The sequence below is a fragment of the Acidobacteriota bacterium genome (assembly GCA_016716715.1).
Taxonomy (GTDB): domain Bacteria; phylum Acidobacteriota; class Thermoanaerobaculia; order UBA5066; family UBA5066; genus Fen-183.
On sequence record JADJVE010000019.1, the window covers coordinates 1 to 56607 of the forward strand.

General features: G+C 70.9%; 49 protein-coding genes, 1 tRNA gene and 5 pseudogenes (1 of these 55 only partly in view). 17 read left to right on the forward strand and 38 right to left on the reverse strand.

Features of this window, described 5'->3' with window-relative positions:
* The 4 genes from IPL89_17485 to IPL89_17500 form a co-directional block, all read right to left on the reverse strand.
* Window positions 1-1422, reverse strand: a 1422-nt coding sequence (locus IPL89_17485) for a DNA polymerase Y family protein (GenBank protein MBK9064955.1), incomplete at its 3' end; no start/stop codon positions are given.
* 86 nt (window positions 1423-1508) lie between these two features.
* The gene (locus tag IPL89_17490; GenBank protein MBK9064956.1) at window positions 1509-2342 is read right to left on the reverse strand and encodes a hypothetical protein; all 834 of its coding nucleotides are present in this window, start codon (window positions 2340-2342) and stop codon (window positions 1509-1511) included.
* Window positions 2343-2392: 50 nt separating this feature from the next.
* Window positions 2393-2851 (reverse strand): DUF2721 domain-containing protein, encoded by a 459-nt coding sequence (locus IPL89_17495; GenBank protein MBK9064957.1) that lies wholly within the window; start codon window positions 2849-2851, stop codon window positions 2393-2395.
* A gap of 11 nt (window positions 2852-2862) precedes the next feature.
* Window positions 2863-3351 carry a pyridoxamine 5'-phosphate oxidase family protein gene (locus IPL89_17500; protein MBK9064958.1) on the reverse strand — a complete coding sequence of 163 codons (489 nt, stop codon included), beginning with the start codon at window positions 3349-3351 and terminating at the stop codon, window positions 2863-2865.
* 139 nt (window positions 3352-3490) lie between these two features.
* Between IPL89_17500 and IPL89_17505 the strand changes: the two genes are divergently transcribed.
* Entirely contained in the window at window positions 3491-3748 is a 258-nt protein-coding gene (locus tag IPL89_17505; protein MBK9064959.1) for a hypothetical protein, read from the forward strand.
* On the opposite strand, the gene IPL89_17510 is transcribed toward IPL89_17505, so the two are convergent.
* Complete coding sequence (locus IPL89_17510) at window positions 3745-4086, reverse strand: hypothetical protein (protein ID MBK9064960.1); 342 nt, start codon at window positions 4084-4086, stop codon at window positions 3745-3747. The genes IPL89_17505 and IPL89_17510 overlap by 4 nt on opposite strands.
* A gap of 119 nt (window positions 4087-4205) precedes the next feature.
* Between IPL89_17510 and IPL89_17515 the strand changes: the two genes are divergently transcribed.
* The gene (locus IPL89_17515; protein ID MBK9064961.1) at window positions 4206-4454 is read left to right on the forward strand and encodes a YfhL family 4Fe-4S dicluster ferredoxin; all 249 of its coding nucleotides are present in this window, start codon (window positions 4206-4208) and stop codon (window positions 4452-4454) included.
* Here IPL89_17515 and IPL89_17520 read toward each other — a convergent pair.
* The 5 genes from IPL89_17520 to IPL89_17540 form a co-directional block, all read right to left on the reverse strand.
* On the reverse strand, window positions 4384-5307 hold the full coding sequence (locus IPL89_17520; protein ID MBK9064962.1) for a pirin family protein: 924 nt from the start codon (window positions 5305-5307) through the stop codon (window positions 4384-4386). The genes IPL89_17515 and IPL89_17520 overlap by 71 nt on opposite strands.
* Window positions 5308-5314: 7 nt before the next feature.
* Complete coding sequence (locus IPL89_17525; protein ID MBK9064963.1) at window positions 5315-5710, reverse strand: hypothetical protein; 396 nt, start codon at window positions 5708-5710, stop codon at window positions 5315-5317.
* 25 nt (window positions 5711-5735) lie between these two features.
* A complete protein-coding gene (locus IPL89_17530) occupies window positions 5736-6206 on the reverse strand; it encodes a hypothetical protein (protein ID MBK9064964.1) in 471 nt (156 codons plus the stop codon).
* A 3-nt stretch (window positions 6207-6209) separates the two neighbouring features.
* On the reverse strand, window positions 6210-7526 hold the full coding sequence (locus IPL89_17535; GenBank protein MBK9064965.1) for a hypothetical protein: 1317 nt from the start codon (window positions 7524-7526) through the stop codon (window positions 6210-6212).
* Between the two features lie 173 nt (window positions 7527-7699).
* On the reverse strand, window positions 7700-8065 hold the full coding sequence (locus IPL89_17540; protein MBK9064966.1) for a cupin domain-containing protein: 366 nt from the start codon (window positions 8063-8065) through the stop codon (window positions 7700-7702).
* Window positions 8066-8215: 150 nt separating this feature from the next.
* On the opposite strand from IPL89_17540, the gene IPL89_17545 reads away from it, so the two are divergent.
* Both IPL89_17545 and IPL89_17550 read left to right on the forward strand, forming a co-directional pair.
* A complete protein-coding gene (locus IPL89_17545) occupies window positions 8216-9004 on the forward strand; it encodes an electron transfer flavoprotein subunit beta/FixA family protein (protein ID MBK9064967.1) in 789 nt (262 codons plus the stop codon).
* Between the two features lie 45 nt (window positions 9005-9049).
* A complete protein-coding gene (locus tag IPL89_17550; protein MBK9064968.1) occupies window positions 9050-10027 on the forward strand; it encodes an electron transfer flavoprotein subunit alpha/FixB family protein in 978 nt (325 codons plus the stop codon).
* A gap of 176 nt (window positions 10028-10203) precedes the next feature.
* Here IPL89_17550 and IPL89_17555 read toward each other — a convergent pair whose 3' ends face one another.
* The gene (locus tag IPL89_17555; protein MBK9064969.1) at window positions 10204-12012 is read right to left on the reverse strand and encodes a hypothetical protein; all 1809 of its coding nucleotides are present in this window, start codon (window positions 12010-12012) and stop codon (window positions 10204-10206) included.
* Window positions 12013-12099: 87 nt separating this feature from the next.
* Here IPL89_17555 and IPL89_17560 point away from each other — a divergent pair, with 87 nt between their 5' ends.
* A complete protein-coding gene (locus IPL89_17560; protein ID MBK9064970.1) occupies window positions 12100-14193 on the forward strand; it encodes a (Fe-S)-binding protein in 2094 nt (697 codons plus the stop codon).
* 58 nt (window positions 14194-14251) lie between these two features.
* Complete coding sequence (locus tag IPL89_17565) at window positions 14252-14641, forward strand: hypothetical protein (protein MBK9064971.1); 390 nt, start codon at window positions 14252-14254, stop codon at window positions 14639-14641.
* Window positions 14642-14661: 20 nt separating this feature from the next.
* Here the strand turns inward: IPL89_17565 and IPL89_17570 are convergent, their stop codons facing one another.
* Window positions 14662-14955: a hypothetical protein gene (locus IPL89_17570; protein ID MBK9064972.1), complete on the reverse strand. Its 294-nt coding sequence runs from the start codon at window positions 14953-14955 to the stop codon at window positions 14662-14664.
* Window positions 14956-15108: 153 nt separating this feature from the next.
* Here IPL89_17570 and IPL89_17575 point away from each other — a divergent pair, with 153 nt between their 5' ends.
* From IPL89_17575 to IPL89_17585, 3 genes are all read left to right on the forward strand, one after another.
* Window positions 15109-15462 (forward strand): YraN family protein, encoded by a 354-nt coding sequence (locus IPL89_17575; protein MBK9064973.1) that lies wholly within the window; start codon window positions 15109-15111, stop codon window positions 15460-15462.
* A gap of 38 nt (window positions 15463-15500) precedes the next feature.
* Window positions 15501-17168, forward strand: coding sequence for a serine/threonine protein kinase (locus tag IPL89_17580; protein ID MBK9064974.1), 1668 nt, complete (start codon window positions 15501-15503; stop codon window positions 17166-17168).
* 38 nt (window positions 17169-17206) lie between these two features.
* A tRNA-Gly gene (locus IPL89_17585) sits at window positions 17207-17281 on the forward strand.
* 61 nt (window positions 17282-17342) lie between these two features.
* Here IPL89_17585 and IPL89_17590 read toward each other — a convergent pair.
* From IPL89_17590 to rfbB, 11 genes and pseudogenes are all read right to left on the reverse strand, one after another.
* Complete coding sequence (locus IPL89_17590; GenBank protein MBK9064975.1) at window positions 17343-18260, reverse strand: radical SAM protein; 918 nt, start codon at window positions 18258-18260, stop codon at window positions 17343-17345.
* A 49-nt stretch (window positions 18261-18309) separates the two neighbouring features.
* A pseudogene (locus tag IPL89_17595) lies at window positions 18310-18675 on the reverse strand (DUF4214 domain-containing protein).
* A gap of 181 nt (window positions 18676-18856) precedes the next feature.
* Window positions 18857-19462 (reverse strand): annotated as a pseudogene (locus tag IPL89_17600) (glycosyltransferase).
* A gap of 580 nt (window positions 19463-20042) precedes the next feature.
* Window positions 20043-21221 carry a DegT/DnrJ/EryC1/StrS family aminotransferase gene (locus IPL89_17605; GenBank protein ID MBK9064976.1) on the reverse strand — a complete coding sequence of 393 codons (1179 nt, stop codon included), beginning with the start codon at window positions 21219-21221 and terminating at the stop codon, window positions 20043-20045.
* 10 nt (window positions 21222-21231) lie between these two features.
* Window positions 21232-22734 carry a hypothetical protein gene (locus IPL89_17610; protein MBK9064977.1) on the reverse strand — a complete coding sequence of 501 codons (1503 nt, stop codon included), beginning with the start codon at window positions 22732-22734 and terminating at the stop codon, window positions 21232-21234.
* Window positions 22731-24788 (reverse strand): glycosyltransferase, encoded by a 2058-nt coding sequence (locus IPL89_17615; GenBank protein ID MBK9064978.1) that lies wholly within the window; start codon window positions 24786-24788, stop codon window positions 22731-22733. The genes IPL89_17610 and IPL89_17615 overlap by 4 nt, the downstream gene beginning before the upstream one ends.
* 73 nt (window positions 24789-24861) lie before the next feature.
* A complete protein-coding gene (locus IPL89_17620) occupies window positions 24862-25335 on the reverse strand; it encodes a CBS domain-containing protein (GenBank protein ID MBK9064979.1) in 474 nt (157 codons plus the stop codon).
* 62 nt (window positions 25336-25397) lie between these two features.
* Window positions 25398-26738, reverse strand: a complete 1341-nt coding sequence (locus tag IPL89_17625; protein ID MBK9064980.1) for an MFS transporter — start codon at window positions 26736-26738, stop codon at window positions 25398-25400.
* Window positions 26735-27943, reverse strand: coding sequence for a twin-arginine translocation signal domain-containing protein (locus IPL89_17630; GenBank protein MBK9064981.1), 1209 nt, complete (start codon window positions 27941-27943; stop codon window positions 26735-26737). The genes IPL89_17625 and IPL89_17630 overlap by 4 nt, the downstream gene beginning before the upstream one ends.
* Complete coding sequence (gene rfbA, locus IPL89_17635; GenBank protein MBK9064982.1) at window positions 27844-28719, reverse strand: glucose-1-phosphate thymidylyltransferase RfbA; 876 nt, start codon at window positions 28717-28719, stop codon at window positions 27844-27846. The genes IPL89_17630 and rfbA overlap by 100 nt, the downstream gene beginning before the upstream one ends.
* A pseudogene (gene rfbB, locus IPL89_17640) lies at window positions 28716-29815 on the reverse strand (dTDP-glucose 4,6-dehydratase). The gene rfbA and the pseudogene rfbB overlap by 4 nt, the downstream one beginning before the upstream one ends.
* Before the next feature lie 103 nt (window positions 29816-29918).
* On the opposite strand from rfbB, the gene IPL89_17645 reads away from it, so the two are divergent.
* On the forward strand, window positions 29919-30728 hold the full coding sequence (locus tag IPL89_17645; protein ID MBK9064983.1) for a DUF4412 domain-containing protein: 810 nt from the start codon (window positions 29919-29921) through the stop codon (window positions 30726-30728).
* On the opposite strand, the gene IPL89_17650 is transcribed toward IPL89_17645, so the two are convergent.
* Window positions 30729-31301, reverse strand: coding sequence for a hypothetical protein (locus IPL89_17650; protein ID MBK9064984.1), 573 nt, complete (start codon window positions 31299-31301; stop codon window positions 30729-30731).
* 27 nt (window positions 31302-31328) lie between these two features.
* Here IPL89_17650 and IPL89_17655 point away from each other — a divergent pair, with 27 nt between their 5' ends.
* Complete coding sequence (locus IPL89_17655; protein MBK9064985.1) at window positions 31329-34439, forward strand: hypothetical protein; 3111 nt, start codon at window positions 31329-31331, stop codon at window positions 34437-34439.
* Between the two features lie 13 nt (window positions 34440-34452).
* Here IPL89_17655 and IPL89_17660 read toward each other — a convergent pair whose 3' ends face one another.
* Window positions 34453-36306, reverse strand: coding sequence for an ABC transporter ATP-binding protein (locus IPL89_17660; GenBank protein MBK9064986.1), 1854 nt, complete (start codon window positions 36304-36306; stop codon window positions 34453-34455).
* Window positions 36306-38033, reverse strand: coding sequence for an ABC transporter ATP-binding protein (locus IPL89_17665; GenBank protein ID MBK9064987.1), 1728 nt, complete (start codon window positions 38031-38033; stop codon window positions 36306-36308). The genes IPL89_17660 and IPL89_17665 overlap by 1 nt, the downstream gene beginning before the upstream one ends.
* A gap of 58 nt (window positions 38034-38091) precedes the next feature.
* Here IPL89_17665 and IPL89_17670 point away from each other — a divergent pair, with 58 nt between their 5' ends.
* From IPL89_17670 to IPL89_17690, 5 genes are all read left to right on the forward strand, one after another.
* A complete protein-coding gene (locus IPL89_17670; GenBank protein MBK9064988.1) occupies window positions 38092-38367 on the forward strand; it encodes a YHS domain-containing protein in 276 nt (91 codons plus the stop codon).
* A gap of 43 nt (window positions 38368-38410) precedes the next feature.
* Window positions 38411-40513: a copper-translocating P-type ATPase gene (locus tag IPL89_17675; protein ID MBK9064989.1), complete on the forward strand. Its 2103-nt coding sequence runs from the start codon at window positions 38411-38413 to the stop codon at window positions 40511-40513.
* A 68-nt stretch (window positions 40514-40581) separates the two neighbouring features.
* Window positions 40582-41136, forward strand: coding sequence for a hypothetical protein (locus IPL89_17680; GenBank protein ID MBK9064990.1), 555 nt, complete (start codon window positions 40582-40584; stop codon window positions 41134-41136).
* Between the two features lie 63 nt (window positions 41137-41199).
* Window positions 41200-42003, forward strand: coding sequence for a hypothetical protein (locus IPL89_17685; GenBank protein ID MBK9064991.1), 804 nt, complete (start codon window positions 41200-41202; stop codon window positions 42001-42003).
* Window positions 42000-43919: a prolipoprotein diacylglyceryl transferase gene (locus tag IPL89_17690; GenBank protein MBK9064992.1), complete on the forward strand. Its 1920-nt coding sequence runs from the start codon at window positions 42000-42002 to the stop codon at window positions 43917-43919. Before IPL89_17685 ends, IPL89_17690 begins: the two co-directional genes overlap by 4 nt.
* Window positions 43920-43938: 19 nt before the next feature.
* Here IPL89_17690 and IPL89_17695 read toward each other — a convergent pair whose 3' ends face one another.
* The 12 genes and pseudogenes from IPL89_17695 to IPL89_17750 form a co-directional block, all read right to left on the reverse strand.
* A complete protein-coding gene (locus IPL89_17695) occupies window positions 43939-44223 on the reverse strand; it encodes a cytochrome C oxidase subunit IV family protein (protein ID MBK9064993.1) in 285 nt (94 codons plus the stop codon).
* A 50-nt stretch (window positions 44224-44273) separates the two neighbouring features.
* Entirely contained in the window at window positions 44274-44846 is a 573-nt protein-coding gene (locus IPL89_17700) for a cytochrome c oxidase subunit 3 (protein ID MBK9064994.1), read from the reverse strand.
* Window positions 44847-44919: 73 nt separating this feature from the next.
* Window positions 44920-46568, reverse strand: a pseudogene (gene ctaD / locus IPL89_17705) (cytochrome c oxidase subunit I).
* Window positions 46565-47545 (reverse strand): cytochrome c oxidase subunit II, encoded by a 981-nt coding sequence (coxB, locus tag IPL89_17710; GenBank protein MBK9064995.1) that lies wholly within the window; start codon window positions 47543-47545, stop codon window positions 46565-46567. Before coxB ends, ctaD begins: the two are co-directional and overlap by 4 nt.
* Window positions 47545-48375: an SCO family protein gene (locus IPL89_17715; GenBank protein ID MBK9064996.1), complete on the reverse strand. Its 831-nt coding sequence runs from the start codon at window positions 48373-48375 to the stop codon at window positions 47545-47547. Before IPL89_17715 ends, coxB begins: the two co-directional genes overlap by 1 nt.
* Entirely contained in the window at window positions 48372-48767 is a 396-nt protein-coding gene (locus IPL89_17720) for a hypothetical protein (protein ID MBK9064997.1), read from the reverse strand. Before IPL89_17720 ends, IPL89_17715 begins: the two co-directional genes overlap by 4 nt.
* Window positions 48760-49974, reverse strand: coding sequence for a hypothetical protein (locus IPL89_17725; protein MBK9064998.1), 1215 nt, complete (start codon window positions 49972-49974; stop codon window positions 48760-48762). Before IPL89_17725 ends, IPL89_17720 begins: the two co-directional genes overlap by 8 nt.
* Window positions 49971-50639, reverse strand: coding sequence for a cytochrome c (locus tag IPL89_17730; GenBank protein MBK9064999.1), 669 nt, complete (start codon window positions 50637-50639; stop codon window positions 49971-49973). The genes IPL89_17725 and IPL89_17730 overlap by 4 nt, the downstream gene beginning before the upstream one ends.
* Entirely contained in the window at window positions 50639-51172 is a 534-nt protein-coding gene (locus IPL89_17735; GenBank protein MBK9065000.1) for a DUF3341 domain-containing protein, read from the reverse strand. The genes IPL89_17730 and IPL89_17735 overlap by 1 nt, the downstream gene beginning before the upstream one ends.
* 77 nt (window positions 51173-51249) lie before the next feature.
* Window positions 51250-52647, reverse strand: a complete 1398-nt coding sequence (gene nrfD, locus IPL89_17740) for a polysulfide reductase NrfD (GenBank protein MBK9065001.1) — start codon at window positions 52645-52647, stop codon at window positions 51250-51252.
* Window positions 52622-55568, reverse strand: a pseudogene (locus tag IPL89_17745) (TAT-variant-translocated molybdopterin oxidoreductase). The gene nrfD and the pseudogene IPL89_17745 overlap by 26 nt, the downstream one beginning before the upstream one ends.
* Window positions 55565-56221 (reverse strand): cytochrome c3 family protein, encoded by a 657-nt coding sequence (locus IPL89_17750; GenBank protein MBK9065002.1) that lies wholly within the window; start codon window positions 56219-56221, stop codon window positions 55565-55567. The pseudogene IPL89_17745 and the gene IPL89_17750 overlap by 4 nt, the downstream one beginning before the upstream one ends.
* Window positions 56222-56334: 113 nt before the next feature.
* On the opposite strand from IPL89_17750, the gene IPL89_17755 reads away from it, so the two are divergent.
* Window positions 56335-56607 carry the 5' end (the start) of a hypothetical protein gene (locus IPL89_17755; GenBank protein MBK9065003.1) on the forward strand. It continues 1440 nt past the right edge of the window, so only the first 273 of its 1713 coding nucleotides appear in the window; the start codon lies at window positions 56335-56337; its stop codon lies off the right edge, out of view.

A 56607-nucleotide genomic window follows, 5' to 3' on the forward strand; every position in this document is an offset into this window, starting at 1 on the left:
CGAGAGCTCGACGTCCCAGTACGCGCGCGTGGCGGGGGCGTCCAGCCACCAGCCTTCCTCCATGCGCCACGGGCCGGACGCGACGCGCACGCCTCCGGCGGGCCCGGCGTCGTCGCCCGAGAGCGTGCGCAGGGAGACGGGGCGCTCGCCGTCCACGAGAACTTCCAGCTGGACGGCGGGCCTGAGGACGCGCACGGCGAGGAGGCCGCGGCCGGTCTTCGGGACGCGCCGCTCGGGCGGCGGCGGGGGCGGCGCGAAGGGCTCGAGGGAGAAGCGCTCGGGGCGGTGGCCGTCCACGGCCTTGGCGGCGCCGAGGCGGCCCTCGCCGAGGAGCGCGAAGAGCTTCGCGAGCGTGGCCGCGAGGCGGTCGGGCGCGATCTCGGCCGGGCCGAAGAGCGTGAGCTGGCCGCGGCGCGGCGCGTCGGGCACGGCCGAGAGCGAGAAGCCCGTCACGGCGGCGCCGGGCGGGCGGCCCTCGAGCGAGAGCTTGAGGAGGGAGAGCAGCGTCTTGACGTCGCGCGTGGGGGCGGGCAGGTCGACGCTGCGCGTGTCGCAGCCGTCGGGGTCGAGGACGAGCGAGACGTCGAGGCGCACGCAGCCGCACGCGTGCGATTCGAGGCGCCGCGCGAGACGCTGGAGCGCCCCCTCGGCCATGCCGAGGAACGGCTCGAGCGTGAGGAGCGGCCACTCCAGCTCGACGCCTTCCGTGAAGGCCGGCGGTGGCTGGCGCGGGACGAGCGGGCGCGGGTCGCGGCCGCGCGCGATCTCGTGGAGGGCGTGGCCGGCCTCGCCGAGGCGGCTCGCGACCTCGGCGGCGGGGAGCTTGGCGAACTCGCCCACGCGCGAGAGGCCCCAGCGGGCGAGCGTCTCGACGGCCGTGGCGTCGGGGTCGAGCTTGGCGAGCGGGAGCGGCGCGAGGAACGCGGCCTCGCCGCCGTCGGGGACGACGACGGGGGAGTCGGGCAGGGACGCCGCGACGCGCGCGGCGAGCTTGCTGGAGGCGATGCCGCAGCGCGCGGGGAGGGATTCGAGCTTCGCGGCGGCGATGAGCGCGCGGCCGAGGTCGCGCTCGTCGGGGAAGAGGCGCGCAAGGCCGTCCACGTCCACCCAGGCGAGGCCCTCGCCGCCGTCCTCGACGCGCGGCGAGATCGTGCCGGCCGCGTCGAGCAGCGCTTCCTGCGCGGCGCGCTCGCCCGCGACGTCGCGCGGGCGGGCGAGGAGGTTCGGCAGGAGCGCGCGCGCCTGCGGCAGCGTGAAGCCCGGGCGGATGCCGGCGCGCCGCGCCTTCTTCGTGGCGGCGACGACGCGCGCGGCCGTGCCGTTGCCCTCGCAGACGGCGACGGCCTCGTCGGCGAGCGCCGGCTCGCCGCGCAGCCGCGCGGCGAGGGGGAAGAGGGGCACGACGAGACAGGCAAGGCGCATGGCGAAAAGAAAAATTTCTTTGCTTCGGATTTCGGATTTCGGAATTCGGATTTCTTTGAAAGTGAATATCCCCGGCACCCTCCAGCTCAGCGGCTGGCCCCTGCCGCCGCAGCAACCGCAGCGGCCGTTTGCGGCGCACGGATCCCCTCTTCACCTTCTAAGAGAATCTTCTTCTTCTCTTCGTTCTCTTCGAACCTCCCCGCATTCACCGCGTCCAGGAGCTGGAGGCGGAGGGGCGCGTGCGTCTCGCGCACGCGCCCCTCCGCCCCGTGGGCGCGCGTCTTCTCGAGGAAGACGCGCGCCTGAAAGCCCATGAGGAGCGGCATCGCCGCCTGCCGGGCGTCCCAGGACGCGAGCACCGAGCCCGCCGACAGCACGACGTGCGCCGCCGTGCCCGTGACGCGGTACGGCGAGAGGACGAAGAGCGCCGTCTCGTGGAAGCGCGCGCGGCGCGCGAGGCGCAGCCACACGGCGTCGTCGAAGCGCCGGCGCGAGACGCGCGCGAGCCCGAGGTCGAGCACGACGAGCGCAAAGCCGGTGGAAAGCACCGTCTCGCACGCAGAGAGCGCCGTCTTCAGTCCGCGCGGGCGCAGCCAGAGGAGGCGGGGGAGGTCCACGCCCGCGTCGGCGGCGCCCTGCGGGTCGAAGTGGTCTCCGGGATCGACGAGCGCGGCGGCCTCGCCCGTCTGCGTCGCGGCCGCGAGGGCGGAAAGCGCCGCGGAGAACCGCCCGCAGGAAGGGGGGCCCGACATCTCCACGAGGCTGCCCCGCGGCAGCCCCCCGCCCAGCAGCCGGTCCAGCGCGGGCACGCGCGTGGGCAGCGTCGCGGGCCGCCGGTTGCCTCGCTCGCGGTCGGCGAGGTCGGCCCCCGTCGTCAGCTGGGAGGCGATTTCGGGCGGAAGAAGGGGCAGCGCAGGCACCCCCCGAAGCTAGGTCCGGGGAAGGCGTAAGTCAAGCGTAAGTTTGCGGGTCAGGCGCGGTGCTGGGCGGCGGACTCGATCTCCAGCTTGAAGGCGTGCAGGGAGAGGTTGATGTCGCGCAGGAAGAGGACGAGCGACGCGATGAGGCACGCCATGCACGCGATGAAGACGAGCGAGAGGACGACGGCGAGCTCGAGCCCGAAGAGCGCCGTCAGGAACAGCAGGATGATGAGGAGCGCCGCGAGGAGGAGGCTCGTCGTGGCGAGCGCGATCGCGAGGCGGACGATCTGCGCCCGCGCCGTGAGGATGCGCACCTGCGCGATCAGCCCGGTGCGGTCGTCGTCGCTCGCCGTGCGCAGCTCGCGCGAGAGCTGCCGCGAGCGGTCGATGAGCCGCCCGAAGCGGTTCGTCATCGAGAGGAGCAGCAGCCCGACGCCCGAGATCAGGATTACGGGCCCGACGGCGACCTGCAGGAGCGGGACGACGTCGTGCGTGGCGAGGCCGGGGATCCCGGGAATAGTCACGCAGGCGCCCCGGCCGCGATCTCCGCGCGGAGCGCAGCGGGGTCGAGCGTGAACGCGCGCGCGAACCCGCCCACGAACCGCGCCGACTTCGGCCGGATCGCCCAGAAGGAGAAGTCGCCGAGCGCGCCGACGATCTCCTCCATGTGCGGGAACTTCGCGAGGTAGATCTCCTTCGCCGAGTCCTCCTCGGCCGAGCCGTCCGAAAGCTCCGTCGCCTCGCCCGTGAGCGTCAGGCGCGCGAGTTGCTGCGGGTCCTTCTCGCCCGTGTCGGGCAGCGCGAGCATCAGGCTCACGCGCCCGTCCTTCAGGAGGTCCTGCGTGTGGCCCGAGAGCCGGCTCACGTGGATGAACCACACGGAGTGCGTCGGGTCGGGCGCCGCCAGCACCATCGAGACGAACGGCGCGCCGTCGTGCAGCGTGCCGAGGGAGGCGACGCGGTTCTGGGAGACGAGATTGAAGAGAAGATTCTTTGAAAGGGGGTCCATGAACACAGACATTAGCGCGAAGAGGGCCGCGGCGCCTCGCGACGCCCGCGCTCGCTGTCTGAGCGCAGCGAGTTCGAGCGCGTAGGAGCGGGGCGCCTCGGCCCTAGGGAGCGCGTTCGAGCGGTGAGACAATCACCCCATGGCCGACCCCAAGGATCACTCCGGCGAAGTCCACGAGGCTTTCGACGACCTCCACGAGAAGATCGGGAACCGCGCGACGTCCGACACGAAGGTTCGCGTCGAGGCCTTGCGCGAGGCCGTGCTCGCGCAGGACGCGGCCAGCGTGAGGGCCCACCTCGCCGAGATGAAGGAGTCCCACGGCTGGCTCTGGACCGAGCTGACGGCCCATCCCCGCGTCGCCGAGCTCATCGACAAGCTCGCGCTGATGGGCCTCTAGGCGGGGAGCCCGAAGAAGCTCTTCACCCGCTCCGACCGGAACACGAGCAGGCACGCGGCCGTTGCCAGCGCGACGCCGCCGAGGATGATCGCGAGGCGCGTGTACGGAAGGCCCATCGCCCGGCGCTGACCCGCGAACGCCACGAGCGTCCGGATCCACTCCACGACGCCGAGCGCGAGCCCCGCCTGCAGCGCCCGCGCCGCCCACCTCTTCCGCACGAAGAGAAGAGGCAGGAAGAGAAGGAGCGCGAGGGCGAAAAGGGGCAGGTTTCCGGCCCGGAAGAAGTGGGCGGCCAGGACGAGAAACGCGAGCGCGGGGAAGATCGCGAGAGGACCCATGGGGAGACTCTACGCGCCGTCCCTGCAAAGGGTTGCGCATCGCGTCAGGTCTGATTTGTCTGCATCATTTGCCGCGCCGGTTGAGCCTGAGACCATTCGCGTCGAGAGAGGTGACCACCATGGCGATGAAGATCGACGAGACCTGCATCAACTGCGGCAACTGCGAGCCCGATTGCCCGAACACGGCGATCAGCCAGGGCGACTCGTACTACGTGATCGCGGCCGACAAGTGCACCGAGTGCGTCGGCGCGTTCGACGCCCCCAAGTGCGTCGAGGTCTGCCCGGTCGAAGGCTGCATCACGATCGACGCGTCGCTGAACGAGTCGAAGGAAGTTCTCCAGGCTCGCTACCAGCAGCTGCACCCCTGAGCGGCGGCGCCGGGAGGCGCGCTCCGGCGTAACCCGGCACCTCACCGAAGGCGCCCGCCTCCCAGTCGGCGCGCGCCTTCGCCATCTCGTCGGGCGTCCGCGCGACGAAGTTCCACCACATCAGGATCTCCTCGCCGAACGGCGCGCCGCCGAGGACGAGCGCGAGGCTGTCCGCATCGCCCTCGAGGACGAGCGCCTCGCTCCCGGGCGCGACGTACGCCAGCGTCTCCTTCGGAAGGTCGACGCCGTCGGCGCGGATCCTTCCGCGGAGCAGCAGCACGGCGTGCTCGAAGCCCGGGTCCACGGGCAGCGTCGTGCGGGCCGCCGACGGAAACGCGACCTCGGCGCCGAGCGCGGGCGAGAAGCGGCGCGCGGGAGAGGCGCTCTTGCCGAGCGAGCCGTAGAAGATCGTCGCGCGCGCGGCCCCGAAGCCCTCGATCGGGAGCTTGCCGTGGTGTTCGAAGGACGGCGCGGTTGCGCGGTCGGCGTCGGGCAGCGCGACCCAGAGCTGCACGCCCTGCAGGCCCGACGCGTCGCCGCCCGGCGACTCCTCGGAGTGCGCGATCGCGCGTCCCGCGGTCATGAGGCCGAGCGCTCCCGCGGCGACGAGCTGCTCGGAGCCGAGGCTGTCGCGGTGGAGCACGGAGCCCGAGACGAGCCACGAGACGGTCTGGAGGCCGACGTGCGGGTGCGGCGCGACGTCCATGCGGGGCGCGCCGTCGGGGAGCGGGCCGTAGGCGTCGAGGAAGCACCACGGCCCCACCATCCGGCGCTGCCGGCGCGGGAGGAGCCGCGCGACGGACAGGCCGCCGCCGAGGTCCGCCGTGCGCGGCGGGACGAGGTCGACGATCACGCCCTGCCTACGGCCGCGCCGCGCCCGCCGCGGGCGCGTGGCCCGCGGAGCGGTGCGCCGAGAGGCCCGCGACGCCGAGGAGAAGCCCGAAGCCGAGCACGTACCAGAGCGCGGACGTCGAGTCCGTCGCCTTGAGCGTCCCCGACGCCGCGGCGAAGAGGCCGAGCGCCGCGAAGAGCGCGAGTGCGAGAAGGACGCCGCCCGCGATCCGGGACAGGAGTGTGACGGCGGCCGGGCGCGACGGGAACGCGAGCAGGAGGTAGCCCGCGATCGTGAAGAGCGGGAAGAGGACCCAGAGCGTGAGGCCGGGCGCCGCCGTGACGAGTCCGAAGGGCGCGAGGGCGAGGAAGGCGCCGGACGCGACGCCGAGAGCGAGGAGAAGTGCGCCTGCGAGGACGAGCATGGGGAAGGCCTCCGGAGCGATTCTCTCAGAGCGCCCGGGGGCCGGGGCCGCGCTCGCGGCCGACGCCCGCGAGAACCGCCGCCGAGAGGACGTAGAACGCGAAGGCGAGGGCCGTCAGCTCGGGGTCGCCCGGGGCGGCCCACGTGACGTCGGCGTCGTTCAGCTGCCAGAGCCAGCGCGCGAAGAGGAAGAGGAAGGCGTACGCGATCGCGAGGATCGCGGCGCGCCGCAGCGGCGGCGGCGTCCCGTCGAAGAACGTCGGGAAGAACGAGCGCACGAGGGCCGGGGAGAACGGGCTCCCGAAGCGCGCCTTCGCGCGGAGGGCGAAGACGGTGACGGCCGGCAGCCACACGAGGGCGATCCCGAGCTCCAGTGCGATCGGCACGGCGAGCGGGACCGGAGGCCGCCGCAGGATCCACGCGACGTGCAGCGCAAGGCTGCCGAGCGCGCCGGCGAGGCAGAGGGCGAGGAGCGGGACGGTCCAGCGCGGACGCAAGTGTCAGTGCGCCTTCGGTGCCGGCCTGGCGAACGCCGCGCAGGTGCGGTCGAGAGCGTCCTTCACGGCGGGGTCGCTCTCCGAGGCCGACATCTTCTTCAGGCGCCCGGGCAGGTCCCGGCGGGCGGCGGCGGGAAGGCGGGTCGCGAGCGCCGGGAGGTGCGCCTCGACCGCGGAGGCGAGGCTCCGGCGCTCCACGGGGCGGAAGCCTCCCGGGGCTGCGAGGCTCTCGAGACAGCCGGAGACAATTGCCGCGAGCGCGTCGGAGAGCTTCGCGCGCCTTGCTTCCCTCTCGTAGCGGTCTTTCGACTTCTCCCTCTTCTTCGGGGCGGCGAGGAGGGAGTCGGCGAGGGGGACCGTCTCGTGCGAGACGAGGAGCGTGTACGACATGAGCGCCGCCAGCTCGGCGCCGAATGCGCCGTCGTCGCGGTAGGCGGTCGCGTAGACGACGCTGATCCGGTCGACGCCGGCGAGGATCCCCGCGCCGGCCTTCGCGCGCGCGTCGACGGCGCCGGCGCCCTGGAGGGGCGCGAGGTTTTCGGGATCGACGAGGCGGCGGAAGAGCGGGCCGGAATTCGCGCTCGTCCCGCGCGGCAGGCGGGCGGCGCCTTCCTTCGCGACGCTCTCGAGAAGGCCCGCGGCGGCGTCGTAGTCGGCGCCCGTCCACGGCCGTCCCGGGTCGGGCATTCCGCGCAGCGCCCAGCCCTCGAGTGTGATGCTGCGGTCCGGCGCGGGCGCCGCGGCCCGCGGGGGAGGCGTGGCGGCGGAAGCGGGCGGCTCGGGCGCGCGGAAGAGATCCGGGGAGAGGTCGGCGTTCTCGACGGAGACGAGCTGGGCGTCCATCTCGACGACTCCGTCCTTCGACCGGAACGTGCGGACGGGTAAGCCGCCTTCGAGCGTGTACGCGTCGAAGCCTTCGCGCAGGTCGCCTGTCGCGAGGCGCGCCGCGTTCAGGAACCTGACGAAGTGCGCGTTCATCTTCCGGAGATTCGCGCGCGTCGCCGTGTCGACGCCGAGCGCGTTCGGGTCGGCGAGGCAGACGATCTCCGTCGTCTGGCCGGCGCGGCGCACCGCCCACGCCTCGCACGTCCATTTTCCGAACGACTGCGTCGAATGCAGCGGTGTTGCCGCGAACCCGCCGGGCCGGCGGCGGTGCCCCGCGGCGCGCGCGCGCTCCTCAACGACGGCGATCGTGCCGGCGGACACTACGGGGCCGGTCGGCGGGTCGACGGGGACGATCCTGTCGTCCTTCGAGAGGTAGAGGTAGACGACCGTCTTCGGCGCGCCGGGCCCGGTGAGATCCGTCGCCTCCGCCCGCACGCCCTCGGGCGAGACGCGGAGCGTGAGGGACGAACGGTAGGGCGCGCCGTCCTTCGTTCCCTCCTCGGTGAACTTCAGGACCTGCCCGGCGTCGGCGCGCGCCGCGAGGAGCAGGAGGAGACAGGCAGAAGAGCGCGGCGCACGGCGGGATCTTAAGGGGCGCGGCGGGCGCGTCAGATCCTCTCGAGCGTCGCCTTCGTGAACGCGCCGCCCGCGTCGCCCGTGTTGAGCGTCGAGGCGGGCTCGAAGAGGAGGACGTGCGCCTCCTTCTCGGCCACGGGACGGTGCTCGACGCCGCGCGGGACGACGCAGAACTCGCCGGGGGAGAGGTGGACGGTTCCGTCGCGGAACTCGAGGTCGAACGAGCCCTCGACGACGAGGAACATCTCGTCCTCGGCGACGTGCTTGTGCCAGGTGAAGGGCCCCTGGAACTTCACGAGCTTCACGTGCTGGCCGTTCAGCTCGGCGACGATCTTCGGGTCCCAGTGCGTGGGAATGAGCGCGAGCTTCTCGCTGAGGTTGACCTTGGGCGGCGGCATTCCGGCCCTCCTGCGAAGGCGAGTCTCACACTCATCGGCTCGGTCCGGAAGCAGGCACAAGTCGATCCCGTCCAGGTGTTTCGGTATCAATGAGCCGCGGCTCATTTTCTCCGTGACGCGTTGCAGAATCCGTGCTAGTTTCCCACCGCCATGAATCACATCGTCTGCATCGCCTACGTTCCCGACACCGAAACGAAGATCAAGGTCGCGGGCGACGGGGTCTCGATCGACGAGGCCGACGTCAAGTGGATCGTTTCGCCGTACGACGAGTACGCGCTCGAAGGCGCCCTCAAGGCGAAGGAGGCCAGCGGCGGCACCGTCACGGCGGTCACGTTCGGCCCCGCGAGGGCCGACGCGGGCCTCCGCGAATGCCTCGCGCGCGGCGCCGACGAGGCCGTCCGCGTCGCGTCCGACGGGCTGGCCCAGACGGACTCGCTCGGCGTGGCGACGCTGCTCGCCGCGGCGATCAAGACGCTGCCGCACGACGTCGTCTGGATGGGCAACAAGAGCGTCGGCACCGACGCGCAGACGCTCGTCCCGATGCTCGCCGAGCTGCTCGACCTGCCGCACGCGAACCTCGTCACGAAGATGGACTGGACGGGCGCGGGCGCGACCGTGCGCCGCGAGATCGAAGGCGCGCAGGAGATCGTCGAGCTGCCGACGCCGTTCGTCGTCGGCGCGACGAAGGGCCTGAACGAGCCGCGCTACGCGTCGCTCAAGGGGATCATGGCGGCCAAGAAGAAGACGATCGCCGTCAAGACGCCCGCCGACCTCGGCGTGGACGCCGCGAAGATCTCCGGCGACGCCGCGAGCGTGCGCTGGACGAAGCTGGAGCTGCCGCCCGCCCGGCAGGCCGTGAAGCTCATCCCGGCGGACGACCCGGCGGCGGCGGCGACGGAGCTGCTCCGCCTGCTGCGCGACGAAGCCAAGGTCCTCTGAGGAAGAAGAGAAGATTTTCTTAGAAGGTTAAGAGGGAAAGAAGCCATGTCGAACGTCCTGGTCTTCATCGAACAGCGCGACGGGAAGATAAGAAAGTCGTCGCTGGAAGCGCTGACGCTGGGCCTGACCCTTTCTAAGAAAACCAGCGGTTCTCTCGGCGCCGTCATCGCAGGATCCGGGATCTCCGCGCTTTCTTCCGAGCTCGGCGCCTACGGCGCCGCGAAGGTGTTCGTCGCCGACAAGCCCGAGCTCCAGCTGTTCTCCTCCGAGGGCTACACGGCCGCTCTCGACGCGGCCGCCACGGCCTTCGGCCCCTCCATCGTCCTCGTCTCGGCGACGGCGATGGGGCTGGACGTGGCCGCGCGCTTCGCGGCGCGCCGCGGCGTCGGCGTCCTCTCGGACGTGATGGCGCTGGACGTCGAGAACGGCCGCCTCGTCGGCTCGCGCCCCGTGTACTCGGGCAAGGCCCGCGTCGCCGTGACGACCTCGCCCTCGGCCGCGATCCAGGTCGCGACGCCGCGCCCGAACGTCTTCCCGGCCGCGAAGGCCGAGGCGCCCGGCGCGGGCGAGGCCGTCGCGATCGACCCGGTGCTGAAGATCCGCGGCAAGGTCGTGAAGATCGAAGCCGCCGCGGCGGGGGAGATCGACGTGGCCGAGGCCGACAAGATCGTCACGGGCGGCCGCGGCATCAAGGGGCCGGAGAGCTGGCCCATCCTGCGCGCGCTCTGCCACGAGCTGGGCGCGGCGCTCGGCGCCTCGCGCGCCGCGGTGGACGCGGGCTGGATCGGCCACGAGCACCAGGTCGGGCAGACCGGCAAGGTCGTGTCGCCGTCGCTCTACGTCGCGTGCGGCGTGTCCGGCGCGATCCAGCACCTCGCCGGCATGGGCTCGTCGAAGGTCATCGTCGCGATCAACAAGGACCCCGAGGCGCCGATCTTCAAGGCCGCCACCTACGGCATCGTGGGCGACCTCTTCCAGATCGTCCCCGCGATGACGGAAGCGGCGAAGAAGATGAAGGCGTAGGGAAGAAGAGAAGATTTTCTTAGAAGGTAAGAGCGGATAGGGCCCCGCGCGCGACGTCGAGGACCGCGTCCAAGGGGCCTGCCATTGCGGGAGCAGTGGCGCGCGGCGCTCTAGACCGAAGGAAAAGGCCCCGGGGGTGGGGCCTAGATCTGGGCCCTGCGGTTGCCCGGTCGGGGTTATTGGACCGTCGCCGTGAACTCGGCGTACTGCGAGCCGCAGCCGTTCGTGAAGAAGATCCGGACGATGTCGACGCCGGGCTTGAACCCGGGGACGTAGGCGAAGAGGCCGGGCGTGTCCGTCGACTGGAAGAGGCTGCCGGAGCGGTTCTGGATGAAGAGCCAGCGGAGCTCGGCCGGATCGGGGACGCCCGTGACCGTCAGGAGAACCGTGGGCGAGCTCGGTCCCACGATGATGCTGCTCGGCGTCACGACGGGAACCCAGGCCTGCGTGTCGACCGGGATCGTGAGCGATTCGGTCGCGACGTCCGGGCCTCCGAAGATGCCGTACGCGGTGAGCACGGCCGTCGTCGTTCCCGTGATCGTGATGCCGGTCGCGCCGTTCGCGGGGTACGGGTACGCCGCGGGCGCCACGTTGATGGTCACGCCGCGGGAGTTCTCGGTCGTCCACCCGAGGACGATGTTCGACGAACCGCCGCAGCCGCGCGGCGGGTCGGCGGTGAAGGACGTGATGACCGGCGTGCCCGGGTCGACGACGGTCGCCGTGAACGTGGCGACTCCCGGCCCGCACAGGCCCTGAGAGGTGAGGCGCACGACGTCCGTGCCGATCACCGTCCCGGCCTTGTACGTGAACTGGTTCCCGACGACCGTGAACGTCGAGCCCGTGGACTCGTGCGTCACGAACGTGACCGTCACGGCGCCCGCGCTGATCGGGAGGATGCCCGTGGTGGTCAGGCCGATGGCCGTCACGACCGAGGAGGGCGACGGCGTCGGCGGGTCGGTGGGCGGGTTCACGGTGACGCGCTTGGGCTGCGTCGCGGTGGCGCCCGAGGACGCGACGGCCGTGAGGATCACGTCGCCGGTGGCGACGACGGTGATGTTCGTCGAGCCGCTGGGCGGCAGGTCGCCCGAGGCGCCGGCGATGTTCACGTGGTCGGCGCCGGTCGTGATCCACGTCGCGAGGGCCGTCAGGGGCGAGCAGCCCGTGAGCGGCGTGATCGTGAACGCGTTGATCACGGGCGCCGTCGAGAAGGCGCTGCGGACCACGGACAGCGGGATGGCCGCGCCGTCGCTCGTGAGGTTGTCGTTCTTCACGGCGTACGGCATCGCCGAGCCGGACGAGACGCGCGCGCGGATGGCGAGCTTCGATTTCTCGGCGGCCGCCGGGACGAGCGTCGCGAGCGGCTGCTGCGCCGCGGCGCCGGGGGCCGCGAAGATCACGGCCGAACCGAGGAGCGTGCCGCCGTCGAACGCGGCCCACTCGACGTTGCAGCCCTGCGCGCCCAGCGGGCTGCACAGGACGCCGACGTTCGTGCGGGCGCGGCCCGGCGCCGTGGACGTGGAGGCGTCGGCGCCGCCGCCCCAGGCCTCGTCGCCGGCCGTGAGGAAGTCGGAGACGGGGAAGGCCGTGAAGGACGTGGAATAGCGGCCGGTCGGCGTGTCGTTGTACGTCTCCGACCACGCGGAGACCGAGGCGTCGGAGCGGACGTGATAGAGGAATGCGCCCTTGCCGTCCAGCGCGGCTGGGGTCGCGAGGGAGGCGACGCCGCGGCCCGTGAGGGTGAAGGGCGCCGTGGCGACGACCTGCCCGCCGGCGACGAAGTCGACGGAGCCGTTCGCGGCGGCCAGGGAAGACACCGTGATCGTGGTGTCGAACTTCGCGTTGTTGGACCCGGTTCCCCTGGCCCCGGGGCCGCCCCAGAGGTCGGTCCCGGCGGGGGCCGCGGCACGCGCCGCCGAGCCAAGGGCCAGGGCCGTCAGGACGAGGGCCACGGACGCGGTTCCGAAGACGCTTCGGCGAGACTTCATCTCGTTACTCCCGTGTCGGGGAACGCGTTGAAAGGACGGAGATTCCACGACTTATCTTAGCAGAGCGCCCGCGATATCCTCGGCCCGATGATCATCACGCCCACCCAGGCCACCCTCCTTGGAATGCCGGGCACGGTGCTCTTTGCGCTCGTCCTGCTTTCCGCCCTTGCCTTTTTCGCGTACACGATGTCCCGGCGCGTCCAGCTCCTCACGATGGGTGCGGGCCTTCCGGACGACCGGCTGGACCAGCCGTGGGCGCGTTTCGTCCACGTCCTCACGTACGGGCTCTTCCAGAAAAAGATGTTCCGGGACCCCTACGCCGGGCTGTACCACGCCCTCATCTTCGGCGGGTTCATCGTGCTGTCGGTGCGCACGGCGACCCTCGTCTTCGAGGGCCTCTTCCCGGGCGCCGCGCTGCCGTTCCTCGGGCCGGGCTTCTGGGAGTGCTATCTCCTCCTGAAGGACGTCGTCCTCGTGACGACGCTCGCGGGCGTCGTCCTGGCCCTTGGAAGAAGACACGTCTTCAAAAAGGAGCGCCTCGACCCCAGCTTCGACGCCGACCTCATCCTCTGCCTCATCGGGTTCCTGATGATCAGCGACCTCGCCGCGGGCGCGGCGCGCTTCGCGCTGGAGGCCGCAAAGACAGGCGCTGCCGCAAGTGTGGGCTGGGAGCCCGTGACTTTTTACCTTTCTAAGCAAATCTCTTCTCTTTCTTCTTCCTCCCTCCAGTCCATCTATTTCGGCGCGTGGTGGGGGCACCTCGTCGCGATCCTCGTCTTCGCGAACTACCTGCCGTTCGCGAAGCACTTTCACGTCATCACGGCGCTCCCGAACCTCTACTTCGCGAAGCTCGACTCGGCCGGAAAGATGGCGACGTTCGACATCGAGAAGGCCGCCGAGGCCGAGCGCTTCGGCGTCTCGAAGATCGAGGACTTCACCTGGAAGCAGAAGCTCGACTTCATGACGTGCACGGAGTGCGGGCGCTGCCGCGAGATCTGTCCGACGCACCTCACGGGCAAGCCGCTCTCGCCAAAGACGCTCACGGTCGACCTCCGCAACACGCTCTACGCCGAGGCGGACGACCTCATCGACGTGGACTCCGGCCGCGGCGACGGCGCGGCCGCGGCGCGCCTCGCGGAGAGGAAGCCCCTCCTCGGCGGCTGGATCTCGGAGGACGCCGTGTGGGCGTGCACGACGTGCCGCTACTGCGAGCACGCGTGCCCGGTCGGGATCACGTACGTCGACAAGATCACGGACATGCGCCGGTACCTCGTCCTCGAGAAGAGCGAGTTCCCGAAGGAGGCGCAGACGTCGTTCAACGGCATGGAGCGCCAGGGCAACCCGTGGAACCTGCCCGCCGCGGACAGAGGCGCGTGGGCGAAGGATCTGCCGTTCCCGGTCCTCACGATGGCGGAAGCCGCCGAAGCCGGGGGCGTGGACGTCCTCTTCTGGGTGGGCTGCGCGGGCTCTTACGAGGAGCGCGGCAAGAAGGTGTCGCAGGCGCTCGCGCGCCTCCTCCACGACGCCGGCGTCACGTACGCGATCCTCGGGAGCGAGGAAACGTGCACGGGCGACGCGGCGCGCCGCCTCGGGAACGAGTACCTCTTCCAGACGCTCGCGCAGCAGAACATCGAGACGATGAACGGGTACGGCGTGAAGAAGATCGTCACGAACTGCCCGCACTGCTTCAACACGCTCGCGAACGAGTACCCGGATTTCGGCGGGAGATACGAGGTCGTCCACGGGACCGAGCTCGTGGCGAAGCTCGTCGCCGAGGGCCGCGTGAAGCTCACGGAGAAGATCGAGCAGTCCATCTCGTTCCACGACCCGTGCTACCTCGGCCGGCACAACGGCGTCTACGAGGCGCCGCGCGACATCCTGAACGCGATCCCGGGTCTCACCGTGAAGGAGCTGCCGCGCAGCCGCGACGCCGGGATGTGCTGCGGCGCGGGCGGCGGCCGCATGTGGCTGGACGAGACGCTCGGGACGCGCATCAACCAGGCGCGTTACGCGGAGATCCAGGAGAACGGGACGGACGCCGTCGGCGTTTCCTGCCCGTTCTGCATGGTCATGCTCGGAAACGCGAAGACCGAAACAGGCGGGACGACCGACGCGTTCGACGTCCTCGAACTGGCCGTGCGGGCCCTCCCGGCGCACCCGGGAGTGTCCAAACCGGCGTAAACTCCGTCTCAACGTGCCGGACGATCGGAAACCCAAGGCCCCGCCGACGGGTACCGGCGTGAAGCCCGTTCAGCGGGTCGTGGGGCCCGTGGCGCCCCCGGTTTACACGAAGGAAGGCAAGTCGGGTTTCTACAAGCCCGCCACCGCCGACGTGGACGAGCCGCTCGTCACCGAAGGCATGAAAGCCCGGCAGCGCCAGCTGGACAAGAAGCGCCGTGCCATCGCGATGCTGCGCCAGGTCGAGGTCGAGGAGGCCGAGGACCGCTGGCGTCACTACCGCCACTGGATCTACCGCCTCGTCGCCGTGCTCCTCGCCCTCGGCGTCTACGCGAAAATCCAGATGACCTACGGCGACAGGTGGCCGGTCTGGACGGTCTGGATCTTCCTCGGCACCGTGATCCTGACGGCGCTGTTCTGGCTGCTCTGGTACATCGACTACAGCGACTAGAGGCGGAAACCCGCGCCACCCTACTCGTCGTCGAAGATGCCCTTCGGCCTCGACGGATCGGCCTTCGCGCGCTCGAGCGCTTCCTTGAAGGTCTTGTCGAGGATGCTCGACTTGTTCTTCTCGCGCTCGACGGTCGCGGCGAACAGGTCCTCCGCGCGCTCCTTGCGCCGCACGTTCTCCTGGGCGGCCGCCTCGAGCGACCCGAGCTTGTTCTTGTGGGCGACGGTCTCGTGGGACAGGACCGCGCCGGTCTCCCTGTCGACCTTCAGCGTGGCCGCGCACTCGGGGCAGTGGACGAGGAGGTGGTCGCTCATGGCGGGGAGAATTATCCTCTTCCCGTGAGCCCGGACGAAAGCGCCGACTGGAAGAAGCGCCTGAAGGCGCTGGGGATTGCGAGGAAGAGGGGGAAAAGAGGGGAGAAGAAAGAAGAAGATCTGCTTAGAAAGGTGAAGAGGGACCCGCGCAAGGTGGAAAGCGGGCGCGAAGGCGAAGACCTCGCCTCTTCACTACTCGAAGAAAATCTTCTCCGAATTCTCGACCGAAACGTGCGCTTCAAGGACGGCGAGCTCGACATCGTGGCGGACGATTCGGGAACGACCGTCTTCGTCGAGGTGAAGCGCCGGCGGGACTCTTCGCTCGGTTCTCCCGCCGAGGCCGTGACGCGGACGAAGCGCCTGCGCGTCGTGCGCGCGGCCCGCCGGTGGCTGGCGGCGCACCCGGCGCGGGCGCGGTCGGTGCGTTTCGACGTCGTCGCCGTCCTCGGCGACCCGCCCGCCGTGACGTGGATCCGGGACGCGTTCCGCGCCGACGGCGGAGCGTAAACTCCGCGCACGATCGCGACCTCGGAACGGAGCACTTCATGACGGACCTGTCGGGCCGCACGCTCGGGCGCTACCGCCTCGAATCGGTTCTCGGGCGGGGCGGGATGGCCGACGTGTGGCGCGCCGTGGACGTGAAGCTCGCGCGGACCGTCGCCGTAAAGGTGATCCACGCCTCCTACGCCGAGGACCCTCATTTCGCGGAGCGCTTTCTGCGCGAGGCCCGCGTCGTCGCGTCGCTCGAACACCCGAACATCCTGCCGGTCTACGACTTCGGCGAGGAGGACGGGATCCCGTTCCTCGTGATGCCGCACCTCGCCGGCGGGACGCTGCGCGACCGCCTGCGCGGCGCGCCGGCGCCGCTCGGCCTCGCGGCGGGGTGGATCCGGCAGCTGGCCGACGCGCTGGACGCCGCGCACGCCGCGGGCGTCCTCCACCGCGACGTGAAGCCCGCGAACGTCCTTCTCGGAAAGGACGACCGCGTCTTCCTCGCGGACTTCGGGATCGCGAAGATGGTCGAGACCATGACGGGGCTCACGGCGACGGGCGTCGTCGTCGGGACTCCGCTCTACATGGCGCCCGAGCAGGCGCAGGGCCGGCCCGCGAGCCCGGCGACGGACCGGTACGCGCTCGCCGTCGTCGCGTACGAGATCCTGGCGGGCCGGCCCCCGTTCGAAGGCGACAACCCGCTCTCCCTCATGCACCAGCACGTGTCGACTCCGGCGCCCGCGCTCTCGTCGAGGGTGGGGGGCCTGCCCGCGGGCCTCGACGCGGTTCTCGCGGCGGCGCTGTCGAAGGACCCGGCCCGCCGGCCTCCGACGTGCCGCGCGCTCGCGGACGCCGTGTCGGCGTTCCTGCCGGCGGGCGCGACGGCGCCGACGGTGATCCGGACTCCGGCGGCCGCGCGTCCGCCGTCCCTCACGAGCGACGCGACGGCGCTGACGCCGGTCCGCAGGAGCCGCCGGGGGCTCGCGTGGGGCGCCGCCGCCGGCGCCGTGGCGCTGGCGGGCCTCGCGCAGGTCTGGAACGGAAGGTGGAGCGGCGAAAGGCCGGCCGCCGCCGCTCCGACCCCGGCTCCGACCCTTGTCCCGACACTGGTTCCGACCGCGGCGCCGGTGGCGGCGCCGGAACCGACTCCCATCGCACCCGCGCCCGTTCCGGCTGCATCCGTCCCGGCGCCGCCGCCCCGGCCGGCCGTGGCTGCGCCTCCGCCCAGTCGCTCGCTCGGGGAGGTGCGCGAGCGGCTCGACGTCACGACGAAGCCGGACCACCGGCTTTCGAAGGACGACTTCCGGTTCGCGCTCGAGGCGGCCCGGAGCGTCGCCGCCGAGCACCCGAACAACCCCGACGCGCGCGCCCTCGCGACGTACGCCGAGGGCGGCCTCGCGTATGTGGCGGGCAAGGACGAGGCCGCCGGCGCGCTCGCGGCGGAGTCGGCGCTCGCGTTCAAGAGCGCGGGCAGGCAGGATCACCGCGCCCTCCAGCAGCTGGTCGTCCGCCCGGACGGCGCCGTCGTGCCTCCGCGCGGATGGGAGCTGGCCGTCGTCTACGGCGACGCCCGCGGCGAGGCGATGGGGCTGCTCGATGCGGCCGTCCGCGAGAACCCGCGCGACAGGCGCGCGCAGCGCGCCCGCGCGATGTTCCGGCGGCTGCACGGGCTCGAACCGGACGGCCCGGAGCCGCGCCGGGCGCCGAAGCGCTCGCCTTGACAGGAGGAGCCCCGTCCCTTATGTTTCGGGGCTCCTGAGCGGGACTAGCTCAGTGGTAGAGCGCTACCTTGCCAAGGTAGATGTCGCGAGTTCGACCCTCGTGTCCCGCTCCAATTAAAGAGAACGGCCCGGCGAAAGCCGGGCCTTTTTCTTCCTTCGGCAGGCTGTGCCCCGTCACGAGGTCCGGTAGCAGCCGTGGCAGACGAACGGGTTGGAGCCCCCGAACATCGCTTCGCGGACCAGTCGAGCTCTGCGGCCGTTCCAGATCTTCTCGGGAGAGTCCTGCGGCGCCCGGCCGAGGAGGATCTTGTTCGTCATCTGGATGCAGCAGACGAACGCGTCGCCGTTGACGTTGAAGAGAAGCCTCCTCCACGGCTCGCCGCATGCGGCTCGGCGGGAATCGATGGCCTGGCTCCCGCTTGCTCCTGAGGCTTTTGACGTCTCACTTCCCGTCTGCGTTCCATAGAGGATCTCGCAGGAGAACTGGAGGCCGAGCGAACGGGCGCGCTCTCGCGCCTCGCCGAGAATGTCGTCGCGTGCGCGATCGCCTGTCAGCTCCTGCTCGGCGTAGTCGAAGACGAAGCCGTCCGGCGCCACGACGCGTTGCGATCCGCCCGGCTGGATTTCCTGGAACATCACCCGGTCGAGGCCGAGGCGCGCCGCCAGCTCGACGAACGCCGGCGCCTCCGGCAGGTTCAACTTCATGAGGGTCATGTTGATCTCGATCTGCGGGCGAAGGCTTCTCGCGGCGTCCCGGATCTCGCGGAGAGCCTGGATCTTCGAAAGCAAGGCTTCGAAATCCGGCCGTCGCCTGATCCGGAGATAGGTCTGCGCGGTCGCGGCGTCGAGAGAGACCGAAATCCAGCCCAGCCCCTCGCTGACGAGACGCCGACAGACGGCTTCGGTCAGGAGGTGGCCGTTCGAGTTGAAGCCCACGAGGGCGGGCGAGGGGCGCAGCGCCTCCAGAAGTTCGCCGAGAAAGGGATAGAGCAGAGGCTCGCCGGCCCCGTGAAGGCCGACGTTGCGGGCGTTGCGAAGGGGGAGGGGGGGGGGGGGCCGGCCCGGGAACCGTTGGCGTGTCGTGAGCTCCATCTGAAGGGGCGGCGTGGGGCGCGGGATGGAGTGCGCAGGACGCGAGTGCCCCGTATTCGGGGGACGAGGCAATTGTCCCGCGAATGTGGTTGCGACGAATCTCGCCGAGTGCGAGGTACCTCGTGGCCTCGGACAGCGCGTTCTCGTCGGCGAGACGACCCAGCATCTCCTGGTAGAGGCCGTTCACGAACACTTCGTCGCTGGCGCCGGACGAGATGCGCCGGATCGAGGAATCTAGTCGGTTCGCGAAACGCTTCCCGCGCTTCCGGAGTGGAACGGGAAAGCGCCGCCTCAGGTCGTGGCATTCGGGAGACGAGGCGATTGCCCTGCGAATCTGGCCGCGACGAAGCGCGCCGAGCGCGAGGTTCTTCGTTGCTTCGGACAGCGCGCGGCCGTCGGGGGCCCGGCCGAGCATCTTCCGGTAGAGACGCGTCGTGAACTCGACGTCGTTCTCGCCGGATGAGAGTCGCCTGATCGAGGATCGAGCTGGTTGAGGAGCTTTCGGGCGGCGGCAGGGGGGGGGGGGGGGGGGGGGCGGGGCGAACGGGGGACCTCAACTTCCGGCGCGGGCCCGTGGCGCCGTAGAGGGCGCCCAGGGCGTCTGCGAGGGCCTCGGCCGAGAACCGCGCCTCGAACGTCGCGCGCGCCGCGCGGCCGAGACGCGTGCGCAAGTCCGGGTCGCCGAGCAGGCGCCCGAGCGCGTCCGCGAGGGCGCGGGCGTCGCCGGGCGGGACGAGCAGCGCGTCTCTTCCGTCTGTGACGTCCTCCGGAATGCCGTCGCACGCCGAGGCGATGCACGCGCGGCCGGCCTGAAGAGCCTCGAGGAGCGCGAGCGAGCCGCTCTGCTCCGATTTCGAGGGCAGGACGAAGACGTCGGCGCGAGAGAGGACGTCGAAGGCGTCCTCGACGTACCCGGGAAGCGACACGCGTCCGCCGAGCGAGAGCCGGCGCGCGAGCGCGCGATGCGGCTCGAGAAGCGGGCCGGCGCCGACGAGGCAAGCGCGAAACGGCACGCCGCGTGCCGCGAGGAGCGCGAGCGCCTCGAGCAGGACATCGCCGCCCTTGCGCGGATCGTGGCGCGAGACGGCGACGACGAGCGGGCCGCCGGCGGCGTCGAGCGCGCGAAGCGCGTCCGGCAGGTCGCCGGTCTCCGGCCGCGGCGGCTCGAACGCGCTCTCGGAGGCGTACGTGACGCGCCGGATGCGGAGGCCCTGCCCGTGCCGCGCCTCGAGGAGGCGGCGGACGGACTCGTAGTTGACGAGGACGAGATCGGCGTCGCGGTAGCCCCGCCGCTCGTAGGCCGATGTGGCGAGAGCGGCTGCGTGCTCGAGAAGGAACGCGGCCTTTCGCGCCGCCCCGTCGGCGGGCGAGGCGCCCTCGATCTTCGAGAGTGTCTCGTCGGCCAGCGTCGTGTAGGCGCTTGCGAGGACGCGGGGCGGAAGGCCGCGTTCCGCGAGGCGGTCGCGCGCGGCGGCGGCCGCCCAGCTCCAGACGCCGAATCCGTGCACGACGCGGGCGCCCGTTTCGGCGACGGCAGCCTCCACGGCGCGCCGGAGCGCGAGCGCGTGGCCGGGGATCATGAGCTGGCGAAACGGCCGCGCCGGCGAGGCCGCGCGGCGGACGACGCCGTACGGCGTCTCGGCGAACCCGGCGGAGGGACCCACGCAGACGAGGTGCGGCGTGAATCCGGCGGCGACCGCGGCCCGGGCATGGGCGCGCACGTAGGCGGAGTGTCCGCCGTCGCGCTCCGACCGCGGGTCGCGGCCCGCGACGAGAACGACGTCAGGCAAGCGCAGGCACGGGCGCCGGGCGCGCCTTCGCGATCGCGTCGGCGACGAAGTCCACGTCCGCGTCGGACAGGGCCGGGCCCGAGGGCAGGTAGAGCCCGCGCCGGCAGAGGTCCTCGGCGACGGGGTAGCGCTCGCCGCGATACGCCGCGCGATGGATCGGCTGGACGTGGATCGGCACGAAGTACGTGCGCGTCTCGACGCCGCGCGCCGCGAGCGCGGCCCGGAGCGCGTCGCGCGAGAGGCCGAACGCGTCCTCCACGAGTACGCCGTACATCCAGAACACGCTCGAGACGTCCGGCGCCTCGGATGGGAGCGTCAGGCCCGGGAGGCCGGCGAGCCGCGCGTCGTAGCGCCGCCGGTTCTCGCGGCGCGCGGCGACGAGTTCGGGCATCCGCTCGACCTGCGCGAGGCCGACGGCCGCCTGCATGTTCGTCATCCGGTAGTTGTAGCCGAGGTAGGTGTGCCAGAAGTGGCGCTCGTCCGAGAACGCGTGGTCGCGCAGGCGCCGGACGACGCGCGCGAGGGCCGCGTCCTGCGTCGTGACCATGCCGCCCTCGCCGGTCGTGACGATCTTGTTCCCGTAGAAGGAGAACGTCGCGGCGTCCGCGAGGCTTCCGACGGGGCGGCCGCGGTAGAGGGCGCCGTGCGCCTCGGCCGCGTCCTCGACGACGAGCAGCCCGTGGCGGTCCGCGAGGGCACGGACCGGATCCATGTCCACGGGGTGGCCGTACGTGTGAACGACGAGGATCACCCGCGTGCGCTCGGTGATGCGCGGCGCGATCGTCGCGGCCGAGACGTTGCACGAGCCCGGCGCGGCGTCCGCGAGGACCGGCGTCGCCCCCGTGTAGCGCACGGCGTTTGCCGTGGCGATCATGCTGAAGGCGGGCACGACGACCTCGTCGCCGGGGCCCAGCCCGAGCGCGGCGAGGACGAGGTGGAGGGCCGCCGTCCCGGACGAACACGAGACCGCGTGCGCGCACCCCGTGGCGCCGGCGAAGGCGTCCTCGAAGCGGCGGACGAACGGCCCCGCCGAGGAGATCCAGTTGGACGTCACGCACTCCGTGAGGTACTTCAGCTCGTTGCCGTCGAGGCGCGTCTCGCAGACCCGCACGACGCGGCCCGGCGCGAGCGTCGGCTCGGGCCCCGGCACGAGGTCGCCGAGCGATTCCATCTCGCTGGGGTCAAGACGCGTTTCGTCGAGCATCCAGTTCTCCTGAAAGGGGGGCCGTGATCCATTCCGCGAGGGCCGTCGAGCGCAAGAGCGCGTCCGCGGAGACGGACGGGCTCTCGGCGGGAAAGGCGCCGCCGTAGATCGCCGAGAGGCGCGGCGCGAGGAGCGGATCGGCGAAGCGGAGGTAGCCCGGCCGCCAGCCGGGCTCCGCTCCGACAGCGGCTGCGGCGTTGCGGCGGCGGAGCCTTCGCCACGCGAGGAGCGCCCGCGCGCCCCGGGGAGAAAGAAGTCCCGTGGCGCGGCCCCGCGCGAGCGCGGCCGCGACGCGCCGCGTCGGGATCGCGCGGATGTCGCGCACCCTCTGCTCGCGAATCCGGCGCGCGACGAGGTCGCCCGGGAGCGCGGAGGGCCCCGGAGCCTCGAAACGGAAGTCGGACTTCGCGACGAGGAGGCGGCCGAGGTCGATGCCGACGTCGGCGGGCGCGCCGCCCGCCGCGAGAATGCCGAGCGCGACCGTCAGGCACTTCGAGCACCGGCTGCATGCGGATTCCCGTTCGCCCACGGACCAGCAGGAGTACTGAAGATCGCGGAGGCCGGCGTAGCGCGTGACGAGGAGGCGCTGCACCTGGTGGGCGTGCAGGGCGGCCGTCAGCGTCGAGATCGTGGCGCCGGACGGGCGGAACACGGCGTCGAGCGAGGCCAGCGTCGACGCGGCGTACATGAAGTGCGTGTGCTGGACGGTCTTCCCGTCCCGCTCGACGTTCTCCTGGACCTCGTTCTCGGATGCGACGACGAAGTGCGTCGCGCCTTGCGCGAAGCCCGCCGCGAGGAGCGCGCCGAGATAGAGAAGCGTGTCCGTCGTTTCGCTGACGGCGAGCGGATAGCCCATGTGGTCCGCGAAGTCGTTGGCCGTCGCGCTCCGGAAGTCGGACGCCACCTCGACGAGCGTGAGCGGGCGGCGCCGCGGGATCTCGTCGAGGATGAACCGGCGGCGGGCCGTGCCGTGGTCGTGGAGCGGCGGCAGGGGGGACGTCGTCGTGACGAGGATGGGCCGCTCCGTCAGCTCGGCGATGAGGCCCGCCGTCAGCAGGCTGTCCTTGCCGCCGCTGAACGCGGCGGCCCAGCGCCCCATGTCCCGCACGGGACGCCAGGCGGGGGCGGGGCGCGCGCCCTCGAGGAGCGAGACCGCGCGCGCCGTGTCGGACGTGCCGCGCGTGGCCTCGAGCGTGTCCACCGCCGCGTCCACGAGGCGCAGCCACGTTTCCGCCTCGCCGGGCTCGAGCCGGACGGGCAGGCGGACCTCGCACGGCCTGAGGAGCGCCCAGTGCGGGTGCAGGCAGAGGAGCGCGACGCGCCACCAGAGCGCGGGCGGAACCGCGGCGACTTCCACGGACGCGGGAAATTCCAGCGTGAACGACGTCCGGCGGTACAGGGGCGACGCGGGCTCGACGCTCCACCGGAAGGTCACCGCACGGGCGCCGATCTCGGGTTCGAGGAGCCGGATGCGGTTCACGGGCGGTCCTCGAGGCCGAGCGCCGAGCGGACGGCGTGGCGGGCGATCCAGTAGCGGAGCGCGAGCCGGTACCATTTCGACCGCCACGTGCGGTGGAGCTCCTCGCGCGAATCGTCGAGGACGATGGGCTCGGGCGGCGGCGGAGCAGGTGGAATCCGTCCGAACAGGGGATCGAGCCCCCCGGCGAGCCACGTCGTGACGGTCCACTGCGCTCCCCGCGCCAGGAGGAGCTCGCAGAAGAGCCGGGCCGCCGCGACGTCCCGGCCCGCCGGGCCCGAGAGCTCGCCCACGAACCCGAAGAGGTCCTCCATGACGAGCCCGTGCCGCGCGTAGAAGTGGGCGATCGGCTCGCAGTAGCGGATCGCGTGGGCGACGTCCGCGGGGGAGGTTCCGGCGCGGTCCTTGGGAACGTGGTGGTGAAGGGCCAGGGCGGCCGGGCAGCGGCGGAGCGAGCCCGGCGCCTCGCGCTCGACGCGGAAGCCCCACTCGTTGTCCTCGTGGTACGCGGCCATCCCGGTGTCGAGCGGGAACCGGGCGAGGGCCTCGCGCCGGTAGAGGACGCACGCGCCGCCCACCCAGCGGCACGGCCCCGCGGGCTCTTTCGCGACGTCCTCGAAGGGGCGTCCCGCGCCGAGCGGGACGAAGCGCACCGTTCCGTCGGCGACCTCGAAATCGCCGCCGCAGATCTGGGTCCTGCCGTCCGGGAGGACGACGTTCGCGGCCGCCGCGAGCGCGGAGGGCTCGGCGTCCAGCGTGGCCACGAGGTGCTCGAGCGTCCCCGGGAACACCTCGGCGTCGTCGTCGAGAAAGAGGACGTACTCGGTGTCGACGAGATCGACCGCGCGATTGCGGCCGCCGGCGCAGCCGAGATTGCGGTCGAGAAGCTCGACGGTGACGCGCGCGTCGCCGCCGGCCTCCTGCCGGAGCGCCTCGCGCGTGGGCGGCGAGGAGGCGTTGTCGACGACGAGAGCGCGCCACGGCAGCGCCGCGCCGTCGCGCAACGACCGCAGGGCCTCGCGAACGCGCTCGGGACGGTTCCACGAAAGGACGACGGCCGTGACGCGCGGCGCGGCCCCCGAACCCGGGACCGCGTCCCACGGCTCGAGGCCCTCGCGCCCGGCCGCCTCGAGCCGCGCGTGGACGCCGCCGGCCGGCCGCGCCGGAGCCGGGACGGCCGCCCGCGGGGAGGCGGTGGTGCGGCCCGCCGGAGAGGTCGCATCGAGGCGGACCACGGGAAAGCGGCCGTCGAGCGCGAAGGCGGCGATCGCCGGGAGCTTCCGGGTGCGCGACGCGGCCCACTCGACCGTCTTTCCGAGGAGCGCGCCCGCGATCAGGACGTGCGCGCGGTCCGTCCGGATGAGGGCGTGCCGCGCGAGCGCGTGGAGCCACTCGTCCAGCGTCGCGCAGGCGACCGAGACGTCCACGTTGCCGGGAGGGAGCGGCATCCGGCCCGCGGCCTCGCGGTCCGTGCGGAACGCGTCGAGCGTGCCGTGGCCCGGCCGGCGGTAAGGCTCGTAGTCGAAGTAAAACGCCGTGTCGTGCGCGAGCCGCGCGTCGCAGAGGCCGCGGATCCCGTCGAAGGATTCGCGCTCGCGCGCGAAGATCGTGGCGCGCGAGACCTCGAGCGCGTGCCGCACCTCGGGCACGGAGACGTCGAAGGACGAGGGCAGGACGACGACGCGCTCGAAGCGCCGCTCGAGGACCGGCAGGAGCGGGGGCATCAGCTCGTGGTACGGGCCGCACCACGCGCCGCTCCCGCAGAGAACGGCCACCTCGCCCCGGGCGCCCGGAACGTCGGCGAGGCCGATCTCGCGCGCCAGGACTCCCGCGAGCAGGGCCCGGGACCCGGCGGCGATGAGCTGGTCCCCGACGTTGCCGGCCCCGCGGACGAACGTGACGTCCCTGGACTCGCCCACGGCGGCCAGGATCGAGCGGCGGCTCGCCTCGACGTGCGCGGCGTGGCCGGCATCCGGGCCGGGAGTGTCTCCGCTCTCCGCCGCGGACGGCGGGAGGACCGCGGCGACACCGTGCGGGTCGCGGGGCTGAACGCTCATGGGGAAGACGCGGATGATAGATCAGTCACGCCCGCGCACGGGAGCACGAACGCCGGGGCGCCTGCCCTGGAACTCAGCGCTTCCGCTTCGCGGCTTTCTTCGCCGGGGCTGCCTTCTTCCTGGCGGCGGCCTTTTTCGGGGCGGCGGCCTTTTTCGGGGCCGCGGCCGCCTTGTCGACGCCCTCGGCGACGATGCGCAGGAGGTCGGACACGGTCACGATCCCGACGAGCTGGCCGCCGTCGACGACGGGCAGGCAGCCGATGTTCCAGCCGCGCATGACGTTCGCGGCCTGGCGGACCGGCATCCCGGGGATCGCCTTCACGGCGTAGGCCGTCATCATCGCGGCGACGGGGCGGATCTTGCGCGCTTCCTCGCGGTCCTGGCCGCCGAGGTCGCGGGCCGAGACGACGCCGACGACCTGCCCGGGCCCGTCCGTGACGACGACGTGGTGGATGCGCTTCCACTTCATGAGGTTCCAGGCGCTCTCGGCCTTCTCGTTCATGTCGATGGTCTGGACCTTCGTGGACATGATGTCGCGGACTTTCATTGCGGAAGTCTCCCCATCAAAGAGTCAGGGCCGGCGCGGTCCGCCGCCATGAGCCACTTGAATCAAGGGGCGGCCGGAAGGGCGCCGGCCGGGCTCTCGAGCTCTCGTGCCAGCGCCTTCTGGCGCCTCCCGAGGCTGAAGGCGTTCCACGTCCACAGGGCGGCCACCGGCAGGAAGGCCCATGCGAAGCCCACGGGCCCGAGCCCGACGAAAGCGACGAGACGGTCCGCGAGGGCGCCCAGCGCGTCGCCGCTGCGGTAGACGAACGTGTCGATGAAGCTCTTGGCCGAGTACTTCTCCTCGCGCGAGACGACCGTGAAGAGCACCTCCCGCGCCGGCTTCACGAGCGCGAACTCCGCGGCGCGGCGCAGGACCTGGACGACGAAAAGCGTCCCGGCCGTGGGGGACCCGCCGAGCGCGAAGAAGCCGGCCGCCGACACGACCGGGAGGAACGCGAGCGCGGGCCCGAGGCCGAGCGCCGGCAGGAGGCGCCCCGTGAGGAAGAGCTGCGTGATCGCGGTCAGGACGTTCACGGCGAGGTCCGCCTTCGCGAAGAACGCGGTCCGCGACCCGGCGTCGGCGAACGTCGCGCGGACGATGCGCGCCTGCGCGAGGTAGAGGAACGTCGAGCCGACGGTGAAGAGCAGGAGGAATCCCGCGATTCCGAGCAGGTAGCGCGACTTCGCGAAGAGGGTGAGGCCCGAGAGCGCTCCCGTGCCCGGCGGGACGCCGCCGGAGGGCTCGTCCTCCGCCTCCGCGGCCGAAGGGCGGGCCTCGTCCACGCGGTACACGTGCGCGAGGCGGCTCATGCAGAAAACGGCCGCCTCGAACAGCCCGGCCGCCACGAGGAGCAGGGGCACGGGGCCGAGCGTCTTCGCGAGACTCGCCGTGATCGCGCCGCCGGCGATGCCGCCCAGCGTGCCGCCTAGGCCGATCGCGCCGAAGAGCCGCTTGGCCTGCTCGGACCGGAAGAGGTCCGCGAGAAAGCCCCAGAAGACGGACACGATCAGGAGGTTGAACGTGCTCACGAAGACGAAGAAGAAGCGCGCCGTCGCGACGCGCCCGGGCCCGGCGAGGACGCTCAGCGCGACGTAGAACGCGACGAAGCTCGCCGCGAGCGCGTGGTAGACCGCGGGGACGAAGACGCGGCGCGGGAACTTCGACACGAGCGCGCCGAAGAGCGGCGTCACGAGGAACGTCCCGGCGAGCGTGCCGAAGAAGAGCCAGTTGAGCGCGAAGCCGCCGCCGGCCGACGCGCCCATCTCCTCGCGGAGAGGGCGGATGACGTAGTACCCGCCCAGCAGGAAGAAGAACGAGGCCGCGGCCCAGGAGAGCCCCGGGCCCTCGCCGGGGGCGACCCGCACGAAGCGGGACAGGAGTCTCCGGAAATCCACCTGGGTCAGCCGGCCTTCGGTGCCTTCTTCGCCTGCGCCTCGTGCCAAGCCGCAAGGACCGCGGCCTCACGTTCGGCCGTGAGCCCCGACTTGAGCTTCGCCTGCCGCTCGGCCGGAAGCGTCCTGAACCACGCGAGCGTGTCCTTGCAGGTGTCCTTGAGGGGCCGGAACGCCAGGCCCTTGCCAGCCGCCTTCGCGTTCGAGACCTCGTTCCCGTGCGCCTCGTCACCGGTCGGCGGGAGCCAGCAGGGGAGGTCGCTCCACGCCGAGACTTTCTGGGCCTCGAGGAACGCCGCATCCGCCCAAGTGAACTTCGCGTCGCTCGCGCTCGCGGCCTTGCACGTGTCGAGGAGCGTCCCGACGGGGAGGGGATTTCCCGTCGCGTTGAAGACGCCGAACGTTTTCGTGTCGAGGCACTTCACGATCCAGGTGCCGAGGTCGCGCACGTCGATGAACTGGACGAAGTCGGACGGCTTGTTCGGCGCGAGGACCTCGCCGCCCCTCGCGACGCGGACGGGCCAGTACGTGAAGCGGTCCGTCAGGTCGTTCGGGCCGACGATGAGGCCCGGGCGGACGTTCGTGACGCGGCCCGGCATCGCGGCCTCGGCGGCGCGCTCGCAGGCGGCCTTGAGGGGCCCGTAGTTCCCTTCCGTGATCTTGTCGGCGTTCGGGTCCTTGAGCTCGCCGACCGGGCCGCTCTCGTCCACGCCCGGCTTGCTGAGGTCGGAGAAGACCGAGATGGACGAGATGAAGACGTACTGCTTCGATTTCGAGAGGAGGCCGGCCGACGCGGCGACCTGTTTCGGGAAGTAGCCCGACGTGTCCACGACGGCGTCCCAGGCGCGGCCTTCGAGGGACTTCAGGTCGCCGTTGCGGTCCCCCTGCAGATGCTCCAGCTCCGGGAACCAGTCCGGGTGGGACTTGCCCCGGTTGAAGAGAGTGATCTTCCAGCCGCTCTTCTTGGCGGCCTCGACGACCTCGGGGCCGAGAAAGCGCGTCCCGCCGAGGATGAGGAGCGTCTTCGGTTCCGCCCCTGAAAGCAGGCGGCTCGTCCCCAGGGCGGAGGCTGCGGCGGCTGCGGCGGCTGTCTTCAGCAGGTCGCGTCGTGTCTGTGTCAAGGTCGTCCCTCCTCGAGCATGCGAAGGAGATACGCACCGTACTCGTTCTTGTTCATCCGGGCGGCGAGCCGGGCGACGTCTTCCGACGAGATCCATCCGGCGTTCCAGGCGATCTCCTCCGGGCAGGCGACCTTGAGCCCCTGCCGGGCCTCGATGGCCTGGATGAAGTTCGAGGCCTGGAGGAGCGCCTCGTGCGTGCCGGTGTCGAGCCACGCCATCCCGCGCCCGAGGATCTCGACGTGGAGGTCGCCGGTCGCGAGGTACGCGCGGTTCACGTCCGTGATCTCGAGCTCGCCGCGCGGGGAGGGCTTCAGGTTCGCGGCCACGTCGAGGACGCGGTTGTCGTAGAAGTAGAGACCCGTGACGGCGTAGTTCGACCGCGGCGCAGGCGGCTTCTCCTCGAGGCCGACGGCGCGGCCCTTCGCGTCGAACTCGACGACGCCGTAGCGCTGCGGGTCGAGGACGCGGTACGCGAAGACGGTCGCGCCCGCGGCGCGGCCCGCGGCGCGCTGGAGCATCTCGGGCAGGCCGTGGCCGTAGAAGAGGTTGTCGCCGAGCGCGAGGGCGACGCCGTCCTCGCCGACGAAGTCCCTCCCGATCAGGAACGCCTGCGCGAGGCCCTCGGGCTTCGGCTGCGCCGCGTAGGAGATCCGGATCCCGAACTGCGAGCCGTCGCCGAGGAGGCGCACGAAGGAAGCCTGGTCTTCGGGGGTCGTGATCACGAGGACGTCCCGCAGCCCCGCGAGCATGAGCGTCGAGAGGGGGTAATAGACCATCGGCTTGTCGTAGACGGGGCAGAGCTGCTTGGAGAGGCCGATGGTGAGGGGATACAGCCGCGTGCCGGAGCCGCCGGCGAGGATGATTCCCTTCACGCGGGAACTCCGAGGCCGATGCGCGCCCGCGCGTCCTGGCCGGTCTGAACCGCGGCGCACCATTCCGGGTTGTCCACGTACCACCGCACCGTCCGAAGAAGACCTTCTTCGAATGAGTAAGAGGGCTCCACCCGAGGTCCGTGCGTATCTTGCTGGCGTCGATCGCGTAGCGGCGGTCGTGCCCCGGCCGATCCTTGACGAACGTCTTCAAATCCCCGTATCCCCTCTTACCCTTCAAAGAACTCTTCTCCGAAATCTTCCGGTTCTCTACGAACGGAACGGTCTGCTCGAGCGCCGCACAGAGAGCGTCGACGATCTGCAGGTTCGTCCGCTCGTTGCCGCCGCCGATGTTGTACTTGCTCCCCGGCGCCGCCTTCTGGAGCACGAGCAGGATGCCGCGGCAGTGGTCCTCGACGTGCAGCCAGTCGCGGACGTTGCCGCCGTCGCCGTAGATCGGGAGCGGCTTGCCCTCGAGCGCGTTCAGGATCATGAGAGGGATGAGCTTCTCGGGGAACTGATTCGGCCCGTAGTTGTTCGAGCAGTTCGTGAGGAGCGTCGGGAGGCGGTACGTCTCGTGCCACGCACGGACGAGGTGGTCCGCGGCCGCCTTGGACGCGGCGTACGGCGAGTTCGGGGCGTACGGCGTCTCTTCCGAGAAGAGGCCCGTCGGCCCGAGCGTTCCGTAGACCTCGTCCGTCGAGACGTGAAGGAAACGGAAGGCCTCGCGCGCGGCCGGCGGGAGCGCCGCCGTGTGCGCCCGCGACGCCTCGAGGAGGACGTACGTCCCCGTGACGTTCGTGTGGATGAAGGCGCCCGGGCCGTCGATCGAGCGGTCGACGTGCGTCTCGGCCGCGAAGTTCAGGACGGCGCGGGGGCGGTGCTTTTCGAAGACGGCCTTCATGGCCGCGGCGTCCGCGATGTCGGCCTCGACGAAGGCGAAGCGGGGGTCTCTCTCGCAGTCGGCGAGGCTGGCCCGGTGCCCGGAGTACGTCAGCTTGTCGACGACGACCACGGGGCCGGAGGTTTCCTTCAGGGCGAGGCGGACGAAGTTCGAGCCGATGAAACCGGCTCCGCCGGTGACGAGTATCGAGTCCATACGGCCCGGAGGATATCGGACTCGGCCCGCGCCCGCGAAGAGCCTCGGCGCTGAGCTAGACTTCGGGCGCCCGGGGTGTGGTCCCGACACGGAAGGAGAACGCATGAAGAAGTCCGTGCTTGCGATTCTGGCCGGCGCCGTCCTTGCGGCCGCGCCCGCTTTCGCCCAGTTCGAGGGCGAGCTGTCGATGAAGATGACGATGCGGGAAGGCAGCGGGACGGGGCGGGCCTACGTCTCGGCCGCCGGGACCCGCTCGGAGCTGGACATCCAGACGGCCCAGGCGCCGTTCAGGATGACGACGCTCATGAAGGCGTCGAATCCCGACGTCATGTACATGATCAACGACGAGCAGAAGGCCTACGCCGAGGTCGACCTCAAGAAGATCAAGGAACAGGCCGCGAAGTACCGCGACAAGTCGAAGGAAACCTGGTCCGTCAAGAAGCTCGGGAAAGAGACGATCAACGGGTACTCCTGCGACCACGCCTTCGTCACGAAGGCCGAGGACGCGAAGACCGAGCAGGAGCTCTGGACCTCGAAGGACGTCTCGGGTCTGAGCTACGAGTCCATGCGCGGCCTCATGCGCCGCGGCAACGAGAGCGACGACGGGATGATGAAGGCCCTGCGCGACGCGGGCATCGACGGGTTCGTCGTGAAGAGGATCATGCGCGAGAAGGGCAACCCGGCGCCGGTCGCCACGATGGAGCTCACGAAAGTCGAGAGGAAGTCGCTCAAGAGCGCGCTGTTCGAGATCCCGTCCGGCTACACGAAGAAGGAAGGGATGATGGGCGCCGCGAGCGTCATGGCGCCCCCCGGCGCCGGCGGCGACGAGATGCGCAAGGCGATGGAGGGCCTCTCGCCCGAGCAGCAGAAGCAGATCCAGGAGATGATGAAGAGGCAGCAGCCGGCCAAGTAGCTACTTCTTCTTCTGAACGGCCGGGAGAAGCGCGCTGAAGCCCGCGGCGCTCTTCGCGGAGTCGAAGGAGAGCTTCACGCGGTCGCCGGTGGGCGCGGCGCGGCCTGCCATCCCCGGGTTGAACCCGTGCGCGCCCCACGAGAAGCTCTGCGGGGCGCTCGCGATCTCGCCCTTGTGGTCCTTGTGGGTGCTCTCGCCCTCGACCCTCTTGATGTGTGTGTCGATGGCTTGCGCGGTGTCGAGCTTGACGGCTGCCTGGTCGATCTTGACGAAGTCCTTCTGGCCCTCGCCCGCTTTCCGCGCCGTGGAGACGGGCGGCGCCTGCGACGGGAAGCCGCGCGCCTCGGCGGGCGTCTTGCCCTTGAGGACGCCGCCCTGGAGGAACAGGAACTCGGCGGCGTTGCCGAATCCCTTGTAGTCGATCTTGACGTCGTACTTGCCCGCCGGCAGGACCGAGCCGTCGCCGAGCTTGACGGCCTGCGGCAGCGTGACGAACGTCATGTACGCGTCGACGGCCGCGGGCGCCGAGGCGGCCGCGGCGAGAAGGACGGCGGCAGCGAGAGTCGCCTTCATAATGAGTTTCCTCTTGAGACTGATTCTATGACCATCCTCCTCACCGCGTGTTTTTTCGTGTCGGGCGCCGCAGGGCTCGCGTACGAGGTTCTGTGGTCGCGGCACCTCGCGCTCCTGTTCGGCGCGAACGCGGAGGCGGTCGGGCTCGTCCTCGCGGTCTTCATGAGCGGCCTCGGCCTCGGGAGCCGCGCGTTCGGGGGCCTCGCGGACCGGACACGCGCGCCCCTGCGGCTCTACGCAGCCCTGGAAGCGGGTATCGGAGTCTTCGCGCTCGCCACGGGGCCGCTCCTCGCGGCCGTCGCGCGGGCGTTCCCGGCCCTCGCGGCCGCGCTCGGCGGGGGGCCGGCTGCGACCGCTTCGGCCAAGGCGTTCCTCGCGGCACTCGTGCTCTTCCCGCCCGCGTTCCTCATGGGCGGCACGCTGCCCGCCCTCGCGCGGGCGCTCGCCCGCGAGGCGGCGCGGGCGCCGCGCGTCGTGTCGCTTCTCTACGCGGTCAACCTCCTGGGAGCCGTCTCTGGCGCCGCGCTCACGGGTTTCTGGGCCGTCGAGAACGCGGGCCTCGCCGCGACGATGGGGGGCGCGGCGGCGGCTGATTTCGCGGTTGCGGCCGTCGCGTTCGTCGCCGCATCGCGCCTCCTCGCGCCGCCGCCCGTGGACGCGGCGCTCTCCGCGCCGGATCCGCTCTCCTTGCTCGCGCGCGCCGCCCTCTTCGCGGGACTCTTCGCCTCCGGCGCCGTCTTCATGCTCGACGAGGTCGTCTTCACGCGGCTCCTGTCGCTCGCCTTCGGCGTGTCGTCGTACTCGTTCACACTCGTCCTCGTCCTCTGCCTCCTCGGGCTCGGGATCGGCGGTTTCGCGGCTTCGGCGCGCTCCGCGCGCGGGCCCGTGACGCTCGCGGCGTTCGGGCGCGTCCAGCTCGCGTCGGCGGCCTTCGCCGGCGCCGCGATGGCGGCCGTGCCTCTCGTGTCGCGCACGATTCTCCTCGCGCGACAGGTGCCGGGGCTCGGCTTCGGAGCCTCGCTCGGCCTCAAGGCGGCACTCGCCGCGGCGCTCCTCCTGCCTCTCGCGGCCGTGGCCGGCGCGGGCATGCCTCTGCTTCTCGCGTTCGTCGCGGGGCGGCCCGGCGGCGTCGGGACGTCCGTCGGGCGCGCTTCGCTCGTGAACACGGCCGGGACGCTCGCGGGCAGCCTCGCGACGGGGTTCTTCCTCGTGTCCGCCTTCGGCTCGCAGACGACGCTGCGCCTCGGCGCGCTCGCGAGTCTCGGCGCCGGCCTTCTGGCCCTCGCCGCCGCGCGCGGGCGCCCCGGCGCCGCGGCCGTTTCGGCGGCGGGCGCGCTCGCGCTCGGCGTGCTCCTCGTCCCGCGCTGGCCGGACTGGGTCTTCCTGAGGTCCGACACCTATCCGCGCACGCCGCCGGCGGCGACGCGGCTCGAGTTCGAACAGCGCCGCCGCGTCGCGAACGTCGAGCGCCTGTTCTTCGAAGAGGGCCGCAACGCGACGGTTGCCGTCCTGCAGGGGCCCCGCACCCGGACGCTGGTCTCGAACGGCCACCCCGAGGCGTCGGACGTGGGCGACATGGGGACGCAGGTCGGCGTCGCGATCATCCCGCTCGTGCTCCATCCCGCGCCGCGCGACGTCCTCGTCGTCGGCTTCGCGTCGGGAGTCACGGCGGACGCGGCCGCGCGCGCGCCCGGCGTGGAGCGCGTGGACGTGGCGGAGCTCGAGACGGCGATGTTCCGGGCCGCGGCCCGCTTCGGACACGTGAACAACGGCGTTCTCGCGAACCCCAGGGTCCGGCTGCATCCCGTGGACGCGCGCAGCCTGATCGCTGCCGGCGGCGGCCGGTGGGACGTCGTCCTGTCCGAGCCGTCGAATCTCTGGCGCGCGGGCGTCTCGAACCTCTTCACGGCCGACTTCTACGCGTCCGCGCGGGGCGCGCTCAAGAAAGGCGGCATCTTCGCGCAGTGGCTCCAGCTCTACGGCCTGCGCTGGGAGACGCTGCGGACCGTCTTCGCGACGCTCGTCCGCTCGTTCCCGCACACGGAGGTCTGGTGGGTGGACGGCGGAGACGTCGTCCTCCTCGGGGCCGAGTCGCCGATCGTGGCGTCGCGCGCGAAGGCCGAAGCGGTCCTCGCCGGGACGTACCGGGACGACCTGCGCCGGCATCTCGGGACGGCCGAGCCGGCGGGCTTCTGGGCGCGGTACCTCCTCGGCCGCGACGACCTCGAAGCGCTCGTCGCGGGCGTCGGGAGGATCAACACGGACGACCGGCCCGTCGTCGAGTTCGACGCGCCCCGCGACCTCTATCAGCCGGGCGAGGACAACGCCGCGCGTTTGCTGGAGGAGAAGATCGCGCGCGGGCGCTTCTCACCGCCGCTCTCGGGACCGCCGCCGACGCGGGCGGAGACGTGGGCGGGCCTCGCGGGGATGTACGGCGTGCTCGGCCGCCCGGCCCTCGCCCGGGGCGCCGCGCTGCGCGCGTTCGAGGACGAGCCGCTCGGGACGTACGCCCTCCGGGCCGCGCGCTTCGCGCTTCAGGACGGGGCCGTTGCCGACGCGGAAGCGGATCTCGAGCGCGCGCGCGCCGCCGGCGTCGAACCGGCGAAGGCGTCGGACGTGGAGGGACGGATCCGGGCCGCGCAGGGGCGCATCGAGGAGGCCGTGGCGGCCTTCGCGCGCGCGGACACCGAGGGAGCGCCCGGTCTCGAGCGCCTGGCGCTGCTGGCGATCTACGGCGACGAGACGGACGCGCTGGAACAGGCGGACCGCCTCCTCGCGGCGCGCGCGCGGGGCGCTCTTGCGCCCGGCGACGCGGCGCGGGCGGCGGAGGACCTCGGGCGGGCGGCGCGGACGCCGGACGTCGCGGCGCGCGCGCTCGATGCGCTCGAGCGCCGGATCGGAAGCGACGCGGGCGTGCCGCGCATCCCGGTGCTGAAGGCGCGGGCGGCGCTCCTCGTGACGGCGGGACGGCCCGCCGAGGCGCTCCGCGCGTGCCTCGCGGCCGAGGCCCTCTCCGCTCTCGACCTCGACCTCATGGCGACGCGCGCCAGGGCGCTGCGTGCTCTCGGGCGCGACGCGGAGGCCGAGCGCGCCGAGCGCGAGCGGGCGCGTTGGGCGGGCGAGCCGCCCCCGCGCTGATCAGGCCGCGTGGTCAGGCGGCGGCTTCGCGGTCCTTGAGCTGGAGCGCGTACAGGCGGGCGTAGAGCCCGCCCTTCTCGAGCAGCTCGGCATGCGTGCCGGACTCCTTCACCTCGCCGTGCGAGAGGACGAGGATCCGGTCGGCGCGCACGATCGTCGAGAGGCGGTGGGCGACGACGAGCGACGTGCGGCCCGCGAGGACGCGCTGCACGGCCCGCTCGATCGTCTTCTCCGTCTCCGGGTCGACCGAGGACGTCGCCTCGTCGAGGATCAGGATGCGCGGGTCTCGGGCGAGCGCGCGCGCGAACGAGACGAGCTGCTTTTCGCCGACCGAGAGGCCGCCGCCGCGCTCCGTGAGCTTCGCGTCGAGCCCGCCCGGGATCCGCGCGAGGAGCGGCCCGAGCCCGACCTCGCGGCAGGCCTCCTCGATCCGCGCGCGCGGCATGTCGGGGTCGAAGAAAGAGACGTTTTCCGCGATCGTGCCCGTGAAGAGGAAGGTGTCCTGCAGGACGATTCCGAAGTGCTCGCGCAGCCGCACGGGGTGGTAGCGGCGGACGTCCTCGCCGTCGACGAGGACGCGGCCCGAGGTCACGTCGTAGAAGCGCAGCAGGACGTTCAGGATCGTGGACTTGCCGGCGCCCGTCGCGCCGACGAGCGCGACCGTCTGGCCCGGCGGCACGTGGAACGAGACGCCCTTGAGGATCTCCTCGCCCGCTTTATAGGAGAACCGCACGTCCTCGAACGCGATCTCGCCGCGCAGCGGCCCGGCCGGGACGACGGGGTTTGCCGGGGCGGTGATCGCGGGCTGGGCGTCGAGAAGCTGGAAGATCCGCTCGGACGACGCCATCGCGGCCTGCAGGATGTTGTATTTCTCCGAGAGGTCCATGAGCGGCCGGTAGAAACGCTTGCTGTACTGGAGGAACGCGACGACGGCGCCGATCGTCATGTGCCCGCGCAGCACCTGCCAGCCGCCGTACCAGACGATGGAGGCCATGCCGAGCGCCGAGAGGAAGTCGAGCGCGGGGTAGAAGACCGAGTAGTAGAAGATCGACTCGATGTTCGCGACGCGGTGCGCGTCGTTGACCTCGGCGAACGCCTTCGCGGCGACGCGCTCGCGGCGGAAGAGCTGGACGATCGCGATTCCGGAGATGTGCTCCTGCAGGAACGCGTTCACGCGCGCGATCTTCACGCGCACGTCGCGGTAGGTGTCGCGCGCGCCCTTGCGGAACCAGTTCGTGACCCAGAGCATCGGGAGCAGGATCCCGAACGTGATCGCGGCGAGCGACGGATCGAGCGCGAAGAGGATGCCGACGATCCCGGCGAGCACGACGACGTCGCCGAGCAGCGCGACGAAGCCGGACGTGAAGAGCTCGTTCAGGGCGTCGACGTCCGTCGTGAGGCGCGTCATGAGCCGCCCGACGGGAGTCCGGTCGAAGACGGCGACGTCCGCGCGCTGGAGGTGGCCGAAGATCCGCGTCCGGAGGTCGTACATGACGCCCTGGCCCATCGTGGACGTCCACCAGACCATGACCATCATGAGGACGAACGCGAGGAGCGCCGTCGCGATGGAGAGGGCCGCGATCCACTCGATGCCGTGGCCGCCCGCGAGGTCGATCCCGAAGACGGCGAAGAAGCGGTCGACGCCCTTTGCGGCGGGCCCGGCGCCCGTGCGCTCGCGCGTGAGCACGAGGTCGATGGCGGCGGCCGTCAGGAGCGGGCCCGCGAGCTGCGCGAGGGACTCGAGGAGGAGCACCGCGAGCGAGCCCGCCGCGTAGGCACGGTACGGCTTCGCGAGGCCGAAGAGCCGGCGCAGGAGGCGCGGCTCGACGGCCTTCCCGAGGACCTCTTCCTCGTGGTGGTCGGCCATCAGGCGGCCTCCATCTCTTCGGCGAGGCGCTGGCGCTCGGCGATGGCGGCGTAGACGCCGCCCTTCGCGAGCAGCTCGTCGTGCGTGCCGGTCTCGGCGACCCGGCCGTGGTCGAGGACGACGAGGAAGTCCGCGTTGCGGAGCGTGGACAGGCGGTGCGAGACGAGAAAGACGGTTCTTCCCCCCGCGGCGGCGCGGAGGCCCTGGAGGATGCGAGCTTCCGTCTCCGTGTCGACGGAGGAGAGCGCGTCGTCGAGGACGAGGATCGGCGCATCCGACAGAAGCGCGCGCGCGAGCGCCGTGCGCTGCTTCTGGCCGCCCGAGAGCGTGATCCCGCGCTCGCCCACGATCGTGTCGAGGCCCTTCGGGAAGCGCGCGACGTCGGGCGCGAGGCCGGCTGCGAGGACGGCGGCCTCGACCTCGGAGCGCGAGGCGTCCGGCCTGGCGAACGCGACGTTCGAGGCGAGCGTGTCGGAGAAAAGGAACGTCTCCTGCGGGACGACGGCGATGCTCTTCCTGACGAGCGGGAGCGGCTCTTTCGAGAGGTCGCGCCCGCCGATGAAGACCGATCCCGCGGGCGGGTCGTCCACGCGCAGGAGGAGGTTCAGGAGCGTCGACTTGCCCGAGCCCGTGCGGCCGACGATCGCGACCGTGCTCCCCGCGGGAACGCGGAATGAGACGTCCTCGAGGACCGGCCGTTCGGCGTAGCTCCACGTGAGGTGCCGGAATTCCACGTCGCCCGCCAGCGGCGCACCGCCCTCGGCCTCCTCGGGAAGCGGAGCCGCCTCCCAGACGTCCATCATCCGGTTCCACGAGGCCGTACCGCGCTGCCAGAGGTTCACGACCCAGCCGAGCGCGATCGCGGGCCAGATGAGCTCCATCATGTAGAGGTTGAACTCGACGTAGCGTGCGACCGAGAGCTTGCCCGCGAGGATGAAGCGGCCGCCTGCCCACAGCGTGAGCGCGAAGCCGAGGCCGACGAGGAACTGCAGGAGCGGGAAGAACAGCGCGTTCAGCCGCGCGAGGCCGAGGTTGCGGCGCCGGAACTCGCGGTTGTTCGCGTCGAACCGCGCCGCCTCGCGCTCCTCGCGTGCGAACGCGCGCACCAGCCGCTGGCCCGTGAAGTTCTCCTGCGCCTCCGCGGAGATCTCGCTGAAGAACTCCTGGATCTTCGTGAAGCGCTTGTGCGTCGCCTGGCCCATGACCTTCGTCGCGATCGCGATCACCGGAAAGACGGCGAGCGCCACGCCCGTGAGCGCGGGCGACACCTGGAACATGAGGACGAGCGACACCGTTCCGACGAGGAGCGTGTTGCCGGCCTGCATGATCCCGGGGCCGAGCAGCATCCGCACGGCCGAGAGGTCGTTGACGGCGCGGCTCATGAGGTCGCCGACGCGGTTCCGGCGGTACCAGACGGGCGGCAGGCGCAGAAGGTGCGCGAAGAGGTCCTGCCGCATCTCGTACTCGATGTCGCGCGAGGCGCCGATCAGGAGGCGGCGCGTCAGGAAGAGGGCGATCGCGTCGCCGACGGCGAGGAGGACGATGTACGCGGAGAGGCGGAAGAGGCGTTCCGACGTGACGCCGGTGCCCAGCTCCTCGATGGCGCGGCGGACGAGGCCCGGCATCGCGAGAAACAGGCCCGTCGAAGCGAGCATCGTCCCGAAGCCGGCGAGGTACACCCCGGGCCGGCGGCGGAAATACGCGAGGAAACGGGGGAGGTCTCTCATCCGGGAAAGAGAAGGCCGCGCAGCGCGCGGCCCGTTCTCCAGGTGCGAATATACAGGAATGGAGCACGTCGATCCCGTCTGCGGCATGAAGGTCGATCCCGCCCGCGCCGCGGCGACGGTGCACTGGGGCGACAGGGACTGGTACTTCTGCGCGAAGAGCTGCGCGGAGAAATTCAGAAGAGACCCGGAAAGATTTTCTTTGAAAGTGAAGAGTGAAGAGTCGTTTGAGCCCATGACGTTTCCAGCAGGCATGGGCCTGCCGAGCCTGACGTTGCCCGCCGCGTCACCCGCGCCGATGGCCTCGCCGGCGCCTGCTGCCCTCTTCACCTTCTAAGAAATCTTCTCTTTCTTCTTCTTCCTCGAAGTGGATCTGCCCGATGGACCCCGAGGTGGTGTCGGACGTGCCGGCCGCGTGTCCGATCTGCGGGATGGCGCTGGAGCCGGCCGTCGCGACGGGAAATGAGGGAAATCCCGAGCTGGACGACATGGCGAAGCGTTTTCGCGTCGCGCTGGGGCTGACACTTCCGCTGTTTTTCTTCGAAATGAGCGCGATGGCCGGGCTGCGGCTCTTCGAAGGCGTCCCGCCGCGCCTCAACCTGCTCGTCCAGCTGGCCCTCGCAACCCCGGTCGTCCTCTGGTGCGGGAAGCCGTTCTTCGAGCGCGCCTGGCTTTCTCTGAAGACGCGGAACTTCAACATGTTCACGCTCATTGGCCTCGGGACCGGCGCGGCATACCTGTACAGCCTGGTCCGGACGGCGCAGGCCTTCTTACCCATTCAAAGAAATTCTTCTCTTCCTCTTCATTCCCCGGTTCATGACGTCTACTTCGAGGCCGCGGCCGGCATCGTCACGCTCGTCCTCCTCGGGCAGGTCCTCGAGCTCCGCGCCCGCGCGAAAACCTCCGGGGCGATCCGCGAGCTGCTCGGCCTCGCGCCGGACACGGCGCGCGTCGTGCGGAAGGGCGCCGAGGTCGACGTCCCGCTCGACGAGGTCATGAAGGGCGACGTCCTGCGCGTGCGTCCCGGCGAGCGCGTGCCCGTGGACGGCGCCGTGACCGAGGGCGCGAGCGCCGTCGACGAGTCGATGCTCTCGGGCGAGCCGATGCCCGTCGAAGTGGGGCCCGGCGCGAAGGTGACGGGAGGGACGCTCAACGGCACGGGCAGTTTCCTCATGCGCGCCGAGCGCGTGGGGGCCGACACCGTACTCGCGCGAATCGTCGCGCTCGTGGGCGAGGCGCAGCGCAGCCGCGCCCCCGTTCAGCGCCTCGCGGACCGCGTCGCGGGGATCTTCGTGCCCGCGGTCGTGGCGGCCGCGGCGGTCACGGCGCTCGCCTGGGGTATCTTCGGCCCCGAGCCGCGCCTTCCGCACGCGCTCGTGAACGCCGTCGCGGTCCTCATCATCGCGTGTCCGTGCGCCCTCGGTCTCGCGACGCCGATGTCCGTCATGGTCGGCATCGGCCGCGGCGCGAAGACGGGCGTCCTCTTCCGCGACGCGGCGGCGCTCGAGACGCTCGGGCAGTGCGACACGATGGTCCTCGACAAGACGGGGACGCTCACGGAGGGGAAGCCGAAGATCGTGGAGACCCGCGCCTTCGGCGCATTCGATGAAAGTGAATTGCTGCGGCTGGCCGCTTCGCTGGAGCGCGCGAGCGAGCACCCCCTCGCGGCGGCCGTCACCGGGGCAGCCGAGGCCGCGGGCCTGACTCTTTCACCTTCAAAGGAATTCTCTTCTCTCCCAGGCAAGGGCATCCAGGGCAAGGTGGACGAACGCCACGTCCAGCTCGGTTCCCTTTCACTATTCGAAGAAGATCTTCAGCGGCGTTTCCCTCGCGAGATGCTGGAGGCAGCAGACGAATGGAGGCGAAAGGCGGCCACGGTCCTCTTCGTCGCAGTCGACGGCCAGCCCGCGGGCTTCCTCGCCGCGGCCGACCCGCTCAAGGTTTCTGCGAAAGCCGCGATTACCGACCTGAAGGCGCTGGGTCTCCGCGTCGTCATGCTCACCGGCGACGCCGAGGCGACGGCTCGCGCCGTCGCTGCCGAGGCGGGAATCGAGGAGGTCGTGGCGGGCGTCCTGCCGGCCGGCAAGGCCGACGCCGTCGCGCGCCTGAAGGCGTCCGGCGCGCGCGTGGCGATGGCGGGAGACGGCGTGAACGACGCGCCCGCGCTCGCGGGCGCGGACGTCGGGATCGCCATGGGGACCGGGTCGGACGTGGCAATCGAGAGCTCGTCGGCGACCCTCGTGGGCGGCGACGTCGCCGCGCTCCCGAGGGCCGTGCGGCTCTCTCGCGCGACGCTCCGCAACATCCGGCAGAACCTGTTCTTCGCGTTCGTCTACAACGTCGTCGGCGTCCCCGTGGCCGCGGGCGTTCTCTACCCGGCCTTCGGCCTCCTCCTGTCGCCCGTACTCGCGAGCGCCGCGATGACGTTCAGCTCGCTCTCGGTCGTGGGAAACGCGCTGCGCCTGCGGAGCGTCCGCCTCTAGACGCCTGATTCCGGCGCATCATGGCCGCCGGCCCCCGGCCGAGCCGAAGCTGAACCCGGGGGTGTCCCATGTCCATGACCCAGGCCGCGCTGCTGGTCGCCCTCTTCGCCCTCGTCGTAGGCGGCGTCGTGCTGCTGCGCACGTGGTGGGCGTGGAGGCAGAGACGCCTCATCACGTGCCCGGAAAACGAGCAGCCCGCGGCCGTGCGCGTGAGTGCGCTCGGCGCCGCGGCCGGCTCGCTGGCCGGACACCCGCACCTCAAGCTCTCGGAGTGCTCGCGCTGGCCCGAGAAGAAGGACTGCGGGCAGGAGTGCCTCCGCCAGATCGAGAGGGGGCCGGGCGAGTGCCTCGTGCGGACTCTCGTGGCGCGCTGGTACGAGGACAAGGGCTGTGTCTGCTGTGGCAAGCCGATTCACGACGTGGCGTGGGCGGACCAGCGTCCGGGTCTGCGCGCTCCGGACGGCGCATTCCTGGCATGGCCGGACGTGCCGCCCGAGGCGCTGCCCGAGCTCTTCAAGACGCACGCGCCGGTCTGCTGGAATTGCCTCGTCGTGCAGAAGGTCGCGCGCGATCACCCGGACGACGTGACGGTCCGCCCGCCGCGGGAGCAGCTGTACAGCTAGCCGGCCGGAAATTCCCTGCGAAATCCCGAGGACTTCCGCGTCCCCGGGCCCCACGTTTCGGTCATGGGAGCCGTCCGCAAGCCGAACTTCGAGCTCTCGAAGTGGTACTTCGACGCGGTGGGGGATGACGGCGAGGTCTTCATCGGCTATCGCGCGAACCTGCGCTGGAGGCGGCTCGCGGTCTCGTACGCCGCGGCCCTGACCGGCGGGGCTCACGAGACGCGGACTGCGTCGATCATGAGGTCCGAACAGGAGCCGGTCCTGCGAACGGGCTCCCTCGCGTGGGCGGCGCCGGCGCTCGACATCGAGGGGACGTGGACTGCGGACGCGCCTGCGCTCCTTCGGACGCTCTACGACTGCCCCGACGGGTCGGTCGTCTGGGCCTGCCTCTTCCCGCGCGCGCGGGCCGGCGTACGGATCGGTTCGCGCGAGATCCGCGGTTTCGGCTACGCCGAGCGCCTCGAGATGACGCTGCCGCCCTGGAGGCTGCCGCTCGAGACGCTGCGATGGGGGCGGTTCCTGTCTCCGGACCGGTTCGTCGTCTGGATCGACTGGCAGGCGCCGGAACGCTCGCGCACGTGGGTGTTCGTGGACGGGATCGAAGCGCGGGAAGCGGGGGTTTCGGACGAAGAGATTTCTTTTGAAGGGGGAAGAATTCGGCTCCCTTCGGCGAGCCGGTTGTCGCTGCGCGCCGGCCGCGTCTCCGACCTTCTAAGAGATCTTCCTCTTTCTCTCCTTCTTCGTCTCTTTCGTCGCGCGCGCGCCGTCCACGAGACCAAGTGGCGGACGCGGGGCGTTCTCGAATGCTTCGGCGCGCCGGCCGTCGAGGGCTGGGCGATTCACGAAGTCGTGAGGTTCAGGACATGAACGAGCGTGCCGGGAAGGTCCTCTACGGTTCTCTCTTCGCCATCGTCCTCCCCGCCCTCCTCGTCCTCTGGGCGCGCGCGGCGGCGCCGAACGTGAGCCTGCCCGCCGTGGAGTCGCCGCTCGGCTGGGCCGCGGCGGCGGTGGGGCTCGCGCTCGTCCTCTGGGCGACGGCGGCCCTCGCGCTCTGGGGGCGCGGGCTCCCGATGAACGCGTACCCGCCGCCGGTCTTCGTCTCGCGCGGCCCGTACGCGCTCGTCGCCCATCCGATCTACCTCGGCTTCGTCGTCGCGTGCGCGGGCTGCGCGACAGGCGCGGGCTCGGCCGCGGGATTGTGGCTGGTGACTCCCGCGGCCGCCCTCGGCTCGGCGGCGCTCGTCCTCGGCTACGAAGCGCCCGACCTCGACGCGCGCTTCGGCAAGCGGCCGCGCCCTCTCCTCGGCCTGCCCGGCTGGGGCGGGGCGCGCCCGTCTCCGGCGGACCGGCTCTCGGCGTTCGCTCTCGTCCTCCTGCCGTGGCTCGTCCTGTACGAGGCGGTGCAGGCGCTCGGCGTCGCGCCGGACGCGGTCGTGCTCCTCCTGCGCGGCGAGACCGCGTGGCCGGTGTGGGAGAGCACGGAGCTCGTCTACGCCTCGACGTACCTGTTCGTCGCGCTCGCGCCGCTCGCGGCAGCGACGCGCACCGACCTCCGCCGCTTCATGGTGCGGGGATGGGCGGCGACGGCCCTGATCGTGTTCCTGTGGCTCGTTCTGCCGGTCGCGGCGCCGCCGCGGCCGTTCGAGCCGCAGGGACCGCTCGGCGCGCTCCTCGCGCTGGAGCGGCGCTTCGACTCGCCGGCCTGCGCGTTCCCGTCCTTCCACGTCGCGTGGGCGCTGCTCGCGGCGCCGGTCTGGGCGCGGCGGTTCGGGCGGGCAGGGGCGCTCGCGTGGGGTTGGGCCGCTGCGATCACCCTCAGCTGTGTCACGACCGGGATGCACACGGTGGCCGACGTCGCGGGCGGGATCGCCGCTGCGTTCCTCGTGTTCCGCCTGCCGGCCGTGTGGGAAGCGCTCCGAAGCGGCGCCGAACGCCTTGCAAACTCCTGGCGCGAGTGGAACTTCGGCTCGGTGCGCGTCATCAACCACGGCGGCTGGGCGGCGCTGGGGACGCTCGCCGGCGTCGGCCTCGCCGCGTCTCTCGCCGGGGAGGGCGCCGTGCCTGCCGTCCTGCTCGTCGCGTGCGCGGGTCTGGTCGGCGCGGGCCTCTGGGCGCAGTTCATCGAGGGCTCGCCGCGCCTCCTCCGGCCCTACGGGTATTACGGCGGCGTCCTCGGCGTCGTCCTCGGTTGCCTCGCGGCGCGCCTGACGCTCGGCGCCGACGCGTGGCTGCTCCTCGGAGCGTTCGCCGTCGCCGCCCCGTGGATCCAGGCGGCGGGGCGCGTGCGCTGCCTCGTGCAGGGCTGCTGCCACGGCGCGCCCGCATCGCCGGAGGTCGGGATCCGGTACCTGCACGCGCGCTCGCGCGTCTGCCGCCTGTCCGATCTCGGCGGCGTCCCGCTGCACCCGACGCCGCTCTACTCGATCCTCTGGAACGTCGTGCCGGCGCTGCTCGGCGCGCGGCTCTGGGCGGCGCGCGCGCCGCTGCCCGTGATCGTCGGCGTGTACCTGCTTCTGACGGGGCTCGGCCGGTTCGTCGAAGAGTCCCGGCGCGGCGAGCCGCAGACGCCGGTTTTCGCGCGCCTGCGCCTCTACCAGTGGATCGCCGCGGGCACCGCCGCGGCAGGCGCCGTCGCCACGTGCATGGCTTCGACGGTCCCGACGCCCGCGCCGGATCCCTCGGCGGCCGCGTTCGCGGCGGGCGTGGCGTTCGCCGCGGCGACATGGTTCGCCCTCGGCGTCGACTTTCCGCGCTCGAACCGCCGCTTCGCGCGGCTGGTCTAGCGGCGGGAAGCGGGTCTTTTCAGCGCCCCTCGACCCCGAGCCAGCCGCGCGTGCCGTAGTCCGCGAGCAGGTTGACGAACAGGATGAGGAGCATGAAGAGGCCGGAGAAGATCACGGCGGGGATGAGCCGCGAGTTCTCCTTCACGTGCATGAAGTAGAGGACGACGAGCGTCGCCTTCGCGATCGCGATCGCGAGCGCGACGGCGTTGTTCGCCCAGCCGAGGTCGACGTACGCCGCTCCGACCGTGGCCGCCGTGCCGACCATGAGCGCGGCGAAGACGAGGAAGTACGTCGAGAGAGGCATCACGTGCGGGGCGTGAGCGGACGAGGCAGCGGAAGTCTCGGGATGCGCCATCAGTGGTGCCGTCCGATGAGGTAGAGGAGCGGGAACAGGAAGATCCAGACGAGGTCCACGAAGTGCCAGTAGAGGCCGAAGCCCTCGAGGAAGTTGTGGTTCCGGGGCGTCCAGGCGCCGCGGAGGGCGGGCCGGAGCATGAAGGCGAGGATCGCGGCGCCGATGACCATGTGGAGGGCGTGGAGGCCCGTCATCCCGAAGTAGAGGCTGAAGAAGAGCTGCGCGTGCGGCGCGTCGGGCCCCTCGAAGTGGAAGGACGGGCCGGGCACGTGGTGGTGGGTGAACTTGTCGGCGTACTCGACCGCCTTCACGGCGAGGAACGTCGAGCCGAGGAGGAGCGTTCCGAGGAGCATCGCGAACGTCGTCTTCGGCTTGCCGGTCTGCCCGCCGCGCACGGCGAGCGCCATCGTGAGCGAGCTCCCGATGAGGACGGCCGTGTTGAACGCGCCGAGCCGGATGTCGAGCGAGTGGCTCGCGGCGCGAAACGCCTCGGGGTAGAGCGAGCGGTAGAGGCTGTACGCCGCGAAGAGCCCGCCGAAGAAGAGGATCTCCGTGACGAGGAACGTCCACATCCCGAGGGTCGCGGACTCCTTCTGCTGCTCGTAGCTGTCGAAGTGGTGGGCGAGGTCGGAGGGGCCGTGCGCGTCATGCGCCAAGGCGGGCCTCCTTTCCGGCCGCGGGCCGGGCCTCGTACGTGTACGGAGGCGCCGTGACGACGGGCGGGTACGTGAAGTTCTCGACCGGCGGCGGCGAGGTCGTCTGCCACTCGAGGCCGGTCGCGCCCCATGGGTTCGCGGTTGCGCGCGGGCCGTAGCGCATGGACCAGATGAAGTAGACGAGCGGCATGAGGTAGCCGATGCCGAGGATCGTCGCGCCGGCCGACGACATGACGTTCAGCACCTGGAACTCCGGCGGGTACGTGTGATAGCGCCGCGGCATCCCGAGGTAGCCGAGGATGAACTGCGGGAAGAACGTGACGTTGAACCCGATGAAGATGACGAGCGCGGAGAGCTTCGACCAGAAGACGGGGTAGAGGCGCCCCGTGATCTTCGGCCACCAGAAGTGGAGGCCGCCAAGGTAGCCCATGATCGCGCCGCCCACCATGATGTAGTGGAAGTGGGCGATGATGAAGTACGTGTCGTGCACGTGCGCGTCGATCCCGAGCGTGGCGAGCATGACGCCCGTGAGGCCGCCGATCGTGAAGAGGCCGATGAAGCCGAGCGCATAGAGCATCGGCGTGTCCCACGAGATGGAGCCCTTGTAGAGCGTCGCCGTCCAGTTGAAGACCTTCACGGCCGACGGGACCGCGACCAGCATCGAGAGGACCGAGAAGACGACGCCCGCGTAGATCGACTGCCCGGCCACGAACATGTGGTGGCCCCACACGAGGAAGCCGAGGACGGCGATCCCGATCGAGGCGAAGGCGACGAACTTGTAGCCGAAGATCGGCTTGCGCGAGAACGCGGCCACGAGCTCCGAGATCACGCCCATGGCGGGCAGGATCATGATGTACACGGCCGGGTGCGAGTAGAACCAGAACAGGTGCTGGAAAAGGACCGGGTCGCCGCCGAGCTTCGGGTCGAAGAACCCGATGTGGAGCACGCGCTCGGCCGCGACCATGAGGATCGCGATCGCGACGACGGGGGTCCCGAGAATCTGGATGATGCTCGTCGCGTAGTGGCCCCACACGAAGAGGGGGAGCCGGAACCACGTGAGGCCCGGCGCGCGCATCCGGTGGATCGTCACGATGAAGTTGAGGCCCGTGAGGATCGACGAGAAGCCCGCGATGAAGATGCCGAGGCCGACCATCAGCACCGAGGTGTTGACGTAGTTGGTCGAGAGGGCGTGTAGAACGTCCAGCCCGTGTCGACGCCTCCGTGGAGGAGCGCCCACAGCGTGAAGGCCCCGCCGATCGTGTACAGGTACCACGAGAGCAGGTTGATGCGCGGAAAGGCGAGATCCTTCGCCCCGATCATCAGCGGGATCAGGAAGTTCCCGAGGACCGCCGGGATGCCCGGGATGAGGAAGAAGAAGATCATCAACACGCCGTGCATCGTGAACAGGCGGTTGTAGACGTCGGGCTGGAAGAAGTCGCCCTCCGGCGTCGCGAGCTCCATGCGGATCAGGACCGCCATGAGCCCGCCGAGCGCGAAGAAGACGCTCACGGAGACGAGATAGAGCAGCGCAATGCGCTTGTGGTCGCGCGTCCAGAGCCACGACTTGAGGCCGTAGGCCGCGTTCAGGTAGTGGGTGCGGGGAAACTCGGCGGGGACCGGATTGGGCGACGTCGTCATTTCCGGGCCTCCGCGGCGCCGTCTGCCGCCTTGAGCGTCTTCACGTAGTTCACGAGCTGGATCAGCTCCTCCTCGGTGACCTGGCCCTTGAAGGTCGGCATGACGGGCTGGTAGCCCTGCACGATCTTCGCGGCCGGATTCAGGATGGACTCGCGCACGTAGTTCTCGTCCGCCGCCACTTTCGTGCCGTCCTGGAGCGTGACCTGCGTGCCGAACAGGCCGTTCAGGATCGGCGCGCGGGCCGAGCTGTCCGGGCGGTGGCAGGTGTTGCAGGCCTTCGCGACGAAGAGCTGCTCGCCCGAGGCGGCGGCCGGCTGCGCGCCACCGGCGGGCTCGCCCGCGAGCCACGCCTCGTACGCGCGCGGCTCCATCACGACGATCTTGCCGACCATCTTCGAGTGCTCGACGCCGCAGTACTGGCCGCAGAAGAGGTGGAACTCGCCCGTCTTCGTCGCCTTGAACCAGTACGTCGTGTAGCGCGAGGGAAGGACGTCCACGTGGATGCGGAAGGCGGGCACGAAGAAATCGTGGATGACGTCCTCGGAGATCATGCGGAGCTGGACGGCCTGCCCGAGCGGGACGTGCAGCTCGTTGATCTCGCGGCGGCCGTTCGGATGCTGGATCTTCCACATCCACTGGCGGCCCGTGACCCAGTACTGCGCGGCGCCGGCCGGGGGACGGTTCTGGTCGAAGAAGACCTTCGTGCCCCACCCGAACAGGATGAGGAGGAGGCCGAGCGGGATCACGGACCAGATCAGCTCGAGGATCTGCGACTTCGGGTTCGTCTCGTAGACGTCCTCGCCGACCTCGCCCTCGTGCTTGCGGCGGTACTTGACCATGAAGACGAGGACGAGCACCGCGATGAGCGTCGAGAAGACGACGAGCCCGCCGAGGGCGAACAGCATGAGGTGGTCGACCGAGCGCGCGATGTCGGAGCCCTGCACGGGGAAGAGCGGGGAGTCCGGGATGTTCGGCATCAGGCCGCTCCCGTCCGGCGCTTCTCGCGCTTGAGCAGGATGAGGACGAGCCCGGCGACGGCGGCGATCGTGAGGACGGCGCCGCCGCGCAGGAAGTTGCGCACGGTGGCGGTGTAGCGGCCCACCTTCGGGTCGTAGTGGTAGCAGAGGAGGAGGAGCTGGTCGACGACGCTGCCGAGCTTCTCCTCGGACGCCTCGATGAGGCCGAGGCGGAGGTCCTTCGCCGGGTATTCGATGCCGAAGAAGTAGCGCGCGATGCGGCCCTGGGGCGTCAGAACGAGGACGCCGGTCGCGTGCGCGAACTGCTTCTGCTCGGCGTCCCACACGTACCGGAAGCCGACGGCCTTCGTGAGCGCGTCGACGGACGCCTTGTCGCCCGTGAGGAAGTGCCAGCCCTCCGCGCCGCCCTTGCGGCCGTACTGGCGCATGACCGGACCCTTCTTCACCGACGCCATCTCCGACGTCTCGCGCGGGTCGAAGCTGACGGAGAGGACGTCGAATTCGGTTCCGACGCTCATGCGCAGCGCGCGCAGGCTGCGCACGAGGCCGTCGGTCGTCATCCCGCAGAGCATCGGGCAGTCGAAGTAGACGAGGGAGAGGACGACGGGCTTCTTCCCGAGGTAGTCGCGCAGGTGGACGGTCTTGCCCGCCTCGTCGCGGAACGCGAGATCCAGCGGTACGAGGTCGCCGATCTTCTGGTCGAAGCCGATGTCCTTCACGGGCGGAGCCGGCAGCGGCGCCTCGGCGGGCGGCGCGCCCGGCGCGGTCGCGCGGAGCTCGCCGGAGAAAGCGAGTGCGAACGCAAGCGCGAACGATGCGGAACGGATCACTTCTTCACCTCCGGCGCGGGCGGCGGCGCCGTGCGGGGCGGGAAGCCCTTCGCGGCGACGATCTCGAGCGCGCGGTCGGCGGGAACGCGGGCGTGCGTGCGGGCCGGGTCGGCCCAGGCCCAGCTCGAGAGAACGGCGTCCTCCCGGGCGCGGAGGATCTTCAGGTCCTTCTCCGGGTCGTCCTGCAGGAGCACTCCGGCCGGCAGGCTCCTGACGCGCGCCTCGGCGAGGACGGGAGGCGGCGGGTCCTGGGCGACGAGGCGCTTCTTCTGCCAGATGGCCACGCCCCACATGAGCACGAAGGCCGCGGCCGTCACGGCGAGCAGCACGATGGCGGACAGGGCGACGGCCTTGAAGTTCAGCTCGGAGTCGACGCCGCGGTTCTCAGCCATGGGCGTGGACCTCCATCGCGGCCGGCAGGGCCGGGTCGTTGACGGGGAGGAGCGGGCGCTTTGCAAGCTCGCGCGCGAAAGCCGCGAGCCAGAGACCGAAGAGGGCGGCGGGCAGCGCGGCGTCCAGCCAGTGGATCGAAAGGCCCTGAGGGTGCCAGGCGGGCGCGACGAGCCAGAACAGGTCGACGCCGCGCATGAAGAGGAGGAGACCGGCGATCACGGAGAGCCGGCCGAGGTGCTTCTTGAAGTTCGCCGAGAGGAGGAACACGAACGGCACGACGAACTGGAAGAGCGCGAGCGCGAGCGAGACGGCCATCCAGCCGCCCGTCACGCGGGCCTTGTAGAACGTGATCTCCTCGGGGAGGTCGCCCGACCAGATGATGATGAGCTGGGAGACGGAGAAGTACGCCCAGAGCATCGTGAACGCGAAGAGCAGCTTGCCCCAGTCGTGCACGTGCCGCTGCTGGACGGCGGCGCGGAACGGCTCGCGCCTGGCGAGGAAGAGCGCGACGAGGAGCGTGAAGGCCATCCCCGAGATCGCCTGTCCGCCGACGACGTAGATCCCGTAGATCGCCGAGAACCAGTGCGGGTCGGTCGACATGAGGAGGTCGATCGACGCGACCGAGATCAGGAGGCAGTAGATCGCGAGCGCGGGCGCCGCGACGAGCTGCATCCGGCGCTCGAGGCCGGCGGCGGGAGCGTCGTCCTGCTTCTTCGAGAGGCGGGAGAGGGCGAACGCGAAGGCCGTCCAGACGGCGAAGCAGAGCGCGAGCCTGAGGATCACCCCCGTGGGGTTCATGTACGCGGCGCGGTGGTGGAGGATCTCGTCCGTCGCGACGCGCGCCGGGTCGGCCCACGGGTAGACGTGGCGCAGGCCGAAGAGGAGCGGCACCGCGAAGAGGGCGACGAGCGGCAGCGTGCGCGACGAGGCCTCGAGGATGCGGCGGATGACGAGACCCCAGGCGCCGCCCGTCATGTGGTGGAGAGCCTCGATGGCGAGAGAGCCGAGCGTCACGCCGAGGACGAAGCAGAAGGCGACGAGGTACGAACGGTAGAACTGTACCGGGTTCGCGACGAAGCCGGCGGCGGAGGCGACGGCGAAGACGGCACCGACGACGAGGGCGATCCGGCCGACGCGCGCGAGATCGGCGGCGGGCGGCGCCCAGTCGGCCGCGCGAAGAGCCTTTTGCGGGTGAGCTTCAGTCATCGGGTTTCGCTGCTTTCGGAGGAAGATTTCTTTGAAGGTGAATGGGGCGAAGGGGCCGTCGGAGCTTCGCCTGCCGCCTGATGCGCGGCCGCCTCCCCGCTCTTACCTTCTAAGAAATCTCCATCTTCTTTCGTCAGGAATTCCTTCGGCATGTTCTGTGAAGCCTGCAGTGTTTTCACCCAGGCCACCACCGCCCAGCGGTCTTCCGGCGTGATCTGGGACGCGTAGCTCGACATCTGGCCGAAGCCGTTCGTCATGACGTCGTAGAAGTAGCCCGCGCGCTCGTTGCGGAGGCGGTCGACGTGGAACGTGCTCGGGTTCTTGAAGCCGCGCGCGACGATCATGCCCTGCCCGTCGCCCGTCCGGCCGTGGCACGGCGAGCAGAAGATGTTGAAGCGCTCCTGCCCGCGGAGGAGGAGCGTCTTCGTGACGGGGACGGGGAGGTCGAGGACGAACTTGCCGTCCTCGCCGACGCCGCGGTAGAGCGCCGCGTCGGCGCGCAAGAACCCGCGTGCGACGACGCCTTCCGGGAGCGGCCGGGCCGAGCTGTGGTCCGCGAAGAACGGAGACTCGCGCAGCGGCTTCGTCTTTGCCTGGTTGTGCATGTCGTCGCGGCAGCCGCCGAGCGCGAGAGCGAGAAGAGGGAGAAGGAGCGCGCGGCGCATCAGTCCTCCACGTCCTGCACGTGGACGCCGCCGAGCGTCTCCATGAACCGGAACGTGTCGCCCGCGCGGAACTTCGGGTCGCGCGCGAGGATCATGAGGAAGTACTTGTCGCGCGACGCGAGCTGGAAGCGGTCCACGCCGAAGACCGGGTGGTAGGGCATCGGGAGGCCGTTCAGGACGAGCATCCCGAGGACCGCCGAGATCCCCGCGACGAGGATCGTGCACTCGAACGTGATCGGGATGAACGCGATCCAGCTGTTCGGCGGCCGGCCGCCGATGTTGAGCGGGTACGCGATTCCCGCCGCCCAGTACTGAAGGAAGAAGCCGCCGAGGCCGCCGACGATGCCGCCGATCAGGACGAGGAGCGGCACGCGGGACGGGCCGTGGCCGATCGCGTCGTTCAGCTCCTCGATCGGGTAAGGCGTGTAGGCCTCCATCACGACGTAGCCCTCCGCGCGCGCGCGGTGCACGGCCTGGACGAGGGCGGGCGAGCCCGCGAACTCGGCGATGACGCCGTAGAGGTGGGGCGGCAGCTCCCCGCCTCCCTCGCGCGGTCCGGGCTTGCCGACGCCGGGGGCGACGTGGCGCGGGAAGAAGCGGCGGAAGAGGCTCACGCGTGCCCCCCGGCCGCCTTGTCTTCGGGGTCGCCCTTCGCGATCGTCCGCATCTCGAAGATCGAGATCACGGGCAGGAACCGGATGAAGAGGAACATGAGCGAGAAGAAGAGGCCGAGCGACCCGATGTAGAACGACCAGTCCCACTTCGTCGGCGTGTACATGTCCCACGAGGACGGGAGGAAGTCGCGGTGAAGGCTCGTCACGATGATGACGAAGCGCTCGAACCACATGCCGATGTTCACGACGATCGAGATCACGAACAGCGTCGCGACCGAGTTGCGGACCTTCCGGAGCCACAGGAGCTGCGGCGTCAGGACGTTGCAGAGGATGAGCGCGAACCAGATCCAGCCGTACGGGCCCATGATCCGGTTCTTCATCATGAACTGCTCGAAGCCGTTGCCGCTGTACCACGCCATGAAGATCTCGATCGCGTAGCCGTACGCCACGATGAGGCCCGTCGCGAGCATGACCTTCGCCATGTTCTGCAGGTGCCGCATCGTGATGAAGTCCTCGAGCCCGAACAGCTTGCGGAGCGGGATCGAGAGCGTCATGACCATCGCGAAGCCGGAGTAGATGGCGCCCGCGACGAAGTAGGGCGGGAAGATCGTCGCGTGCCAGCCCGGGATGATCCCGACCGAGAAGTCGAAGCTCACGACCGTGTGGACGGAGACGACGAGCGGCGTCGCGAGCCCGGCGAGGAGAAGGCTCGCGACCTCGTAGTTGTGCCAGTGCCGCGCCGAGCCGCGCCAGCCCATCGCGAGCATCCCGTAGGCGATCTTCCCCGCGAGGTGCTTCGAGCGATCGCGGAGCGTCGCGAGGTCGGGGATGAGTCCCACGTACCAGAAGAGGGCCGAGATCGTCGCGTACGTCGAGACCGCGAACACGTCCCACATGAGGGGGCTCCGGAACTGCGGCCACAGGCCCATCGTGTTCGGGTACGGGAAGAGCCAGTACGCCGCGAGCCACTGCCGGCCCGTGTGGAAGAGGACGAACTGGCCCGCAGCCGCGACGGCGAAGAGCGTCATCGCCTCGGCGAAGCGGTTGATCGACGTGCGCCACTTCTGGCGGAGCAGGAGGAGGATCGCCGAGATCAGCGTCCCGGCGTGGCCGATGCCGATCCACCACACGAAGTTGATGATGTCGAAGCCCCAGCCGACCGGGATGTTGATGCCCCAGACGCCGACGCCGACGAGCAGGAGCTTCGCCATCGAGATCAGGAGGAGCTGCATCGCCATGAACGAGACGGCGAAGCCCAGGAACCACCACTTCGGCGTCTTGTTCAGGACGACGGCGCTGATCTTGTCCGTGACGGTGGCCGGCGTGTAGCCGGGCGCGATGACGGGGGACGATCCACGTTCGCTGACATCAGACCCTCCCCCCGAGCGCCGGATTGGGGTTCGTGAGCTTCGCGAGGTAGGTCGTCCGCGGCCGCGTGTTGAGCTCGGCGAGGAGCGGGTACTCGAGCGGGTCCTTGCGCATCTTCGCGGCGCGACGAGGGATCGTTCAGGTCGCCGAAGACGAGCGCCTCCGTCGGGCAGGCCTGCTGGCAGGCCGTCACGACCTCTCCGTCGCGCACCCGGCGGTTTTCCTTCTCGGCGGCCATCCGGGCGCGGTTCACGCGCTGGATGCAGTAGTTGCACTTCTCCATGACGCCGCGCTGGCGGACCGTGACGTTCGGGTTCGCGAGGAGCGTGAGGACGGGGAGGTGCTTGTCCTTGTTGTAGTCGTAGAAGTTGAACCGCCGCACCTTGTAGGGGCAGTTGTTCGAGCAGTACTTGGTCCCGATGCAGCGGTTGTAGGTCATCTCGTTGATGCCTTCGTCGCTGTGGGTCGTCGCCGCGACGGGGCAGACGACCTCGCACGGGGCCTTCTCGCAGTGCATGCACATGACCGGCTGGTTGTGCGCGGCCGGATTCTCCGGAGTCCCTTCGTGGTAGCGGTCGATGCGCAGCCAGTGCATCTCGCGCCCGCGGCGGACCTGGTCCTTGCCCACGGTCGGGATGTTGTTCTCGGCCTGACAGGCGACGACGCACGCGCTGCAGCCCGTGCAGGAGGACAGGTTCACGGCGAGGCCCCAGGCGTGCTGCTCGTATTTCCAGCCGGGATAGAGGGAGATCTCCGGGACCTCCTCCATCTTCTTCGCGAATTCCGGGTCCTTTCGGTACGCCTCGTACGTGCCGGTCCGGACGAGGTGCCGGCCTTCCATGTTGAAGTGCTGCTGCGTGGAGGCGAGCTCGGCCGTGCGGCCGGTCTTCTTCAGCGTCGCCGTCGCGTTCCAGAGCGCCGCCGACGTCCGGAGAGGGTAGGCGTCGACGCCGACGCCGTTCCCGACGCGGCCCGCGCGCGTGCGCCCGAAGCCGAGGTGGACGGTGACGACGCCGTCGGGCTGGCCCGGGAGGATCCAGACCGGGAGCTCGATCGTCTTGCCGTTGGCCTCGACCGCGACGACGTCCTCGTTCTTCAGGCCGAGCGACTCCGCGCTCTTCGGCGAGAGGTGAAGGACGTTGTCCCACACGAGCTTCGTGAGGGGCTTCGGCATCTCCTGCAGCCAGCCGCTGTTCGCGAACCGGCCGTCGAAGAGGCCCGCATCGGGCCGGAGGACGAGCTCGAACGAACCCGCCGGCACCGGTGAGGCCGGCAAGGAGGCGGCCGGCGCCTTTGGCGCGAGGGCCAGCGGCGCGAGGGCCGTTCCCTCGACGAGGCCGTCGTGGAGGGCTTTCCTCCAGAACGCGTCGAAGCCCGAGGGGCGCTGTTTCTGCCAGGTCGACTTCACGAGGTCGCCGCCCTTCGCGGACGGCTGGCCGAGGACGGCCGCGAGGACCTCGTGGGCGGACTTGCCGCCATAGAGCGGCTCGACGAGGGGCTGCGCGATGGAGGCCGTTCCATCGAGAGAACGCGCGTCGGTCCACGCCTCGAGCGGGTGCGCCTCGTTCAGCTGCCACGTGCAGTACGCGCTCGTCTCGTCGTCGTAGAGCGACAGGTGCGCGCGGAACGCGGCCTTCTGGACGGCGTCCGCGAACCCGAGGTCCGCCGGCGCGTCGAAGACGGGGTTTCCGCCGAGGATCAGGAGCGTGTCGACCTTGCCGGCCTTGAGGTCGGCGGCGAGGTCGCGGATCGACGCGAGCTGGTCGGCGGGCTCGGCTTCGACCGGACCCGTGAGAAGGACGGTCGTGCCGATCGCGCCGAGGGCGCCGTTGATCGCGTGAACGACGGCGTGAACCTCGGCCGGGGCGTAGTCGCCCGTCACGACGAGGCCGCGCGCGCCGGCGGCCTTGAGGTCGGCCGCCGCCGCGGCCAGCCACGGGAATGCGGTGCCCGCGTCGCGGCCCGTGAGGGCGGAGTGCAGGGCGGATGCCGCCGCGCCGAGCGCGGACGGCTTCACGGAGAAGCGGTGGTCCGCGAGCGTGGACGACGCGGTCGGCGTCGACTCGACGGCGTAGAAGCGCGGGGGCGTGCCCCCGGAGGTCGCGGCCTCGCGCCGGCGGCGCGCGAACGCGCGCGCGGCGGCGAGGGCGCCGGGGCCCGAGACGAACGGGTCCGCGTCGAGCGTGAGGATGACGTCGGCCTTCGAGAAGTCGTGCCGCGTCTCGACGGCCTGCCCGAAGGCGAGGCGGGCGCCCGCGCGGGCCGCGTCGCGCCCGGCCGGCTCCCACTGGTGCCAGCGGGCCTTCGGCATCGCCGCGAGGACGGCACGGATCTGGGAAGCGAGCGTCGGAGACGTGACGGTCTGCGTCAGGATGCGGAAGCCCTCGCCCGAGAGCGCGGAGTGGATCTTGACGCGCTGGGCGAGCTCGTCCGTGAAGTTCGTCCAGGTGCGGATCTGGCCGAGGCGCGTGATCGTCTGGGAGCGGTCCGGGTCGTAAAGAGAGAGGACGAGCGCCTGCGCGTACGCGTCCGTCGCGCCGAGGCTCGCCGGGTGGTCCGGATTGCCTTCGACCTTCGTCGGGCGGCCCGTGTGGCTCTCCACGAGGAGGCCCGTCGCGTAGCCGCCGAGCGTCGCGGAGGTCGCGAAGAAGAGAGGACGGCCCGGGACGACCTCCTCGGGCTGCTTCACGTAGGGGACGATGCCCTCGCGGGGCTGCTTGACGCAGGCCGAGAGGCCGGCGAGGGAGAGCGAGGCGGCGGAGAGCTCGAGGAAGCGGCGCCGGGAGACGCCCTCGTCCCACTCGGAGGCGTGCTGCGGGAACTCGCGGCCGAGCATCTCGGCGAATTCGGGCGTCCCGGAATACTCCTCGAGGCTGCGCCAGTAGGCGCGGCCCTTCTCGGCGGAGAGACGTTCCCGGAGGTCGGGGGTGTGCGTGTGGTCGGTCATCGGTGGCACGTGCTGCAGTTCGTGAGCGCGTAGGCGGAGCGGATGCCGTACTCCTTCTTGAGGGCGGCCCCGAGGGCGGCCTGGTCGTTGGCCTTCCACGTGAGGTCGAAAATCTTGTCCTTCGGGCGGAGGTTCTTCTCCGGGTTGCGGTGGCATTCGAGACACCACTCCATCTGGAGCGAGGGATGCTGGTACGTCAGGCGCATCTTGTCCACGCGGCCGTGGCACGAGACGCAGCCGATGCCCTTGTTCACGTGGATCGAGTGGTCGAAGTAGACGAAGTCCGGGAGGTCGTAGACCTTCGCCCAGTTCAGCGGCCGGCCCGTCCGGTAGCTCTCGCGCACCGACGCGAGCATCGGGCTGTCGTTCCAGACGAGCTTGTGGCAGTTCATGCACGTCGCGGTCGGCGGGATGCCGGCCGAAGCGCTCTTCTCGACGGACGTGTGGCAGTAGCGGCAGTCGATCCCGAGGCCGGCCACGTGGTGCTCGTGGCCGAAGGGGATCGGCTGCTTGATCGTCACGCCCTGGTTCGTGTTGTAGGCGGAACGGTTCAGGACCGACGCGGCCCAGGCGACGCCGGCAAGGACGAACACCGCTCCCCAGATGGAGAGCCGCGCGATTGCATTCGTGGATCGATTGAAGATCTGCGGCATGACTCTGTGTTTCTTTTTGCCGGGCCCCGCCGGCCGGGAAGGCCGGGAATTTACCAGATCGCGCCTGAGAGTGAGTTGCCGTACCCCGTCGACGGGCGCGCCTAGAATCAATCGTGCCGTCGTCTCCGACACGCGCGCGTCTCGCGGCCCCGTTCGCCGTTTTCGCGCTCGTCTTCGCATTGCGCGGGGCCGCGCTCGCCTCGCTCCTCGCGACGCCGCTCTCCTCGTGGCACCTCTGGACGGAGACGGACGAACACGCCTACGTCGAATGGTCGGCGCGCCTCGCGGCCGGGAACTGGGCCGACGTGCCGGCCTACCGCGCGTACTTCAACTGGCAGAGGGAGTACGGTCCGCCGGAAACCTGGGAGCGCTGGTACCAGAAGAAC

Excerpts from the sequence above, each read along its gene's own strand:
- IPL89_17500 (MBK9064958.1), bottom strand. The coding sequence starts at position 3,351 with ATGGACCCCCTTTCAAAGAATCTTCTCTTCAATCTCGTCTCCCAGAAC.
- IPL89_17505 (MBK9064959.1), top strand. The coding sequence starts at position 3,491 with ATGGCCGACCCCAAGGATCACTCCGGCGAAGTCCACGAGGCTTTCGAC.
- IPL89_17510 (MBK9064960.1), bottom strand. The coding sequence starts at position 4,086 with ATGGGTCCTCTCGCGATCTTCCCCGCGCTCGCGTTTCTCGTCCTGGCC.
- IPL89_17515 (MBK9064961.1), top strand. The coding sequence starts at position 4,206 with ATGGCGATGAAGATCGACGAGACCTGCATCAACTGCGGCAACTGCGAG.
- IPL89_17525 (MBK9064963.1), bottom strand. The coding sequence starts at position 5,710 with ATGCTCGTCCTCGCAGGCGCACTTCTCCTCGCTCTCGGCGTCGCGTCC.
- IPL89_17540 (MBK9064966.1), bottom strand. The coding sequence starts at position 8,065 with ATGCCGCCGCCCAAGGTCAACCTCAGCGAGAAGCTCGCGCTCATTCCC.
- IPL89_17545 (MBK9064967.1), top strand. The coding sequence starts at position 8,216 with ATGAATCACATCGTCTGCATCGCCTACGTTCCCGACACCGAAACGAAG.
- IPL89_17550 (MBK9064968.1), top strand. The coding sequence starts at position 9,050 with ATGTCGAACGTCCTGGTCTTCATCGAACAGCGCGACGGGAAGATAAGA.
- IPL89_17555 (MBK9064969.1), bottom strand. The coding sequence starts at position 12,012 with ATGAAGTCTCGCCGAAGCGTCTTCGGAACCGCGTCCGTGGCCCTCGTC.
- IPL89_17560 (MBK9064970.1), top strand. The coding sequence starts at position 12,100 with ATGATCATCACGCCCACCCAGGCCACCCTCCTTGGAATGCCGGGCACG.
- IPL89_17570 (MBK9064972.1), bottom strand. The coding sequence starts at position 14,955 with ATGAGCGACCACCTCCTCGTCCACTGCCCCGAGTGCGCGGCCACGCTG.
- IPL89_17580 (MBK9064974.1), top strand. The coding sequence starts at position 15,501 with ATGACGGACCTGTCGGGCCGCACGCTCGGGCGCTACCGCCTCGAATCG.
- IPL89_17590 (MBK9064975.1), bottom strand. The coding sequence starts at position 18,260 with ATGGAGCTCACGACACGCCAACGGTTCCCGGGCCGGCCCCCCCCCCCC.
- IPL89_17605 (MBK9064976.1), bottom strand. The coding sequence starts at position 21,221 with ATGGAATCGCTCGGCGACCTCGTGCCGGGGCCCGAGCCGACGCTCGCG.
- IPL89_17615 (MBK9064978.1), bottom strand. The coding sequence starts at position 24,788 with ATGAGCGTTCAGCCCCGCGACCCGCACGGTGTCGCCGCGGTCCTCCCG.
- IPL89_17620 (MBK9064979.1), bottom strand. The coding sequence starts at position 25,335 with ATGAAAGTCCGCGACATCATGTCCACGAAGGTCCAGACCATCGACATG.
- IPL89_17630 (MBK9064981.1), bottom strand. The coding sequence starts at position 27,943 with ATGGATCTCGTCGGAAGACGTCGCCCGGCTCGCCGCCCGGATGAACAA.
- IPL89_17645 (MBK9064983.1), top strand. The coding sequence starts at position 29,919 with ATGAAGAAGTCCGTGCTTGCGATTCTGGCCGGCGCCGTCCTTGCGGCC.
- IPL89_17650 (MBK9064984.1), bottom strand. The coding sequence starts at position 31,301 with ATGAAGGCGACTCTCGCTGCCGCCGTCCTTCTCGCCGCGGCCGCCTCG.
- IPL89_17655 (MBK9064985.1), top strand. The coding sequence starts at position 31,329 with ATGACCATCCTCCTCACCGCGTGTTTTTTCGTGTCGGGCGCCGCAGGG.
- IPL89_17660 (MBK9064986.1), bottom strand. The coding sequence starts at position 36,306 with ATGGCCGACCACCACGAGGAAGAGGTCCTCGGGAAGGCCGTCGAGCCG.
- IPL89_17665 (MBK9064987.1), bottom strand. The coding sequence starts at position 38,033 with ATGAGAGACCTCCCCCGTTTCCTCGCGTATTTCCGCCGCCGGCCCGGG.
- IPL89_17670 (MBK9064988.1), top strand. The coding sequence starts at position 38,092 with ATGGAGCACGTCGATCCCGTCTGCGGCATGAAGGTCGATCCCGCCCGC.
- IPL89_17675 (MBK9064989.1), top strand. The coding sequence starts at position 38,411 with ATGGACCCCGAGGTGGTGTCGGACGTGCCGGCCGCGTGTCCGATCTGC.
- IPL89_17680 (MBK9064990.1), top strand. The coding sequence starts at position 40,582 with ATGTCCATGACCCAGGCCGCGCTGCTGGTCGCCCTCTTCGCCCTCGTC.
- IPL89_17685 (MBK9064991.1), top strand. The coding sequence starts at position 41,200 with ATGGGAGCCGTCCGCAAGCCGAACTTCGAGCTCTCGAAGTGGTACTTC.
- IPL89_17690 (MBK9064992.1), top strand. The coding sequence starts at position 42,000 with ATGAACGAGCGTGCCGGGAAGGTCCTCTACGGTTCTCTCTTCGCCATC.
- IPL89_17695 (MBK9064993.1), bottom strand. The coding sequence starts at position 44,223 with ATGCCTCTCTCGACGTACTTCCTCGTCTTCGCCGCGCTCATGGTCGGC.
- IPL89_17700 (MBK9064994.1), bottom strand. The coding sequence starts at position 44,846 with ATGTGGACGTTCCTCGTCACGGAGATCCTCTTCTTCGGCGGGCTCTTC.
- coxB (MBK9064995.1), bottom strand. The coding sequence starts at position 47,545 with ATGCCGAACATCCCGGACTCCCCGCTCTTCCCCGTGCAGGGCTCCGAC.
- IPL89_17720 (MBK9064997.1), bottom strand. The coding sequence starts at position 48,767 with ATGGCTGAGAACCGCGGCGTCGACTCCGAGCTGAACTTCAAGGCCGTC.
- IPL89_17725 (MBK9064998.1), bottom strand. The coding sequence starts at position 49,974 with ATGACTGAAGCTCACCCGCAAAAGGCTCTTCGCGCGGCCGACTGGGCG.
- IPL89_17730 (MBK9064999.1), bottom strand. The coding sequence starts at position 50,639 with ATGCGCCGCGCGCTCCTTCTCCCTCTTCTCGCTCTCGCGCTCGGCGGC.
- IPL89_17750 (MBK9065002.1), bottom strand. The coding sequence starts at position 56,221 with ATGCCGCAGATCTTCAATCGATCCACGAATGCAATCGCGCGGCTCTCC.